Annotated in this window: 47 protein-coding genes and 3 tRNA genes (1 of these 50 running past the window's edge); 34 read left to right on the top strand and 16 right to left on the bottom strand. The window is 70.3% G+C overall.

Annotated features, from left to right (window positions below):
- From sdhA to lolD, 6 genes are all read left to right on the top strand, one after another.
- Positions 1–594 carry the 3' end of a succinate dehydrogenase flavoprotein subunit gene (gene sdhA, locus PIQ37_RS11435; RefSeq protein ID WP_010342654.1) on the top strand. The gene continues 1,197 nt to the left of window position 1, outside the view, so 594 of the gene's 1,791 nt are visible here — the last part of the coding sequence; its start codon lies beyond the left edge, outside the window; the stop codon is at positions 592–594.
- Positions 595–696: 102 nt separating this feature from the next.
- The gene (locus PIQ37_RS11430) at positions 697–1,479 is read left to right on the top strand and encodes a succinate dehydrogenase iron-sulfur subunit (RefSeq protein ID WP_017908442.1); all 783 of its coding nucleotides are present in this window, start codon (positions 697–699) and stop codon (positions 1,477–1,479) included.
- A 127-nt stretch (positions 1,480–1,606) separates the two neighbouring features.
- Positions 1,607–1,855: an FAD assembly factor SdhE gene (locus PIQ37_RS11425; protein WP_017912578.1), complete on the top strand. Its 249-nt coding sequence runs from the start codon at positions 1,607–1,609 to the stop codon at positions 1,853–1,855.
- Positions 1,806–2,258 carry a hypothetical protein gene (locus PIQ37_RS11420; protein ID WP_342073560.1) on the top strand — a complete coding sequence of 151 codons (453 nt, stop codon included), beginning with the start codon at positions 1,806–1,808 and terminating at the stop codon, positions 2,256–2,258. The genes PIQ37_RS11425 and PIQ37_RS11420 overlap by 50 nt, the downstream gene beginning before the upstream one ends.
- Positions 2,259–2,281: 23 nt before the next feature.
- Positions 2,282–3,526: a lipoprotein-releasing ABC transporter permease subunit gene (locus PIQ37_RS11415; RefSeq protein WP_152182027.1), complete on the top strand. Its 1,245-nt coding sequence runs from the start codon at positions 2,282–2,284 to the stop codon at positions 3,524–3,526.
- Positions 3,519–4,271, top strand: a complete 753-nt coding sequence (gene lolD, locus PIQ37_RS11410; protein ID WP_407136846.1) for a lipoprotein-releasing ABC transporter ATP-binding protein LolD — start codon at positions 3,519–3,521, stop codon at positions 4,269–4,271. Before PIQ37_RS11415 ends, lolD begins: the two co-directional genes overlap by 8 nt.
- Before the next feature lie 661 nt (positions 4,272–4,932).
- Here lolD and PIQ37_RS11405 read toward each other — a convergent pair.
- Entirely contained in the window at positions 4,933–5,997 is a 1,065-nt protein-coding gene (locus PIQ37_RS11405; RefSeq protein WP_342073559.1) for an SDR family oxidoreductase, read from the bottom strand.
- Positions 5,998–6,254: 257 nt separating this feature from the next.
- On the opposite strand from PIQ37_RS11405, the gene PIQ37_RS11400 reads away from it, so the two are divergent.
- Genes PIQ37_RS11400 through lpxK form a run of 5 tightly spaced genes read left to right on the top strand, consistent with a single transcriptional unit; the run spans position 6,255 to position 12,602 of the window.
- On the top strand, positions 6,255–8,807 hold the full coding sequence (locus PIQ37_RS11400; RefSeq protein ID WP_342073558.1) for a DNA internalization-related competence protein ComEC/Rec2: 2,553 nt from the start codon (positions 6,255–6,257) through the stop codon (positions 8,805–8,807).
- A complete protein-coding gene (locus PIQ37_RS11395) occupies positions 8,701–9,360 on the top strand; it encodes a MotA/TolQ/ExbB proton channel family protein (protein WP_342073557.1) in 660 nt (219 codons plus the stop codon). Before PIQ37_RS11400 ends, PIQ37_RS11395 begins: the two co-directional genes overlap by 107 nt.
- 4 nt (positions 9,361–9,364) lie before the next feature.
- The gene (locus PIQ37_RS11390) at positions 9,365–9,802 is read left to right on the top strand and encodes an ExbD/TolR family protein (RefSeq protein ID WP_010342642.1); all 438 of its coding nucleotides are present in this window, start codon (positions 9,365–9,367) and stop codon (positions 9,800–9,802) included.
- A complete protein-coding gene (gene msbA / locus PIQ37_RS11385; RefSeq protein ID WP_342073556.1) occupies positions 9,799–11,571 on the top strand; it encodes a lipid A export permease/ATP-binding protein MsbA in 1,773 nt (590 codons plus the stop codon). Before PIQ37_RS11390 ends, msbA begins: the two co-directional genes overlap by 4 nt.
- Positions 11,568–12,602 carry a tetraacyldisaccharide 4'-kinase gene (gene lpxK, locus PIQ37_RS11380; RefSeq protein ID WP_342073555.1) on the top strand — a complete coding sequence of 345 codons (1,035 nt, stop codon included), beginning with the start codon at positions 11,568–11,570 and terminating at the stop codon, positions 12,600–12,602. Before msbA ends, lpxK begins: the two co-directional genes overlap by 4 nt.
- 241 nt (positions 12,603–12,843) lie before the next feature.
- On the opposite strand, the gene PIQ37_RS11375 is transcribed toward lpxK, so the two are convergent.
- The gene (locus tag PIQ37_RS11375; protein ID WP_342073554.1) at positions 12,844–15,045 is read right to left on the bottom strand and encodes a TonB-dependent siderophore receptor; all 2,202 of its coding nucleotides are present in this window, start codon (positions 15,043–15,045) and stop codon (positions 12,844–12,846) included.
- Between the two features lie 214 nt (positions 15,046–15,259).
- Between PIQ37_RS11375 and kdsB the strand changes: the two genes are divergently transcribed.
- From kdsB to PIQ37_RS11345, 6 genes are all read left to right on the top strand, one after another.
- On the top strand, positions 15,260–16,039 hold the full coding sequence (gene kdsB / locus PIQ37_RS11370) for a 3-deoxy-manno-octulosonate cytidylyltransferase (protein WP_342073553.1): 780 nt from the start codon (positions 15,260–15,262) through the stop codon (positions 16,037–16,039).
- Positions 16,036–16,524, top strand: coding sequence for a low molecular weight protein-tyrosine-phosphatase (locus PIQ37_RS11365; RefSeq protein ID WP_342073552.1), 489 nt, complete (start codon positions 16,036–16,038; stop codon positions 16,522–16,524). Before kdsB ends, PIQ37_RS11365 begins: the two co-directional genes overlap by 4 nt.
- Positions 16,521–17,942, top strand: a complete 1,422-nt coding sequence (locus PIQ37_RS11360; RefSeq protein ID WP_342073551.1) for a hypothetical protein — start codon at positions 16,521–16,523, stop codon at positions 17,940–17,942. Before PIQ37_RS11365 ends, PIQ37_RS11360 begins: the two co-directional genes overlap by 4 nt.
- Positions 17,939–19,795, top strand: coding sequence for an excinuclease ABC subunit UvrC (gene uvrC, locus PIQ37_RS11355; protein ID WP_342073550.1), 1,857 nt, complete (start codon positions 17,939–17,941; stop codon positions 19,793–19,795). Before PIQ37_RS11360 ends, uvrC begins: the two co-directional genes overlap by 4 nt.
- A gap of 9 nt (positions 19,796–19,804) precedes the next feature.
- Positions 19,805–20,440, top strand: coding sequence for a CDP-diacylglycerol--glycerol-3-phosphate 3-phosphatidyltransferase (gene pgsA, locus PIQ37_RS11350; protein WP_017912639.1), 636 nt, complete (start codon positions 19,805–19,807; stop codon positions 20,438–20,440).
- Between the two features lie 36 nt (positions 20,441–20,476).
- A tRNA-Gly gene (locus tag PIQ37_RS11345) sits at positions 20,477–20,552 on the top strand.
- Positions 20,553–20,713: 161 nt separating this feature from the next.
- On the opposite strand, the gene PIQ37_RS11340 is transcribed toward PIQ37_RS11345, so the two are convergent.
- Positions 20,714–21,577: an SMI1/KNR4 family protein gene (locus tag PIQ37_RS11340; protein ID WP_342073549.1), complete on the bottom strand. Its 864-nt coding sequence runs from the start codon at positions 21,575–21,577 to the stop codon at positions 20,714–20,716.
- A 552-nt stretch (positions 21,578–22,129) separates the two neighbouring features.
- Between PIQ37_RS11340 and PIQ37_RS11335 the strand changes: the two genes are divergently transcribed.
- From PIQ37_RS11335 to PIQ37_RS11285, 11 genes are read left to right on the top strand one after another with little or no spacing between them, the layout of a single operon-like run.
- Complete coding sequence (locus tag PIQ37_RS11335; RefSeq protein ID WP_267096632.1) at positions 22,130–23,137, top strand: UDP-glucuronic acid decarboxylase family protein; 1,008 nt, start codon at positions 22,130–22,132, stop codon at positions 23,135–23,137.
- A 40-nt stretch (positions 23,138–23,177) separates the two neighbouring features.
- Entirely contained in the window at positions 23,178–24,281 is a 1,104-nt protein-coding gene (locus tag PIQ37_RS11330) for an NAD-dependent epimerase/dehydratase family protein (protein ID WP_342073548.1), read from the top strand.
- Positions 24,278–26,392, top strand: coding sequence for an NAD-dependent epimerase/dehydratase family protein (locus PIQ37_RS11325; protein ID WP_342073547.1), 2,115 nt, complete (start codon positions 24,278–24,280; stop codon positions 26,390–26,392). Before PIQ37_RS11330 ends, PIQ37_RS11325 begins: the two co-directional genes overlap by 4 nt.
- Positions 26,389–27,351: an MDR/zinc-dependent alcohol dehydrogenase-like family protein gene (locus tag PIQ37_RS11320; RefSeq protein ID WP_342073546.1), complete on the top strand. Its 963-nt coding sequence runs from the start codon at positions 26,389–26,391 to the stop codon at positions 27,349–27,351. The genes PIQ37_RS11325 and PIQ37_RS11320 overlap by 4 nt, the downstream gene beginning before the upstream one ends.
- Positions 27,348–28,361, top strand: a complete 1,014-nt coding sequence (locus PIQ37_RS11315) for a Gfo/Idh/MocA family protein (protein ID WP_342073545.1) — start codon at positions 27,348–27,350, stop codon at positions 28,359–28,361. The genes PIQ37_RS11320 and PIQ37_RS11315 overlap by 4 nt, the downstream gene beginning before the upstream one ends.
- 19 nt (positions 28,362–28,380) lie before the next feature.
- On the top strand, positions 28,381–29,514 hold the full coding sequence (locus PIQ37_RS11310) for a glycosyltransferase family 4 protein (protein ID WP_342073544.1): 1,134 nt from the start codon (positions 28,381–28,383) through the stop codon (positions 29,512–29,514).
- Positions 29,511–30,635 (top strand): CgeB family protein, encoded by a 1,125-nt coding sequence (locus PIQ37_RS11305; RefSeq protein WP_342073543.1) that lies wholly within the window; start codon positions 29,511–29,513, stop codon positions 30,633–30,635. Before PIQ37_RS11310 ends, PIQ37_RS11305 begins: the two co-directional genes overlap by 4 nt.
- Positions 30,628–31,719: a CgeB family protein gene (locus PIQ37_RS11300; protein ID WP_342073542.1), complete on the top strand. Its 1,092-nt coding sequence runs from the start codon at positions 30,628–30,630 to the stop codon at positions 31,717–31,719. The genes PIQ37_RS11305 and PIQ37_RS11300 overlap by 8 nt, the downstream gene beginning before the upstream one ends.
- On the top strand, positions 31,719–32,834 hold the full coding sequence (locus PIQ37_RS11295; RefSeq protein WP_342073541.1) for a CgeB family protein: 1,116 nt from the start codon (positions 31,719–31,721) through the stop codon (positions 32,832–32,834). Before PIQ37_RS11300 ends, PIQ37_RS11295 begins: the two co-directional genes overlap by 1 nt.
- Positions 32,821–33,093 carry a hypothetical protein gene (locus tag PIQ37_RS11290; protein ID WP_342073540.1) on the top strand — a complete coding sequence of 91 codons (273 nt, stop codon included), beginning with the start codon at positions 32,821–32,823 and terminating at the stop codon, positions 33,091–33,093. The genes PIQ37_RS11295 and PIQ37_RS11290 overlap by 14 nt, the downstream gene beginning before the upstream one ends.
- 31 nt (positions 33,094–33,124) lie before the next feature.
- On the top strand, positions 33,125–33,904 hold the full coding sequence (locus PIQ37_RS11285; protein WP_342073539.1) for a TIGR04290 family methyltransferase: 780 nt from the start codon (positions 33,125–33,127) through the stop codon (positions 33,902–33,904).
- A 110-nt stretch (positions 33,905–34,014) separates the two neighbouring features.
- On the opposite strand, the gene PIQ37_RS11280 is transcribed toward PIQ37_RS11285, so the two are convergent.
- The 4 genes from PIQ37_RS11280 to PIQ37_RS11265 all read right to left on the bottom strand — a co-directional run bounded on the left by PIQ37_RS11280 (position 34,015) and on the right by PIQ37_RS11265 (position 37,865).
- Positions 34,015–35,349, bottom strand: a complete 1,335-nt coding sequence (locus PIQ37_RS11280; protein ID WP_342073538.1) for a sigma-54 dependent transcriptional regulator — start codon at positions 35,347–35,349, stop codon at positions 34,015–34,017.
- A 230-nt stretch (positions 35,350–35,579) separates the two neighbouring features.
- Complete coding sequence (locus tag PIQ37_RS11275) at positions 35,580–36,164, bottom strand: SOS response-associated peptidase family protein (protein ID WP_342073537.1); 585 nt, start codon at positions 36,162–36,164, stop codon at positions 35,580–35,582.
- A gap of 145 nt (positions 36,165–36,309) precedes the next feature.
- On the bottom strand, positions 36,310–37,599 hold the full coding sequence (locus tag PIQ37_RS11270; RefSeq protein ID WP_342073536.1) for an NRAMP family divalent metal transporter: 1,290 nt from the start codon (positions 37,597–37,599) through the stop codon (positions 36,310–36,312).
- A 192-nt stretch (positions 37,600–37,791) separates the two neighbouring features.
- Positions 37,792–37,865: transfer RNA gene (locus tag PIQ37_RS11265), tRNA-Cys, on the bottom strand.
- A gap of 385 nt (positions 37,866–38,250) precedes the next feature.
- Here PIQ37_RS11265 and PIQ37_RS11260 point away from each other — a divergent pair.
- Positions 38,251–39,435 carry a hypothetical protein gene (locus PIQ37_RS11260; RefSeq protein WP_342073535.1) on the top strand — a complete coding sequence of 395 codons (1,185 nt, stop codon included), beginning with the start codon at positions 38,251–38,253 and terminating at the stop codon, positions 39,433–39,435.
- Positions 39,436–39,588: 153 nt separating this feature from the next.
- Here the strand turns inward: PIQ37_RS11260 and PIQ37_RS11255 are convergent, their stop codons facing one another.
- Positions 39,589–41,754 (bottom strand): TonB-dependent siderophore receptor, encoded by a 2,166-nt coding sequence (locus PIQ37_RS11255; RefSeq protein ID WP_342073534.1) that lies wholly within the window; start codon positions 41,752–41,754, stop codon positions 39,589–39,591.
- A gap of 162 nt (positions 41,755–41,916) precedes the next feature.
- Positions 41,917–42,312, bottom strand: coding sequence for a DUF2628 domain-containing protein (locus PIQ37_RS11250; RefSeq protein ID WP_342073533.1), 396 nt, complete (start codon positions 42,310–42,312; stop codon positions 41,917–41,919).
- A gap of 105 nt (positions 42,313–42,417) precedes the next feature.
- On the opposite strand from PIQ37_RS11250, the gene PIQ37_RS11245 reads away from it, so the two are divergent.
- Positions 42,418–43,014 carry an STY0301 family protein gene (locus tag PIQ37_RS11245; protein ID WP_342073532.1) on the top strand — a complete coding sequence of 199 codons (597 nt, stop codon included), beginning with the start codon at positions 42,418–42,420 and terminating at the stop codon, positions 43,012–43,014.
- A 9-nt stretch (positions 43,015–43,023) separates the two neighbouring features.
- On the top strand, positions 43,024–43,332 hold the full coding sequence (locus PIQ37_RS11240) for a hypothetical protein (protein WP_342073531.1): 309 nt from the start codon (positions 43,024–43,026) through the stop codon (positions 43,330–43,332).
- Between the two features lie 346 nt (positions 43,333–43,678).
- Here PIQ37_RS11240 and PIQ37_RS11235 read toward each other — a convergent pair whose 3' ends face one another.
- The 6 genes from PIQ37_RS11235 to PIQ37_RS11210 all read right to left on the bottom strand — a co-directional run bounded on the left by PIQ37_RS11235 (position 43,679) and on the right by PIQ37_RS11210 (position 53,720).
- Positions 43,679–45,892, bottom strand: a complete 2,214-nt coding sequence (locus PIQ37_RS11235; RefSeq protein WP_342073530.1) for a hypothetical protein — start codon at positions 45,890–45,892, stop codon at positions 43,679–43,681.
- Positions 45,879–47,075, bottom strand: a complete 1,197-nt coding sequence (locus PIQ37_RS11230) for a DUF3142 domain-containing protein (RefSeq protein WP_342073529.1) — start codon at positions 47,073–47,075, stop codon at positions 45,879–45,881. Before PIQ37_RS11230 ends, PIQ37_RS11235 begins: the two co-directional genes overlap by 14 nt.
- 96 nt (positions 47,076–47,171) lie before the next feature.
- Positions 47,172–48,845, bottom strand: coding sequence for a tetratricopeptide repeat protein (locus PIQ37_RS11225; RefSeq protein ID WP_342073528.1), 1,674 nt, complete (start codon positions 48,843–48,845; stop codon positions 47,172–47,174).
- Positions 48,846–48,996: 151 nt separating this feature from the next.
- A complete protein-coding gene (locus PIQ37_RS11220) occupies positions 48,997–52,041 on the bottom strand; it encodes a TonB-dependent receptor (protein ID WP_342073527.1) in 3,045 nt (1,014 codons plus the stop codon).
- A gap of 64 nt (positions 52,042–52,105) precedes the next feature.
- The gene (locus PIQ37_RS11215; protein WP_342073526.1) at positions 52,106–53,167 is read right to left on the bottom strand and encodes a FecR family protein; all 1,062 of its coding nucleotides are present in this window, start codon (positions 53,165–53,167) and stop codon (positions 52,106–52,108) included.
- The gene (locus PIQ37_RS11210; protein ID WP_342073525.1) at positions 53,148–53,720 is read right to left on the bottom strand and encodes an RNA polymerase sigma factor; all 573 of its coding nucleotides are present in this window, start codon (positions 53,718–53,720) and stop codon (positions 53,148–53,150) included. Before PIQ37_RS11210 ends, PIQ37_RS11215 begins: the two co-directional genes overlap by 20 nt.
- Positions 53,721–53,975: 255 nt before the next feature.
- On the opposite strand from PIQ37_RS11210, the gene PIQ37_RS11205 reads away from it, so the two are divergent.
- From PIQ37_RS11205 to PIQ37_RS11195, 3 genes are all read left to right on the top strand, one after another.
- Complete coding sequence (locus tag PIQ37_RS11205; protein WP_342073524.1) at positions 53,976–54,428, top strand: hypothetical protein; 453 nt, start codon at positions 53,976–53,978, stop codon at positions 54,426–54,428.
- A 71-nt stretch (positions 54,429–54,499) separates the two neighbouring features.
- Entirely contained in the window at positions 54,500–54,949 is a 450-nt protein-coding gene (locus PIQ37_RS11200) for a DUF4087 domain-containing protein (RefSeq protein WP_342073523.1), read from the top strand.
- A 431-nt stretch (positions 54,950–55,380) separates the two neighbouring features.
- Positions 55,381–55,456, top strand: a tRNA-Gly gene (locus tag PIQ37_RS11195).
- Between the two features lie 176 nt (positions 55,457–55,632).
- On the opposite strand, the gene PIQ37_RS11190 is transcribed toward PIQ37_RS11195, so the two are convergent.
- The gene (locus tag PIQ37_RS11190) at positions 55,633–56,427 is read right to left on the bottom strand and encodes a helix-turn-helix domain-containing protein (protein WP_342073522.1); all 795 of its coding nucleotides are present in this window, start codon (positions 56,425–56,427) and stop codon (positions 55,633–55,635) included.
- Between the last annotated feature and the right edge of the window lie 51 nt (positions 56,428–56,478).

Below are 56,478 nucleotides of genomic sequence, written 5' to 3'. Positions count from 1 at the left end.
GCCAACCGCCTGGGCTCCAACTCGCTGCTCGACCTGGTGGTGTTCGGCCGCGCGGTGGCCAACCGCTGCGCCGAGACGATCAAGACCGGCGCCCCGCACAAGGGCCTGCCGGGCGACGCCTGCGACAAGGCGCTGGGCCTGCTGGACAAGCTGCGCAACGCCAACGGCAGCACCCCGACCTCGGTGATCCGCGACAAGATGCAGCGCACCATGCAGTCCGACGCGGCAGTGTTCCGCACCAGCAAGACGCTGAAGGAAGGCGTGGACAAGATGGCCGACATCTTCGCCAGCTTCGAGGACGTGAAGGTGTCCGACCGCTCGCTGGTGTGGAATTCCGACCTGATCGAGACCTACGAGCTGAACAACCTGCTGCTCAATGCGGTGGCGACGATCAACTCGGCCGAACAGCGCAAGGAAAGCCGCGGCGCGCACGCCCACGAGGATTTCCCCGACCGCGACGACGTCAACTGGCAGAAGCACACGCTGGTCACCGTCGACGACAAGGGCCAGTGCAGCTTCGACTATCGCCCGGTGCACATGTACACGCTCAGCAAGGACGTGGACGTGGTGCCGCCGAAGCCGCGCGTTTACTGACCAAAGCCGGGATTGGGGATTGGTGATTCGGGATTCGAACACTTCGCTTCCTGCTCTCAACGCCTCCCCAATCCCTAATCCCCAATCCCGGATTTAAAAGCCATGGCAGAGTTCACCCTCCCCAAGAATTCCAAGATCGGCAAGGGCAAGCACTTTCCCGCCAAGGGCGCGAAGAACGTGCGGACCTTCAAGGTCTACCGGTGGAATCCGGACGACGACAGCAACCCGCGGACCGACACCTACGAGGTGGACCTGGACGCGTGCGGCCCGATGGTTCTGGACGCGCTGATCAAGATCAAGAACGAGATCGACCCGACCCTGACCTTCCGCCGCTCGTGCCGCGAGGGGATCTGCGGGTCGTGCGCGATGAACATCGACGGCACCAACACGCTGGCCTGCACCAAGGCGATCAGCGACTGCGGCAAGAAGGAAGTGCCGATCTACCCGCTGCCGCACATGAGCGTGGTCAAGGATCTGGTGCCGGACCTGACCCACTTCTACGCGCAGTACGCCTCGATCAAGCCGTGGATCCGCACCCAGACCCCGCCGCCGCCGGATCGCGAGCGGCTGCAGTCGCCGGAAGACCGCAAGAAGCTCGACGGCCTGTACGAGTGCATCCTGTGCGCGTGCTGCTCGACCAGCTGCCCGAGCTACTGGTGGAACGGTGAGCGTTACCTGGGTCCGGCGATCCTGCTGCAGGCCTACCGCTGGATCATCGACTCGCGCGACGAGGACACCGGTGCGCGCCTGGACGATCTGGAAGATCCGTTCAAGCTGTACCGCTGCCACACCATCATGAACTGCGCGCGGACCTGCCCGAAGGGCCTGAACCCGGCGCTGGCGATCGCCGAGATCAAGAAGCTGATGATGGCGCGCCGCGCCTGATCGCAGCGGCGGACGTTCCATACGGCGGGCCTGCCCGCCGACCGCGCGGCACCGGCTTTCGGGTTCGGTGCCGCGTTCGTTTTCGGCGGCTGCCGTGCGGCGCCGCCCCCAGGCAAGGGCGCATGCGATGGACGAGAGCACCGAACTGAAGAAGCTGCGCTGGCGCTGCCGGCGCGGCATGCGCGAACTGGACCAGCTGTTCGGCCGCTACCTGGACCGGCGCTGGGGGGAGGCTTCCGAGGACGAGCGCGGGGTTTTCCTATACCTGCTCGATTGCGAGGACGATAAGTTGTGGCGCTGGTTCATGGGCTACGAGGCCTGTCCCGATGCACGCGCCGCCGATCTCATCGCCTCCATCCGCGCCATGCCGGCTTGACTGGCGCCCCTCGCGCTGGCTGCTGGCCGCGCTGACCCTGCTCGGCGCGCTGGCGCCGCTGTCGCTGCTCGGCTCCGACCTGCCGCCGCACCTGGCCTGGCCGGCAGCCGCGTTGGCGCTGCTGTACGCGGCGTGGCTGCTGCGCCGTGAGGCCAGGCGGGCGCCGCGCACGCTGCTGGTTCCCGCTGGCGCCGGTGCGCCCAGCGTCGACGGCACGGCGGTGACCGAGCTGCAGGTCGCCTGGCGCGGACCGCTGGCGTTCGTGCGCTGGCGCGACGCGCAGGGGCGCACGCAGCGCCTGGCGTGGTGGCCGGACACGCTGCCGCCGGCGGCACGACGTGAACTGCGTCTGGCCGCTGCCGCCCATGCCGCTTCGTCTGCGCCGCCGCAAATGGCACCATAGCGCTCCCTGGATGGTGGCTGCGCATGTTCAAACCCTTACCCGTGGCCATCGGCCTGCGCTATCTGCGCGCCAAGCGCCGCAACAATTTCATCTCCTTCATCTCCATGGCCTCGATCCTCGGCATCGCCCTGGGCGTGACCGTGCTGATCACCACCCTGGCGGTGATGAGCGGCTTCCAGAAGGAGATCCGCGACCGCCTGCTGCAGATGGCCGCGCATGCCACGGTCAGCGCGCAGGGCGCGCCGATGGAGGACTGGCAGCACGCGGTGGACGTGGCGATGCGCGACAAGCGCGTCGCCGGCGCCGCGCCCTACGTCGAGGAAGAGGCGCTGCTCACCGGCCAGCGCAACCAGCCGGCGATCGTCCGCGGCATCCTGCCCAAGGAAGAGGCCAAGGTCTCGGTGCTGGCGCAGAAGATGAAGCAGGGCTCGGTCGACAGCCTGATCCCGGGTTCCTACAACATCCTGCTCGGCCAGGAGTTGGCGCTGTGGCTGGGCGTAGGCGTCGGCGACAAGGTGGTGGTGATGCTGGGCGAGCCGCAGGCCAGCCCGATGGGCATGGTGCCGCGCTACAAGCGCTTCACCGTCAGCGGCATCTTCGAGGCCGGCTACAACGAGATCGACCGCGGCCTGGCGGTGACCAGCATGCCGGACCTGCAGCGGGTGCTGCGCATGGGCGACGGCGTCACCGGCGTGCGCCTGAAGCTGTACGACATGGATCAGGCCTGGAACGTGGCGCGCGACCTGGCGCTGAACCTGCACGGCCCGTACATGGTCAGCGACTGGACCCGCGAGAACGCCAATCTCTACCAGTCGCTGAAGATGGAAAAGACGGTGATGGGCATCCTGCTGTCGCTGATCATCGCGATGGGCGCGTTCAACCTGGTGTCCTCGCAGGTGATGCTGGTGACCGACAAGCAGGCCGACATCGCCATCCTGCGCACGCTGGGGCTGAGCCCGGGCGGGGTGATGCAGGTGTTCATGGTGCAGGGCACGCTGATCGGCGTGATCGGCACCGTCGCCGGCGTGATCGGCGGCATCGTGCTGACGCTCAACCTGGAGAGGATCCTGGCCGGCATCGAGGCGGTGTTCAACATCAAGCTGCTGCCCGAGGACGTCTACTACATCACCGGCCTGCCAACCGACATGCAGCCGCACGACGTCATGGTGATCACCATCGTCGCCTTGCTGATGAGCTTCCTGGCCACGCTGTACCCGGCCTGGCGCGCGGCGCGCACGCAGCCGGCGGAGGCGTTGCGCTATGAATGAGGGCCGGGAATCGGGAATGGGGAATCGGGAATCGGGAATGCAGAAGCGACAAGCAGACGCGGCGATCCGCGCCGAAGGCCTGGCCAAGACTTACGCCGAAGGCAAGATGCGCACGCCGGTGTTCGACGGCCTGGAGCTGAGCGTGGCGGCGGGCGAGACCGTGGCCATCGTCGGCGCCTCCGGTGCCGGCAAGAGCACCTTGCTGCACCTGCTCGGCGGCCTCGACGTGCCGACCTCCGGCGAGGTCTACGTGGCCGGCCAGCGCATGTCGGCGCTGACCGACGCGGCGCGCGGGCAGTTGCGCAACCGCTCGCTGGGCTTCGTCTACCAGTTCCATCACCTGCTGCCCGAGTTCACCGCGCTGGAGAACGTGATGATGCCGGTGCTGCTGGGCGGCGCGCCGATCCAGGACGCCGATGCCCGCGCCCGCGCGCTGCTGGAATCGGTGGGCCTGGGCCATCGCCTGGAGCACAAGCCGGGCGAACTGTCCGGCGGCGAGCGCCAGCGTGCCGCGGTGGCCCGTGCGCTGGTCAATCGCCCGGCCTGCGTGCTCGGCGACGAGCCGACCGGCAACCTCGACGACAAGACCGCGGCCAACGTATTCGCGCTGATGCTCGAGCTCAACCGTGCGCAGGGCACCAGCCTGGCCCTGGTCACCCACGACCGCAGCCTGGCGCGCAAGCTGGACCGCGTGCTGGAACTGCACCAGGGCAAGCTGCGCGAACTGGCGCCTGCGGACGTTTGAACGAGCGTGGTGGCGGCCGCGATGTGCCGCCGCATTGTACGGTGAAGGAGCATGATCGCGGTCTGAGGGGCGTGCGCGGCTGAAGCCTGTTGCGTGCATGGCCAGGCGTGACAGCCTCGCTTGCTGTGCAGCGCCTGCGGTCACGACAAAAGCAGTGTCTTGCTCCCTGATGCAGTGCGCGTCGGGACTGAAGTCCTTCCCACAGTGCAGATCGTCGCTTCGCCGAGCGGTGGAGCGAGGTCAGGCGCGACGAACGACGCAGCGAGCCGCAGCGGCTTCAGCATTTGCCGACGCCGGAGATCCTCGGACAGGCGAAAGCACTTCTAGCGCAAGCGCCCCGTAGGAGCGGCTTCAGTCGCGACGGAGCATCACCGCTAGAGCCCGTCGCGGCTGAAAGCCGCTCCTACACATGCACTCCATGTAGGAGCGGCTTCAGCCGCGACGAACGAAGCCGGGCATGTCGCCGGCGTTGGTTGCTGTCGGCGCCGAAAAACTTTGTACAGCATGCCCAGCAAACGCGTCGCCGCGGCAATGCCTCGCATGCCCAGACAACTCCCTACAACGGCGACCGTCCTGGAGCGCACCGCGTGCCCCATAGGCGGCAACCTTCCGGATTGCCGCTTTCCCACTGCATCGGCGACTCTCCATCCAGCCGCGTGCCTCAGGGAATCACCCGCTGCGCGCGCAGCCTTGTGAACAGCTCCAGGAACGAGGCGCGGCTGTCGTAGTAGCCGAGGAAGCCGAGATCGCGGCTCTTGGTCATGTCGTTGACGCACTCGATCTCGCGGCCCAGATCGGCATCGGTATGCCACCACGACGCGAGCTGGTTCACATCCGCCTGCACCAGCCCATGCTGCTCGGCGATCTCGCGCCACAGGGCCGGCGCGGTGTCCTGCAGGCGTGCTTGCAGCGGCATCGGCGCATCCGGATAGGGCGCAGCTTCCAGACCGAAGAACGCGGCGATCTCGCCCCACATCCAGCGCCAGCGGAACACGTCGCCGTTGACCGTATTGAAGGCCTGATTGCGCGCCGCCGGATTGGTCGCGGCCCAGGCCAGTTGGCGGCCGAGCAGGCCGGCGTCGGTGAGGTCGGTGAGGCTGTCCCACTGTGCACGCGAACCCGGGAATACGAACGGCTGACCAGTGTGCTTGCACAGCGTCGCATACACCGCCAGGGTCACGCCCATGTTCATCGCATTGCTGCCGTTGGCCTGGCCGATCATGGTGTGCGAGCGGTGCACGCTCCAGCCGAAGCCGTGGCGCACGGCGGCGTCGAACAGCAGGTCTTCCAGCGTGTAGTAGAAATTCTCGCCCGGCTGCCGCGGTTCGCTCTCGCGGAACGGCGTTTCCGCCTTGCCGCTGCCGTAGTGCTCGAACGAGCCCAGGTAATGCTTGGTGCCGGTGACCAGCGCCATGTGCTGCAGCGTCGCGCCGTCCAGGCCCTCGCACAGGTGCCGCAGCATCGCGCCGTTGGCGGCGACGTTTTCCTTTTCGGTGTCGCGCCGGGTCCAGGTGCAGAAGAACACGTGGGTGATCGGCAGCCCGCGCAGCGCGGCCACGGTGGCGTCGCGGTCGAGCAGATCGGCCGCCACCGGAATCACGCCGTCCTGCGGCACCGGGCGGCGTGCCAGCCCATAGACGGTCCAGCCCTCGGCGACCAGCACGTTGGCGAGGTTGTAGCCGGAGATGCCAGTGACTCCGACGATCAATGCGATGCCCTTGCGCATGCGCGAACTCCTTACGACGTGGGGTATCGCACCATAGGCGCGGGGCGATGAAGCTGTGGAGAACTGCGTCGGGACTGTGACCCGGCGCGCGCTCGCGCGTTAGGCGAATTCTGACGCGGTGCCGCGGCATGGACCGATGGCCCGCGTCCAGGCGGGATGCGACGCTGGCATGGCGATAGGGACGGTGTCGCGCGATGTGCACGTTGCGCCGCTTCGTCTCGCGCTTCCGATCCACCGATGCCAAGGAGGGCAAGCACATGCAACCGTCGGCAGACGCCGTGCCATGCCAGGACCCCGCCGCGGCCCGCGCTGCGCGTTGGCCGGCCGTGGCGCCGTTCGGTCCTGCGATCGCCGCCAGCCTCGCCACCGGGGTGCTGGCGGCGCTGTGGCTGCCGCGCCTGCCGCCGTGGCCGCTGGCGTTGACGGTCCTGTTCGTCGGGGTGGTGCTGTATGCAGTGGCGCCGCGCTGGCGCTGGCTGGGCGCGTTCGCGATCGGCGCCGGCTGGCTGGCGCTGATCGCCGGCATGGTGCTGGCGCGGCAGTTGCCGGCCGACTGGGAAAAACGCGTGGTCGACGTCCGCGGCCAGGTGGTGGAACTGCCGCAGGCCGAAATCCGCCGCACCCGCTTCCTGTTGCGCGTGGACACCGATGCGACGCAGCCGGCGCCATTGCGCGGGCGCCTGCTGCAACTGGCGTGGTACGACGACTTCGGCACGCACCAGATCGGACCGCGCAGCGCCTTGCGCGCCGGCGCGCGCTGGCAACTGCAGGTGCGCCTGCGTGCACCGCGCGGCTTGAGCAATCCCGGTGGCTTCGATGCCGAGGCCTATGCGCTGGCGCAGCGGATCAGCGCCAGTGGCTACGTGGTGGCGCCGCAGGCGGCAGCGCAATTGACGCCGGGGCAGGGCATCGACGCCTGGCGCGCCGACATGTCCGCGCGCATCGCCGCGGCCGTGCCGCAGGCCTCGGCGCGCTACGTGCAGGCGCTGGCGCTGGGCGACACGCGGCGGCTGGACGATCGCGACTGGCGCATCCTGCGCGCCGCCGGACTGACCCATCTCATCGCCATCTCCGGGTTCCATGTCGGCCTGGTCGCCGGCGCCTTCGCCTTGCTCGGTGGCGGGCTGTGGCGGCTGTGGCCGCAACTGGGCCGCTCTTGGCCGCGGCGCCAGGCGGCTGCCGCGCTGGCGCTGCTCGGCGCCGGCGGCTACACCCTGGTGTCGGGCATGGCCCTGCCGACCGTGCGCACCGCCCTGATGATCGCGGTGGTGGTGGTGGCACGGTTGTGGCGGCGACCGGTGCGGGTGGTCGACGCATTGGCGCTGGCGGCGATCGCCATGCTGCTCTGCGACCCGCTGGCGGTGCTCTCGGCCGGCTTCTGGCTGAGCTTCCTGGGCGTCGCCTGGCTGGCCTGGTGCATGCCCGACGCCGGCCGCGGCTGGCGCGAGACGCTGCGCAGTTTCCTGACCGCGCAGGGCGTGGCCACGGTCGGCCTGCTGCCGGTGAGCACGATGCTGTTCGGGCAGGCGTCCCTGGTCGGGCCGCTGGCCAACCTGCTGGCGATCCCGTGGTGGAGCCTGGTGGTGGTCCCGCTGGCCCTGCTCGGCACCGCGTTGGAGGCACTGCATGCCGGCGCCGGTGCCTGGCTGTGGCGTCTGGCCGCGGCCTGCTTCGACCTGACCTGGCCGTTGTTCGTCGCCCTGGGCGAGAGCCGCTTCGCCCTGCGCTGGTTGCCGGAGGCGCGCGACTGGGCGCTGCCGCTGGCCCTGCTGGGCGCGTTCTGGCTGCTGCTGCCGCGCGCGGTGCCGGGCAAGCCGCTGGCGGCGCTGCTGTGGTTGCCCTTGCTATGGCCGCCGCTGGAGCGACCGCGACCGGGCGAGGTCGATCTGGTGATGTTCGACGTGGGGCAGGGCCTGTCGTTGCTGGTGCGCACCGCGCATCACCAGTTGCTGTACGACACCGGGCCGGCGGTCGAGGACGGCTACGACGCCGGCGAGCGGGTCGTGGTGCCGGCGCTGCATGCGCTTGGCGTGGCGCGGCTGGATCGCGCGGTGATCAGTCATGGCGACAACGATCATGCCGGTGGCCTGGCCGCAGTGCGCGCGGCACTGCCGATCGGCCTGATCCATGCCCCGGCCGGCGCGCCGGTGCCGCTGGACCGCCCCTGCGTCACCGGCGATGCCTGGGAATGGGATGGCGTGCGGTTCCGGTTCCTGCATCCGGCGCCGCACTTTCCCTATCTGCGCAACGAGTCCAGCTGCGTGTTGCGCGTGGAAACCGCGCATGGCGCGCTGTTGCTGGCCGGGGATATCGGCGACGTGGTCGAGCGCAAGTTGCTGCGCGAGGCGCCGCAGGCGCTGCGCGCCGACGTGGTGGTGGCGCCGCACCATGGCAGCGCGCATTCCTCGCAGCCGGCCTTCGTCGCCAACACCGGCGCGCGGCTGGTGCTGGTCTCGGCGGCCTACGGCAACCGCTTCGGCCATCCGCATCCGGGCGTGGTGGCGCGCTGGCAGGCAGCCGGCGCCGAGGTCGCCGGCACGCCGCAGGGCGGTGCGCTGCGCGTGTGGCTGGGGCGCGCCGGCCTGCAACTGCGCGAGCGGCGGCCCTGGCGGGCACGGCTGTGGGACGCGGCGGAGCGGGCGCGGGCGGCTGCTATCCTATCGGCCAGTGAACGAACGGCCGAGCGTGCCGGAGGGTTGCGACGTGTGGGAACTGGTCAAGGCCGGTGGCTGGCCGATGGTGCCATTGCTGCTGTTGGGCGTGGTCGCGCTGGCGATCGTCCTGGAGCGGTTCTGGAGCCTGCGCCGTAGCGAGGTGTTGCCGCCGGGACTGGGCCAGGAAGTGCGCAACTGGGCCACGCGCGGCAAGCTCGACCCCACCCACATCGAATCGCTGCGGCGCAATTCGCCGCTGGGTGCGCTGCTCGCGGCCGGCCTGGATGTGCGCAACCGTCCGCGCGAGATCGTGCGCGAGCGCATCGAGGACACCGGACGGCACGTCGTGCACCGCATGGAGCGTTACCTGAACGCGTTGGGCACCATCGCCTCGGCCGGGCCGCTGCTCGGCCTGCTCGGCACCGTGGTCGGCATGATCCAGATGTTCCTCGGCATCCTCGACCATGGTCTGGGCGACGTGAACCAGCTCGCCGGCGGCATCGGCAAGGCGCTGGTGTGCACCGCCACCGGCATGATCATCGCGGTGCCGGCGCTGATCTTCCATCGCCATTTCAAGGGCCGCATCGCCGGCTACGTGATCGAGATGGAGCAGGAGGCCACCGCCCTGACCGACGCGCTCGACGGCCACGGCCGTGCGGTTGCGCCGGCACGCGGCGCCGCGCCGAACGCCGCGACGGCCAAGGGCTGAGCCGGTGCGGATCCGCGACGACCGTGGCCAGGACGAGCCGCACATCGACCTGGTGCCGCTGATCGACGTCATCCTGGTGCTGATCATCTTCTTCGTCGTGACCACCACCTTCGATGCGCGTTCGACGCTGCAATTGCAGCTGCCCAACGCCAGCGACCGCAATGCGCCGCCGCCGGCGCGCGCGCTGAGCGTGCTGATCAACGCCGACGGGCATTACTTCATCAACGACCAGGAAGTGCTGCGCACCGACGTGGAGTCGGTCAAGCGCAGCATCGCCCAGGTCGCCGGCGACGACCGCGAGCAGCCGGTGCTGCTGCGCGCCGACGCGCGCACGCCGTACCAGGCGGTGGTCACCGCGCAGGACGCGCTGGGCCAGCTCGGGTTCCGCCGCATCGCCATCGCCACTGCCCCCGAAGTCAACAGGGACGGAAGCTCCAAGTGAATGTACCCACCGACGTGCCCGTCCAGGATTCCCCCTGGCGGACCTATCGCCGCCTGTTGTCGTATGCCGGCGGCTACCGCGGTCTGCTGCTGATCGCCGCGGTCGGCGCGCTGCTGGAGGCGCTGGCCGGCTCCGGCTTCCTGGCGCTGATGAAGCCGATCACCGACGAGACCTTCATCGCCCGCAACCGCGAGGTGGCGATGTGGCTGCCGTTGCAGATCGTCGGCCTGTTCGTGCTGCGCGGTATCGCAGGCTACGTCACCGACATGTCGATGGGGCGCGCGGCGCGGAGCATCTCCCGCGATTTCCGGGTCAACGTGCTGGACAAGTATCTGCGCCTGCCGGGCAGCCGCTTCGATGCAGAGCCGGTGGCCTCGATGCTGGTGCGGCTGGGCTCGGACAGCGAGCAGGTGGCGCAGGCCGCGGTCGACGCGATGAAGGTGATGGTGCAGCAGACCCTGCAGATCGTCGGCGCGCTGGCGGTGATGCTGTGGTACAGCTGGACGGTGACCGTGACCATCCTGCTGGTGGCGCCGCCGCTGGCATGGGTGATGGACCGCGTGGCCAAGCGCTACCGGCGGGTCAGCCACCGCATCCAGGAGAGCAACGCCGAGCTGATGCAGTCCGCCGAGCAGGCCCTGTCCGGCAACCAGGAGGTCAAGGTCTACGGCGCGCGCGCCAGCGAGATGGAGCGCTACCAGCACCTGGCGGACACCAACCTGCACCTGGCGATGAAGGTCGAATCCACCCGCGGCATCTCCTCGGCCGCGGTGCAGTTGCTGGGTGCGATCGGCCTGGCTGCGCTGCTGCTGATCGCCGGCCACGAAGCATTGGCGGGGCGCCTGACCGCCGGCGAGTTCGTCTCGCTGATGACCGCGATGATGGCGATCATCCCGGCGCTGAAGAACCTCACCAACGTGCAGAACATGCTGCAGCGGGGCGTCGCCTCGGCGCAGCGGCTGTTCGTGGTGCTGGATGCGCCGGAGGAACAGGACAGCGGTACCCGCCACATCGAGCGCGCGCAGGGCCGGATCGAGTTCCGCGAGGTCACCGCCGCGTATCCGGGGCAGGCGCGGCCGGCGCTGGCCGAGGTCAGCTTCGTCGCCGAACCCGGCACCGTCACCGCCATCGTCGGCCGCTCCGGCAGCGGCAAGTCGAGCCTGGTCAAGCTGATCCCGCGCTTCTACGACCCGCAGTCCGGGCAGATCCTGCTCGACGGCCATCCGCTGCAGGAATACCGCCTGGAGGATCTGCGCCGGCAGATCGCCCTGGTCGGCCAGCAGGTGATGCTGTTCGACGGCAGCATCGCCGAGAACGTCGCCTATGGCGAGATGCGCGAGGCCGGCCCGGCGCAACTGCAGCAGGCGATCGCCGATGCCAACGCGATGGAGTTCGTCGAGCACCTGCCGGACGGCCTGCAGGCGCAGGTCGGGGCCAAGGGCGGGCGCCTGTCCGGTGGCCAGCGCCAGCGCCTGGCGATCGCCCGCGCGATGCTCAAGGACGCGCCGATCCTGATCCTCGACGAGGCCACCGCGGCGCTGGACAACGAATCCGAGCGGCTGGTGCAGGATGCCTTGCACCGGCTGATGCCCGACCGCACCACGCTGGTCATCGCGCACCGGCTGTCGACCATCGAACATGCCGACCAGGTGCTGGTGATGGACCACGGCCGCATCGTCGAGCGTGGTACCCACCACGAGTTGCTGGCGCTGGGCGGGGTGTATGCGCACCTGCACAGCATGCAGTTCCGCGAAAGGCAGTACGGATGAGCGAGCGCGGGCCGCACACTCCCGCCTATTGGTACGGCACGGGCGCGCCGCCGCTGCACGCGCGCGTGCTGACCCCGCTGTACGCGGCGGCGATCGCGCTGCGCCGCGCGCTGTACCGGCGCGGCTGGCGCAAGCGCCACAGCATCGCCGCGCCGGTGGTGGTGGTGGGCAATCTCACCGCCGGCGGCACCGGCAAGACGCCGCTGACCATCGCCCTGGTGCAACGCCTGCGCGACGCCGGCTGGAGCCCGGGCGTGGCCAGCCGCGGCTACGGCCGCAGCCAACCGCAGGAGCCGCGCTGGATCGAGCCGGGCACCTCGGCCGAGCAGGGCGGCGACGAGCCGGTGCTGATCGCGCGCAAGACCGGCGTGCCGGTGCGGGTGGACCGCGACCGCGTCGCCGCGGCGCGCGCGCTGCTGCAGGCCGGCTGCGACATCGTGGTCTGCGACGACGGCCTGCAGCATTACCGCCTGCAGCGCGACATCGAGATCGAGGTGGTGGACGGCCAGCGCCGCTATGGCAACGGCCGCCTGCTGCCGGCCGGGCCGCTGCGCGAGCCGGTGGCACGCGGCAATGAATGCGATTTCCGGGTCATCAACCTGGGCCAGGCCAGCGACAGCGGCGCGCTCGAAGCCGGCTTCGGCGAATGGGCGATGCGCCTGCGCATCGACAGCGCTCAGCCGCTGCGCGGTGGGCGCGCGCGGCCGCTGCGCAGTTTCGCCGGCCAGCGCGTGCATGCCGTGGCCGGCATCGCCCACCCGCAGCGCTTCTTCGACATGCTGCGCGCGCAGGGCATCGGCGTGGTCCCGCATGCCTTTCCCGACCACCACCAGTACCGCGCCGCGGACCTGGCCTTCGGCAGCGAACTGCCGGTGCTGATGACCGAGAAGGACGCGGTCAAGTGCGCCGCCTTCGTCAACGACTGGTGCTTCAGCGTGCCGCTGGTCGCCGAGCTGCCGGCGGCGTTCTGGATCGGCCTGCTGGACCGGCTGGACAAGCTGCGCGGCCGCGCCGGCGAGTCCGGCGACTAGCGGCGCGCCGCGCATCGGCTGTTTCCGCCGCAATCGCGCCGGATCCAGCGTCTCCCGTAGGAGCGGCTTCAGCCGCGATGGGGCGTTACCGGTAAAGCCCATCGCGGCTGAAGCCGCTCCTACTGGGCTCAAGACGCTTCCGAGAGGTGCTTGGCGGTACGCAGGCAGCGCAGCGCTCGGGCCTGCTGCGCCCCTCGTCGCAGCCCACGCCTTGAGCGCCGCGTTGCGTCGGCGAACCGCATTAGAACCTGTATGTCAGCGACAGCGCGGTGTTGCGTTGGGCGCCGTAGTAGCCCTGCGCCCAGTACAGGCTGTTGATGTACTTGCGGTCGGTGACGTTGTAGACGTTGAGCGTGGCGCTGAACTGCGGGGTGAAGTCGTAGTGCGCCATCAGCCCGAGCAGCGCGTAGCTGTCCTGTCGGGTGAAAATCTCATTGCCGCTGGTGTCCACGGCCTGCTGGTCGCGGGAGATGTCGCTTTGCCAGGTCAGCGTCGCGCCCAGCTTCAGCGCTTCCCACTGCGGCACGGTGTAGGTGCTGGCGAGCTTGAAGGTGCGGCGCGGCACGTAGGTGCGCACGTTGTTGCCGGCGTCGTCCTTGAGGCTCAGTTGGGTGTAGCCGGCATTGAGCTGCCAGTGTTCGCCGAGCCGGCCGGCGATGTCGAACTCGAAGCCGGTGGAGGTGGCGTCCACCGGCTTGTAGGTCTGCAGCGTGCCGACGTAGGCATCGGCTTCGGCGGTGTTGTCCTGCTTGGCGCGGAAAATGGCGAACGAGGCATTGACCCGCTGCTGCAGCCACTGGCCCTTGATGCCCAGTTCGGCGTTGCTGCCGGTGATCGGGTCCAGCACCCGCAGGTTGCGGTCCAGTTCGGTCTGCGGATTGAAGATCTCCGCATAGCTGGCGTACAGCGCGTAGTTCGGATCGAAGGTGTACACCGCGCCGACGAACGGGGTGGTCTTGCTGGCGTCGTAGACGTGCTGCACGCCGTAGTTCTGGCCGCTGCTCTCGATCCGGGTGTGGTTGACGCCGGTGATCAGCTTCAGCGTATCGCTCAGGTTCCAGCGCGCGGTGGCGTAGGCGCTGCGGCGGATCATGTCGAACGCGGCGCCGGTCGGCGCGGTGGTGAACGCCGGCAGGGCGATGTCGCCGCTCCAGTTCTCCAGGCTGGGCAGGGCGAACCAGGCGCTGGTGTCGCTGGAATCGGGGTAGGTGGAGACCTGCGAGACGTCGATGCCGGCCCACTTCACGCCGGCCACCAGTTCGTGCTCGCGTCCGCCCAGCACGAACGGGCCGCTGGCGTAGAGGTCGGCGTACTTCTGGGTTTCGTGGCTGAAGTAGCGCGAGGGATAGGAGTACAGCCCCAGCCCGGTGGCGCGCTCGGGCGTGCCGTAGGCGTAGAACAGGTTGCCGTCCGACTCCAGCTTGCGGTAGTTCAGCGCGGCCTTGAGCTGCCAGCCGCCACCCAGCGCCTGCTGCAGTTCCACGAATGCGCGCTTGTCGGTGCTGTTCCAGTACGACCAATCGGCCGAGGTGCTGGTCGAGCGCGCATAGTGGGTGGCGCTGCCGTCGCTGTAGTACAGGGGCAGGGCGCCCCACATGCCGCCGTGGGGTTCGTTCTTCTGGTAGCTGGCGCCCGCGCTGAGCAGGGTGCTGTCGCTCAGGTCTGCCTCGACGATGCCGTAGACGCTGCGCTTCTTCAGCGAGTAGCGGTCCAGGTAGCTGTCGCCGTCCTGGCCGGTGGCGACGATGCGCCCGTGCACGCTGCCGCTGTGGTTGAGCTTGCCCGACAGGTCCGCGTCCAGCCGCCGCATGTCCCAGCTGCCGGCGGTGACGCCGACGCTTCCCTGCAGGTCCTGGGTCGGGCGCTTGCGCACGAAGTTGATCGTCGCCGACGGGTTGCCGGTCGAGGACAGCAGGCCGTTGGCGCCGCGCAGCACCTCCACGCGCTCGTACATCGCCGTGTCCAGGTCGCCCTCGGCGCCGCCGTTGGTGAACGGCAGGCCCAGCCCGTCGACCTGGAAATTGATGATGTCGAAGCCGCGCGCGGTGTAGTAGGTGCGGTCGGTCTCGATCTTCTCCACGTTGACGCCGGTGGCCAGGGCCAGTACGTCGTTGGCGTTGCGCAGGCCGAAGTCGTCCATCTGCTCGCGGCCGATGCTGCTCACCGATTGCGGCGTCTCCAGCGGACTCAGCACCAGGCCGGTGCCGGTGGCGCTGGGCGGCGGGGTGTAGCCGTCCTTGCGCTGCGCGACCACATCCAGCTTCTCCAACTCGGTGGGTTGCCGGTCGCCGGTCGCCAGGGCGTCGGCCGCGCTGGCGTCGGGCTCGGCGGCGCCGGCCGCGGCCGGCAGCAGCAGTGCGGCGATGGCCAGGCACAGCGCGTGGCGCGTGGTGGCGGAGGAGGGCGGCGCAGCGGGTCGCAGCGAACGGGCGGGGAGGTTCATCGGTGGGGTCTATAGAATGGGCGGAAGGCAACGCCGTCGTCCCGCCAGAGGCTGTCGCAGCGGCACGCGTGCTGGGACAGTCCGGTCGTCGAGTGGCGAATGCGAACTATTCTCAATAATTGACGGAGAAAGATCAATTCATGGCCGGATTCGCCCCGTTCCCGCACCCGCCTGCCGCCGCCATCGACGTTCCAGCCGCCAGCGCGGTGGCGGCATGAGCGCCGCCGTCCCGCCGTTCGTCGTCGCCATCCCGGCCCGCTACGCCGCCTCGCGGCTGCCGGGCAAGCCCTTGCGTGCGCTCGGTGGCGAGCCGCTGGTCCGCCACGTGGCGCGGCGTGCGCTCGCCGCCGGTGCCACGCAGGTGTGGGTGGCCGCCGACGATGCGCGCATTGCCGCCGCGGTGGCCGACCTGGACGGCGTGCACGTGGCCACGACCTCCAGCGACCACGCCTCGGGCACCGACCGCCTGGCCGAGTGCGCCGACATCGCCGGCTGGGACGATGCGACCCTGGTGGTCAACCTGCAGGGCGACGAGCCGTTCGCGCCGGTCGCCGGCATCGTCGCGGTGGCCCAGGCCCTGGCCGACAGCGGCGCCGAGATGGCGACCCTGGGCACACCGGTGGACGCGGCCGAGCACCTGTTCGATCCCAACGTGGTCAAGCTGGTGCGCCGCGCCGATGGCGATGCGCTGTACTTCAGCCGCGCGCCGATCCCCTGGCACCGCGATGCCTTCGCCGCCTCGCAGGCGCAGTTGCCGCTGCCCGGCCCGTGGCTGCGGCATATCGGCATCTACGCCTATCGCGCCGGCTTCCTGCGCCGGTTCGCGGCGATGCCCCCGGGCACGCTGGAGCGGATCGAGTCGTTGGAGCAGTTGCGGGTGCTGGAAGCCGGCTTCCGCATCGCGGTGGCGTTGTCGCCGGCGCCGTTTCCGCCGGGCGTGGACACGCCCGAGGACCTGGCGCGCGCCGAGGCCTACCTGCAGGGGCAGGCATGAAGCTGCTGCTGGTGTGCCTGGGCAACATCTGCCGTTCGCCGATGGCCGAGGGCGCGCTGCGCCACCACCTGCAGCGCTCGCCGCTGGCGGATGTGGTGGAGGTCGACTCGGCCGGCACCGGCGACTGGCACCGCGGCGAGCCGCCGGATCGGCGCGCGGTCGCCTGCGCCGCCGCCCATGACGTGGACATCGCCGGCCTGCGCGCCCGGCAACTGCGCGACCGCGACTTTGCCGAGTTCGACTGGATCCTGTGCGCCGATGCGGCCAACCTCCGCGACGTGCGCCAGCGCGCCCCGGCGGCGGCGCACGAGCGCGTGGCGCTGTGGCTGCCTTGGGCCGGGGTGCACGGCCATCGCGAGATCCCGGATCCGTACACCGGCGGCAGCGCCCAGTTCGAGCAGGTCTGGCAACTGGTAGACGAAGCCGCCGCCGGCAGCGTGGCACGACTGTCCGCCGACCTCGGCTCCGGCATAATCGGCCGATGAATTCCATCGCCGCCCTGGAACTCCCCGCGTCCGGCGCCTGGCTCAACGCCGATCCCATTCGCCTGCGCGATCTGCAGGGCCGGGCGCTGGTGCTGGCCTTCGTCAACGCCGCCTCGGTCTGGTGCGCGCAACGCCTGGCCGAACTCGGCCAGTGGCAGGCGCGCAATCCCGGACGGCTGCAGGTCATCGTGGTGCAGGTGCCGCGCTTCGACAGCGAGCGCGAGCCGCAGCGGGCGCTGAAGCTGCTGCGCAGCCAGGGCGTGTCCGCGCCGATGCTGCTCGATGCCGATTGGGCCGCCTGGCAGCGCTTCGGCGTCCAGGCCTGGCCGACCCTGGTGCTGATCGACGCCGGCGGGGTGGAGCGCGAGCGCCTGGTCGGGATCGGCGGCGCGGAACTGGACAAGGCGCTGCATGCGCTCTGCGCCGGGCAGCCGCTGCCGCTGGACGAGGACCTGCGCGACGCGCGCGAGACCCACCCGGAGCCGCGCCTGCCGCTGCGCTTCCCGACCGGCCTGGCGGTGGCCGAGGATCGCCTGTACGTCGCCGACAGCGGCCATCACCGCATCCTCGAATGCAGCACCAGCGGCCGCGTGCTGCGCCAGTTCGGCATCGGCACCGCGGACTTCATCGACGGCGCGATCGGCGAGGCGGCGTTCCACCGCCCGCGCGGGCTGGCCCTGGAGCGCGGCGTGCTGTACGTGGCCGACACCGGCAACCACGCGCTGCGCCGGATCAACCTGCTCACTGGCCAGGTCGACACGCTGTGCGGCAACGGCCGCGCCGGCGAGCCGGTCGAAGGCCCGGTGGAGCAACCGCTGCTGGCGCCGCTGAACCACCCGCAGGACGTGGTGATCGCCGACAACCAGGTGCACCTGGCGATGGCCGGCGACAACCGCATCTGGAGCTACGACCTGGGCAGCCGCAGCCTGCGTTGGCGCGCCGGCGCAGGCGCGCTGGAACTGCGCGACGGCAGCGGCCACCTGGCCGCGTTCGCGCAGCCGTGCAGCCTGGCCGCGGTGCAGCAGGTGCTGTACGTGTGCGATGCGCTGGGCTCGGCGGTGCGCTCGATGCAGTTGCGCGGCGACCTGGTGCAGACCTTGCTCGGCGGCCAGGGGCCCTGGGATTTCGGCGACGAGGACGGGCCGCGCAGCCGCGCCCGCCTGCAGTTCCCGCAGGCGATCGCGCTGAGCCCGGACGCGCCGCTGCTGTGGATCGCCGACAGCGGCAACGGCAGCCTGCGCAGCCTGCGCCTGGGCGGCGGCGAATTGTCCACCGCGGCCTTGCCGCGGCGCCTGCATGGCCCGGGCGGATTGGCGGTCAGCGCCGGCACGGTGTGGATCGCCGAGACAGACGCGCATGCGGTGCTGCGCTACGACATCGCCAGCGGCGAACTGCACGACGTCGCGATCGGCGAATGAGCACCCCTGAATTGCCCCCGTTCGACGGCAAGGCCTTTGCCGCCAACCTCAGTACCGCGCCCGGCGTCTACCGCATGTACGCCGCGGACGACACCCTGCTCTACGTCGGCAAGGCCGGTGCGCTGCGCAAGCGCGTGTCCAGCTATTTCAGCGGCTCGCCGAAGAATGCGCGGACCATGGCCATGCTGGCGCAGGTGGCGCGCATGGACGTCACCGTCACCCGCAGCGAGGGCGAGGCGCTGCTGCTGGAAAACCAGCTGATCAAGTCGCTGTCGCCGCGCTACAACGTGTCGCTGCGCGACGACAAGAGCTATCCCTACGTGTTGTTGACCCGCGAGGAGTGGCCGCGGATCACCCTGCACCGTGGCCCGCGCGCGGTGCCCGGGCGCTACTTCGGGCCGTATCCCGGTGTCACCGCGGTGCGCGAGACGCTGAACCTGATGCACAAGCTGTTCAAGCTGCGCAGTTGCGAGGACAGCGTGTTCCGCAACCGTTCGCGGCCGTGCCTGCAGTACCAGATCGGCCGCTGCAGCGCGCCGTGCGTGGCGCTGGTGGCGGCCGACGAGTACGCCGAGGCGGTGCGCCGCTCCACGCTGTTCCTGGAAGGGCGCAGCGACCAGCTCGGCGAGGAACTGGTGCAGGCGATGCAGGCCGCCAGCGAACGCCTGGAGTTCGAGCGCGCCGCGCGCCTGCGCGATCTGCTTGGCTCGCTGCGCAGCATGCAGAGCCGGCAATACGTGGACGGCCGCGCCGCCGACCTCGACGTGCTGGCCTGCGCCACCCAGGGCGCCAACGCCTGCGTGCTGCTGCTGGCGTTCCGCGACGGCCGCAATCTCGGCACGCGCGCGTTCTTCCCCAAGACCAACGGCGAGGACAGCGCCGCCGAGGTGCTGGGTGCGTTCGTGTCGCAGTACTACGTCGAGCACGCGCCGCCGCGCGAGGTGCTGCTGGACCGCGAGATTCCCGAGGCCGAGCTGATCGAGGCGGCGCTGAGTTCGGCCGCCGAGCGCAAGGTGCAGCTGAAGTGGAACGTGCGCGGCGAGCGCGCCGGCTACCTGGAGCTGGCCAGCCGCAACGCCCAGGCCACCCTGGTCACCGAGCTGACCAGCCGCAACGCCCAGCATGCGCGCAGCGAGGCGCTGCGCGAGATGCTCGGCCTGGCCGAGCCGGTCAAGCGGGTGGAATGCTTCGACATCAGCCACACCATGGGCGAGGCCACGGTGGCCTCGTGCGTGGTGTTCGACGCCAGCGGCCCGGTGCGCAGCCAGTACCGGCGCTACAACATCAGCGGCATCGAGCCGGGCGACGACTACGCGGCGATGCGCCAGGCGATCGAGCGCCGCTTCCGCCGCGCCGCCGAAGGCGAGAAGGGCGATGTGGTGCTGCCGGACGTGCTGCTGATCGACGGCGGTGCCGGCCAGCTGGCGCAGGCCACCGGCGCACTGGCCGACCTGGGCGTGGACGGGGTGCTGCTGATCGGCGTGGCCAAGGGCGCCGAGCGCCGCGCCGGCCACGAGACCCTGGTGATGCCGGACGGGCGCGAACTGCGGCCGGGCGCGGCGTCGCCGGCGCTGCAGTTCATCCAGCAGGTGCGCGACGAGGCGCACCGCTTCGCCATCACCGGCCACCGCGGGCGCCGCCAGAAGGCGCGCATGACCAGCAAGCTGGAGGACATCCCGGGCATCGGCCCGCGCCGCCGCGCCAGCCTGCTCAAGCATTTCGGCGGGCTGGCCGGTCTCAAGGCCGCCGGCGAGGCCGAGATCGCGCGGGTGGAAGGCATCAATGACGCACTGGCCGCACGAATCTACGCTAACCTGCACGGACTGCCGGTGCCCGATCCGGCAGGCGAGTAGAGCAGCGCAATGAAGTTGACCATCCCCACCTGGCTCACGCTGCTGCGGATCGTGATGATCCCCGTGCTGGTGCTGGTGTTCTATCTGCCGTACACCTGGACCAACTTCGCCTCGGCGGCGATCTTCGGCCTGGCCGCGTTCACCGACTGGCTGGACGGCTGGGTGGCGCGGCGCTACCACCAGTACTCCGCGTTCGGCGCGTTCCTGGATCCGGTGGCCGACAAGCTGATGGTGGCGGTGGCGCTGTTCCTGATCGTGCAGGGCCATCCGACGCCTTGGATGGCGTTCTGGGCGGCGGTGATCGTCGGCCGCGAGATCGCGGTGTCGGCGCTGCGCGAATGGATGGCCGAGATCGGCCAGCGCGCCAAGGTGCGGGTGGCGATGATCGGCAAGATCAAGACCACCGCGCAGATGGTGGCGCTGCTGTGCCTGCTGTACTCGGTGATGCCCGACGGCTCGCCGCCGGAGAGCGTGTGGATGGGCTTGTTCATCTTCCACGTCGGCGACTGGACCCTGGCGATCGCGTCGATCCTGACCCTGTTGTCGGGCATCCAGTACCTGCATGCGGCCTGGCCGAGCCTGCGCGACGACGAGCGTGCGGCGATGGCGGAAAAGAACGCGAAAAAAATCGAAGGCAACGGTTGACAGGCTGCGTGGTCCCGGTAGAATTCGCGGCCTCAAGCGGGAATAGCTCAGTTGGTAGAGCGCAACCTTGCCAAGGTTGAGGTCGCGAGTTCGAGTCTCGTTTCCCGCTCCAAATTCGCTTGTAACGACAGTCCGCCGCATGTAGGCGGAACGTCGAAAAAAGGGCCGCAGGCCCTTTTTTCATGCCCGCGGTTTCTGCATGGGCAATGCGGCACGCAGCCTGGAGGCAGGGCCATTCGGAATGCGCCGTCGATGCGGGCTGTCGGTCCGGGCTCAGCGTTCGTGCGCCGCGGCGAGGAACCCGTCGATCGCCCGTTTCGCCTCCTGCAGCGTGCAGGCGTGGTGTCGCTGATAGGTGCGGATCGCCTGCATCCGGCGCCCCGGGTCTTTCGCCAGATCGCGCCACTGCGGAGGCGGCGGTGCCACGACGGCAACGGCATCGGGCCGGCGCATCTCCCAACGCGGTGTGAGGCTGAAGGGGGCCGATGGCGCGGCAAGCGCGGTCAGATGCAGCTCCAGCTCCTCTTGCGAGATGAAGGCGGGGACGTGCTGCACGCCGGCCCTGGGTCCGGGGCGAAATGCGCGTAGCGCCAGCGGACGTTGGCACAGCTGGCGAAGCTGCTCGCCGCGCTGCGGGTCCATGAAGCGGCTCACGCAGCGGATATCGGCGGCAACGAGGTCGGCGGTCAGGTCGCCGGCCTCGTCGATCAGATGGCTGGCGTCGCTGAGCGTTTCCAGGTAGCGGGCGTACACGAAGTCGTCGAACGTGCGGTATCCGATCCGGCATGCGTCGTTGTCGTGCCACGCCAGTGCGACGCCGATGGATCCGGCGGCATCCGCCACCAGGCAATAGAGGTCGCCTGCGCCCGATTGTGCGAACGGCAGGAAGCTCCTGCCGCCCTGCGCCTGCGGGTGCAGCCACTCGTCGATGTTGCGTCTGCTCTCCGCGGCGTCGATCCACTCGTAGTCCCACCAGCTGAGGAAGGGCACGACCCGCGGCTGGTCGGGGTGCTTCCACGCATCGCACCAGTGCGGGAAATAGCTGGTATCGCCGGTGTCGAGCAGCGTGCGCAGCAGCGGCGGCAGCACCATGCCGGTGGCGCGCGACAAGGCCTCGAAATCGGACAGCACACTCACGGCGCGCGTCGCTGTATCGGGTGCGCAGCGCCTGCGGCCTGGGGAACGTGGACGCTGCCGTCGGCGCTGCTGGATGCTGGGGACGTTCGGTACCGCCGCGCGCGACCGCGGCGAACCGGCCTGTCGTTGCCAGGGGAGAGCGCGCGCCGCCGCCGTGCACAGGCGCGGTTCGCATTCGACGTGCTGCCACTCTCGCATTCCATGCTGCAGTGCTCTCTCTGTGTCTGTGCCCGACGATGCTGCACGTCGCCTCTTCGGGGCCGATCTTACGCCGAAGAGGGCGGCAGGAAAACGCGGTCGCTGCGTCGCGCGCAAGCTCCTCGCGCACATCGGCAAATTTTTCCTCCGCGCCTGCATGCGCTGCCATGACTTCACGTCACGCCGACACGCGCGTGCACATGTGGCTTATGTCGTGGTCACAGAACGCACGGTGTTGCGACCGTGCCGCCGCGCACTGCAGGCCCATCGCGTGCGTGCGCACACTTGGCACGCGATTTGCGCTGCTTCCTCCCACGCCAGGCGATGACGCCAGGCCTCTGCGAGGAGTCGATGATGGATGGCGCAATTGCTTCCCCTACCACCCACGCGCCACCGCGCGCGCTGGTCGCCGGCGGTGCCGGCTTCGTCGGTGCGCATCTGTGCGAGCGCCTGCTCGACGACGGCTACGACGTCACCGCGCTGGACAACCTGCTGACCGGCTCGCTGGACAATCTCGCGCACCTGCTGGGGCGGCCGCGCTTCCGTTTCGTCGCCCATGACGTGGTGCAGCCGTACCAGGCCAAGGCGGACTGGGTGTTCAATCTGGCCTGCTGCGCCTCGCCGGTGCATTACCAGGCGCGTCCGCTGCATACCCTGCAGACCTGCCTGGAAGGCGCGATCAATCTGCTGGAGGTGGCGCGCAGCAACGGTGCGACCATCTTCCAGGCGTCCACCAGCGAGGTCTACGGCGAGCCGGAGGTGCATCCGCAGCGCGAGGACTACCGCGGTGCAGTGAGCCCGATCGGTCCGCGTGCGTGCTACGACGAGGGCAAGCGCTGCGCCGAGGCGGCGTTCTTCGACTACCACCGGCTGTACGCCACCGACATCAAGGTCGGTCGCATCTTCAACACCTACGGGCCGCGCATGCGCAACGACGACGGCCGCGTGGTGTCCAACCTGATCGTGCAGGCGCTGCGCGAGCAGCCGCTGACGCTGTACGGCGACGGCAGCCAGACCCGCTCGTTCTGCTACGTCTCCGATCTGGTCGAGGGCATCGTGCGACTGATGCGCAGCCCGCGCGGCTGCACCGGACCGATCAACCTGGGCAATCCGCACGAAGTCACCGTGGCCGAACTGGCGCAGCGGATTCTGGCGCTGACCGGCTCGTCCTCGCGCATCGTGCGCCGCCCGATGCCCAAGGACGACCCGACCCGGCGCTGCCCGGACATCGGCCTGGCGCGGCGCGAGCTTGGCTGGGAGCCGCGGGTGGCGCTGGACGACGGCCTGCGCCGCACCATCGCCTGGTTCCAGGCGCATCTGCACGACATCCCCGATCTGGAGGTGCAACGTGACTGTGCATGAACTCAGGGGCGGCGCGGGCCGCCCGCATGCCGGAAAGCGCGTGTTGATCACCGGCGGCGCCGGCTTCGTCGGCTCGCATCTTGCCGACGAACTGCTGGCGCACGGCTACCGGGTGCGGGTGCTCGACAACCTGTGCGCCCAGGTGCACGGCGCGCAGGCGACGCGGCCGGACTATCTGTCCGCGCAGGTGGAACTGATCGTCGGCGACGTCTGCGATCCGGCGACGGTGCGCCAGGCGCTGCAGGACGTGGACGGCGTGTTCCATCTCGCCGCGGCGGTCGGCGTCGGCCAGAGCATGTACCAGATCGCGCACTACACCCAGACCAACAACCTCGGCACCGCCGTGCTGCTGGAAGCGCTGGTGGAGCGCCCGGTGCAGCGGCTGGTGGTGGCGTCGAGCATGAGCATCTATGGCGAGGGCGCCTATGTCGATACCGATGGCACGCCGGTGCCGGTGCGCGAACGACCGCTGGCGCAGCTGCGCCGCGCGCAGTGGGAGCCGAGCGTGGATGGGCGCGTGCTGCAGCCGGTGCCGACCGACGAGCGCAAGCCCGCGGAGCCGTCCTCGGTGTACGCGCTGTCCAAGCTGGACCAGGAGCGCCTGTGCCTGATCGTCGGCCAGGCCTATGCGATCCCGACCACGGCGCTGCGCTTCTTCAACATCTACGGCACGCGCCAGGCGCTGTCCAATCCCTACACCGGGGTGCTGGCGATCTTCGCGGCGCGGCTGCTCAATCGCAAACCTCCGGTGATCTTCGAGGACGGCGCGCAACGCCGCGATTTCGTGCATGTCAGCGACGTCGCCCGTGCCTGCCGCCTGGCCTACGAAAGCGAGGCCGCCGCGGGTCTGGCGCTGAACATCGGCAGCGGTCAGGCGATCAGCATCAACGAAGTGGCGCAACGCATCGCTGCGGCCATGGGCATCGACGATCTGCCGCCGCAGCTGTCCGGCAACTATCGCGTGGGCGATATCCGGCACTGCTTCGCCGACATCTCCCTGGCCCGCGAACGCATCGGCTACGTGCCGCAGGTGGAACTGCAACAGGGCCTGGGCGAACTGGTGGCGTGGCTGGCCGAGCAGACCGCCGCCGATGGGATCGAGGCGGCCAATGCCGAGCTGGCGCGGCGGGGGTTGCAGGGATGAGCGCGCAGGCACGCGAACGGCTGGCGGAGATCGGCCTGATCGAATGGCTGCGGATCGGCGACGAAGACGCGGTGCACGCGTTGCTGCGCGACATGCGCGAGCTCGGCGTGCGCCGGCTGCGCACGCAGTTCTCCTGGGCCGACTGGCATACCGCCGAGGGCGAGCGCTGGTACGCCTGGCTGATGCCGCTGCTGAGCGCGCACTGCGAGGTGCTGCCGTGCTTCTGCTACACCCCGCCGTCGTTGGGGCTGGAACCGCGCACCGCGTCGCCGCCGCGCGACAGCAAGGCCTTCGCCGACTTCATCGACCAGGTGGTGGGTCGCTTCGGCGCCGGCTTCGAGTGGATCGAGCTGTGGAACGAGCCGAACAACCTCAACGACTGGGACTGGCACCTGGACCACGACTGGCAGCGTTTCGCCGAGATGATCGGCCAGGCCGCGCATTGGGCGCACCAGTTGGGCAAGAAGACCCTGCTGGGCGGCATGTGCCCGACCGACCCGAACTGGCTGGCGTTGATGGCGCAGCGCGGGGCGCTGGCGCATATCGACGCGGTCGGCGTGCACGGGTTCCCTGGCACCTGGGATTTCCGTCGCCGGCCGTGGGCGGACGTGCTCGGTGAGGTGCGCGCGGTGCTCGCCGCGCACGGCCTGCAGCCGCAGGTGTGGCTCAGCGAGACCGGTTACTCGACCTGGCGCCACGACGAGATCGAGCAGGTGCGGCAGCTGCGCGAGACGCTGGATGCGCCGGTGGAGCGGCTGTACTGGTACGCCGCGCGCGATCTGCACGGCAGCATCAGCCACCAGGACGGTTTCCACGAGGACGAGCGCCACTATCACTTCGGCCTGCGCGACGAGCGCGGCCGTGCCAAGCTGCTGTACCGGCTGTGGGCCGAGCAGGGCTACGACGGCATCCAGGCGCTGGCGTCGCTGCACCACGAACACGGCGCGCACCTGTCGCGCGCACCGCGCTCCGTCGCGCCGCTCCCGGCCGCCGCAGCGGCGGGCGCAGAGACCACGCCGCTGCGTGCGCTGTCGCGTCCGCGCGCCGATGCAGTGCTGATCACCGGTGGCGCCGGCTTCATCGGCACCAACCTGGCCGCGCGCCTGCTCGACAGCGGACGCCGGGTCATCGTCTACGACAACCTGTCGCGGCCGGGCGTGGAGCACAACCTGCAGTGGCTACGCAGCCGCTATCCCGCTGAGCGCCTGCAGGTGGAAGTGGGCGACGTGCGCGACCGGCATCTGCTCGGCGATGCGGTGGCACAGGCGGCGCAGGTGTTCCACCTGGCCGCGCAGGTGGCGGTGACCTCCAGCCTGGAGGATCCGTCGCACGACTTCGAGGTCAACCTGCGCGGCACCTTCAACGTGCTCGAGGCGATCCGCGGCGTGCGGCGACCGCCGCCGTTGCTGTTCACCTCCACCAACAAGGTCTACGGCGCGCTGGACGATGTCGCGCTGGAGGCCGACGCGCAGCGCTACCAGCCGTGCGACCCGCTGCTGCGCGCGCGCGGCATCGACGAGCGCCGCGCACTGGATTTCCACAGCCCCTACGGCTGCTCCAAGGGCGGCGCCGACCAGTATGTGCTGGACTACGCACGCAGCTTCGGCCTGCAGGCGGTGGTGCTGCGGATGAGCTGCATCTATGGCCCGCACCAGTGCGGCAACGAAGACCAGGGCTGGGTCGCGCATTTCCTGATTCGTGCGTTGCAAGGGCAGCCGATCACCGTGTATGGCGATGGCCGCCAGGTCCGCGACCTGTTGTTCGTTGACGACCTGGTGGAGGCGTTCCTGCAATGCCAGGCGCAGATGCCGCGGCTGTCCGGGCGGGCGTTCAACATGGGCGGCGGCCCGGCCAATGCCGCCAGCCTGCGCGAGGTGCTGCGGCGGATCGAGGTCCTGGTCGGCCATCGCCTGGAACTGGCGCACGCCGCGCCGCGGGTCGGCGACCAGCGCTACTACGTCTCCGACACACGCGCCTTTGCCGCGGCCACCGGCTGGTCGCCTCGCGTCGGCGCCGATGCCGGCATCGCGCGCCTGCACCGCTGGCTGCACACGCAGGCCGAGCGCGCCGCACCTGTTTCCCCACCGCAACGGAGGATCCACGCCGCATGAACAGCATGCATGCCGTCGTCTTCGAAGGCCCAGGCCGCATCGTCACCCAGCGCCAGCCACGCCCCGAACCTGCGCCGCAGCAGGTGCGGGTGCGCCTGCACGGCTGCGGCGTGTGCGCGTCCAATCTGCCGGTGTGGGCCGGCCGGCCGTGGTTCGCCTATCCGTTCGAACCAGGTGCGCCCGGCCACGAAGGCTGGGGCGAGGTCGACGCGGTCGGCGCCGAGGTCCGCGACTGGGCGCCGGGCGATCGCGTCGCGCTGCTGTCCGGCCGCGCCTATGCCGAGTACGACATCGCCGAACCCGACGCGCTGGTGCGCTTGCCGCCGGCGCTGTCCGGCCTCGACCTGCCGGGCGAGCCGCTGGCCTGCGCGATGAACATCCTGCGCCGCAGCGACATCCAGCCCGGCCAGACCGTAGCGGTGGTCGGCGTCGGCTTCATCGGCGCGCTGCTGATCCAACTGGCCACCGGGCTGGGTGCGCAGGTGATCGCGCTGTCGCGGCGCGAGTACGCCCTGCAGGTCGCACGCCAGTGCGGCGCCAGCGCCACCCTGGCCACCGAGGATCGCCATGCCGCGATCGGCGCGGTGCACGAACTCACCGGCGGCAGCGGCTGCCTGCGGGTGATCGAGGCCGCCGGCGAGCAGGTCACCCTCGACATCGCCAGTGCGCTGTGCAGTGAAGGCGGGCGCCTGGTCATCGCCGGCTACCACCAGGACGGCCCGCGCCAGGTCGACATGCAGCAGTGGAACTGGCGCGGCCTGGACGTGGTCAACGCGCACGAGCGCGATCCGCGGGTGGCGTTGCGCGGCCTGCAGGAGGCGGTGGAGGCGGTCGCCGACGGGCGCCTGGATCCGTTTCCGCTGTTGACCCATCGCTATGCGCTGGACCGGTTGCCGCAAGCATTCGCGGACATGGAGGCGCGCCCCGAGGGCTTCCTCAAAGGCGTGGTGCTGGCATGAACGCGTGGGCGCAACCGCGGTGGCGTGCACCGCGACTCGGCTTTCTTGGCGTCGGCTGGATCGGACGCGCGCGCATGCGCGCCCTGGCCGACAGCGGGCTCGGCGAGGTGGTGGCGATCGCCGATGCCAGCGCGACGGCGCTGCACGACGCACGCCAGGACGCACCGGCCGCCGACCTGCTGCCCGACCTGGAGGCGCTGCTGGCGCGCGAGGACCTGGACGGCGTGGTCATCGCCACGCCCAGCGGTGCGCACGCCGCGCAGGCCGCTGCGGCGTTGCAGCGCGGCCTGGCGGTGTTCTGCCAGAAGCCGTTGACCCGCACTGCGGCCGAAGCCGAGCAGCTGCTGGCGCTGGCGCAACGCCACGACCGCCTGCTCGCGGTGGATTTCAGCTATCGCTTCGCCAAGGGCATGGCGACGCTGCGCGAGCAGATCGCGCAGGGCGCACTGGGCGAGGTGTTCGCGATCGACCTGCTGTTCCACAACGCCTACGGCCCGGACAAGGACTGGTTCTACGACATCGCCCGTTCCGGCGGCGGCTGCGTGATCGACCTGGGCATCCACCTGCTGGACCTGGCGATGTGGCTCACCGGCAGCGGCGGCCACCACGACCTGCAGGCGGCGCTGTACGCGCAGGGCCGGCCGCTGACCCGGCCGGTGCGGCAGGTGGAGGACTACGCCTGCGCGCAGTGGCGCATGGACAACGGCGCCAGCGTGCGCATGGCCTGTTCCTGGCGCCTGCCGGCCGGCTGCGATGCGGTGATCCAGGCGCATGTGTACGGCACCGGTGGCGGCGCGGCGCTGCGCAATGTCGACGGCTCGTTCTTCGACTTCACCGTGGACCGCTTCGACGGCACGCGCTGCGAGCGCCTGGCCTCGCCACCGGATGCCTGGGGCGGGCGCGCCCTGCTGGACTGGGCCGAGCGCCTGCGCGCCGACCCCGGGTTCGACCCGGCGGCGCTGCAGTTGCTCGAGGTCGCCCGCACCGTGGATGCGCTCTATGGACGCTGAGCGGCCGCTGCGGATCCTGATGACCGCCGACACCGTCGGCGGCGTGTGGCAGTACGCGCTGAGCCTGTGCCGCGTGCTGACCGCGCAGGGCGATCGCGTGGAACTGGCGACGATGGGCGCGACCCCGACGCCGGCGCAGTGGCGCGAGGCCGCGGCGATCCCGGGGCTGCGCCTGCACGCCAGTGGCTACCTGCTGTTGTGGATGGCCGATCCCTGGGCCGATGTCGCCGCCGCCGGGCGCTGGCTGCAGGCGCTGGCCGCGCAGGTGCGGCCGGACGTGGTGCATCTGAACGACTATGCGCACGGGACGCTGGCGTGGCCGGCGCCGGTGCTGATGACCGCGCATTCCTGCGTCGGTTCCTGGTGGCAGGCGGTGCGCGGCGAGGCGTTGCCGCCCGAGTGGGATCACTACCGCGCCACGGTCGCCGCGGGCCTGGCGGCGGCCGATCACGTGGTCGCGCCGACCCAGGCAATGCTTTCGGCGTTGCGTGCGCAGTATCCGCTGGACACGCCATGCAGCGTGATCGCCAACGGCGCCGTGCCGCTGTCGCGGCCGGTGCCGGCCAGCGCCAAGCGACCGCTGGTGCTGGCGGCGGGGCGGCTGTGGGACGAAGCGAAGAATCTGCGGACGCTGGCGGCGGTCGCGCCGCGATTGCCGTGGGCGCTGCGCATCGCCGGCGAGGCGGCGCATCCGGACGGCGGCACCGCGGCGATCGCGCAGGCGCTGCTGCTGGGCCAGCTGCCGCCGTCGCGCCTGCGCCGCTGGATGGCGCGTGCCAGCGTGTATGCGTTGCCGGCGCGCTACGAACCGTTCGGGTTGTCGGCGCTGGAAGCCGCGCAGGCCGGCTGCGCGCTGCTGCTGGGCGACATCCCCAGCCTGCGCGAGGTCTGGGGCGAGGCGGCGCTGTACGTCGCGCCGGACGACGCGCAGGCGCTGACGGCGCAGTTGCAGCGCCTGATCGGCGATCCGCTGCTGCGTCAGCGCATGGCCCGGCGCGCGGTTGCGCAGGCACGGCGCTACAGCGCCACCGCCATGGCCGCGGCCTATCGCCAGCGCTATCGGACGCTGATCGCGCATCGCGGCACGCCGCGCGTGGCCGGACGGGCCGGCCCGCCGGTCCCCATGTTGTCCTCGATCGGAGTCGGTGCATGAACTTCGTACTGTTCTATCACTCGCTGGTGTCGGACTGGAACCACGGCAATGCGCATTTCCTGCGCGGCATCGTCGCCGACCTGCAGGCGCGCGGGCATACGGTGGCGGTGTACGAGCCGCACGACAGCTGGAGCCGCGCGCAACTGCAGGCGGAGGAGGGCGAGGCGCCGTTGCAGGCCTTCGCGGACGCCTTTCCGCAGCTGCGCAGCACGCGCTACGACCTGGCCACACTGGATCTGGCGGGAGTGCTGGACGGTGCCGACGTGGTGCTGGTGCACGAGTGGAACGCGCCCGCGCTGATCGCGCGGATCGGCCGCGAAGCGCCTGTCGGCTGCCGCGTGCTGTTCCACGACACCCACCACCGCTCGGTCAGCGCCCCCGACGAGATGGCGCGGTTCGATCTGTCCGACTACGACGGCGTGCTCGCCTTCGGCGAGGCGGTGCGCCAACAGTATCTGCGCCACGGCTGGAGCCGGCGCGTATGGACTTGGCACGAAGCGGCGGATCTGCGCGTGTTCCAGCCGCAACTCGGGCAGGCGCAGCAGGGCGACCTGCTGTGGATCGGCAACTGGGGCGACGATGAGCGTGCGCAGGAGCTGGACACGTTCCTGATCCAGCCGGTACGGAGGCTGCGCCTGCGCGCGCGCATCCACGGCGTGCGTTATCCGCCGCAGGCCTTGCAGGCGCTGGCCGAGGCCGGCATCGACTACGCCGGTTGGTTGCCCAACCATCGCGCGCCGCAGGCGTTCGCGCATTTCCGCGTCACCGTGCACGTGCCGCGGCGGCCGTACGTGCGCGCATTGCCCGGCATCCCCACGATCCGCGTGTTCGAGGCGCTGGCCTGCGGCATCCCGCTGGTCTGCGCACCGTGGGACGACGTCGAGCAGTTGTTCGCGCCCGGGCGCGATTACCTGGTGGCGCGCGACGGCGCGCAGATGCAGCGCCACCTGCACGACGTGCTGCACGACGCCGAGCTCGCCGCGGCGCTGCGCATGCACGGCCTGCACACCATCCGCACCCGCCACAGCTGCGCGCACCGTGTCGACGAACTGCTGGCCGTGCTCGCCGAACTCGACGCGCCCGCGGCGCACCCCGAACACCGGAGCCTCAGTCATGCCTAGCCCGTTGCACATCGCCTTCTTCGGTTCCAGCCTGGTGTCCTCGTACTGGAATGGCGCCGCCACCTACTACCGCGGCCTGCTGCACGCGCTGGCGCAGCGCGGCCACCACATCCATTTCTTCGAACAAGATGCGTTCGGGCGCCAGCAGCACCGCGACATCGACGATCCGGAGTGGGCCCAGGTCACCGTCTATCCCGGTGCGGCCGAAGCCGACGCGGCGCGCGCACTGGAACAGGCGCGCGGCGCCGACGTGGTGGTCAAGGCCAGCGGCGTCGGCGTGTTCGATGCGTTCCTGGAGCGCGAAGTGCTGGGCCTGCGGTCGTCGCGCACCCAGGTGCTGTTCTGGGACGTGGACGCGCCGGCCACGCTGGAGCGGGTGCAGGCCGATGCGGACGATCCGTTCCGCGCGCAGATCCCGCGCTACGACCTGGTGCTGACCTATGGCGGCGGGCCGCGCGTGGTCAGCGCGTATCGGGCGTTGGGCGCGGCCGACTGCGTGCCGATCTACAACGCGCTGGATCCTTCGAGCCACCATCCGGCGCCGGCGCAGTCGGGCTTCGCCGCCGACCTGGGCTTCCTCGGCAACCGCCTGCCGGACCGCGAGGCACGGGTGCGGCAGTTCTTCCTGGAACCGGCGCGGCGCCTGCCTGACGCGAGATTCCTGCTCGGCGGCAGCGGCTGGGACGCAGACCTGCCGGACAACGTGCGCACGCTCGGCCACGTGTCCACGCGCGACCACAACGCCTTCAACTGCAGCGTGCGCATGGTGCTCAACGTCAACCGCGACAGCATGGCGCGCTTCGGCTGGTCGCCGCCGACGCGGGTGTTCGAGGCGGCCGGTGCCGGCGCCTGCCTGATCGTTGATGCCTGGGATGGGATCGAGGCGTTCCTGACCCCGCAGTCGGAGGTACTGGTCGCGCACGACAGCGAGCAGGTGGCGCATTACCTGCAACGCATCGACGCCGCGCACGCGCAGGCGATCGGCGCACGGGCGCGGCAGCGTCTGTTGCGCGACCACACCTACACGCACCGTGCGCGCGAGGTGGAAGCCTTGCTGGACGCGCGCCAGCGGGAGGCGGCGTGATGGCCGCGCGCGACATCGTCATCCTCGGCCTGAGCCTGCGCTCGTCCTGGGGCAACGGCCATGCCACCACCTACCGCGCATTGATCGCCGCGCTGCAGGCGCGCGGCGACCGCGTGCTGTTCCTGGAGCGCGACGTGCCCTGGTACGCCGAACACCAGGATCCACCGGCGCAGTTGCCGTGCGCGCCGGTGCTGTACGCCAGCCTCGAGGAATTGCAGGATCGGCATGCGGCCACGATCGCGGCGGCGGACCTGGTGATCGTCGGCTCCTACGTGCCCGACGGCATCGACGTCGGCGCCTGGGTGCAGCGGACCGCGCGCGGCGTGGTCGCCTTCTACGACATCGATACGCCGGTGACCGTGGCGGCGCTGCAGCGCGGCGACTGCGCCTATCTCTCGCCGGCGCTGATTCCGCACTACGACCTGTATCTGTCCTTCACCGGCGGACCGACCCTGCAGCGGCTGGAACGCGTGTACGGTGCGCCGCGCGCCGTGCCGCTGTACTGCGCGTTCGATCCAGAACAGTACCGGCCGCAGCCACAGGCGCAGTGCTACGACCTGGGCTACATGGGCACCTACAGCGACGACCGGCAGCCGCCGCTGGAGCGGCTGTTGCTGCAGCCGGCGATGGCCTGGCCGCAGGGCCGCTTCGTGGTCGCCGGGCCGCTGTATCCGCCGCACATCGTCTGGCCGGACAACGTGCAGCGCTGTGCGCACCTGCCGCCGGCGCAGCATATGGACTTCTACAACCAGCAGCGCTTCACCCTCAATCTGACCCGCGCCGACATGGTGCTGGCGGGCTGGTCGCCGAGCGTGCGCCTGTTCGAGGCGGCGGCCTGCGCCACGCCGATCATTTCCGATCCCTGGGATGGACTGGAGACGCTGTTCGCGCCGGGCAAGGACATCCTGATCGCGCGGCGCGCGTCCGAGGTGCTGGGCTGGCTCCGCGACCTGCCCGAGGCACACCGCCTGGCGATCGGCGAGGCGGGGCGCCGCCGCGTGCTCGCCGAACACACCGCCGCGCATCGCGCGCAGACCCTGCACGATGCGCTCGACTGCGTCGCCGACGCGGCCATGTCCACCTCCACCAGGAGATCCGCCCATGCCTTCGCATGACGCCAAGACCACCACCGATCACGACGAGATCCGCCGCTGGGTCGAGGCCCGCGGTGGCCGCCCGGCCAGCGTGCGCGGCACCGAAGCCGACGAGGACGCCGGCGTGCTGCGCATCCTGTTCCGCGACGATGCGGCGCTGGAAGAAATCAGCTGGGACGACTTCTTCGACAAGTTCGAAGAAGAAGAACTGGCCTTCCTGTATCAGGAGAAGACCAGCGACGGCAGCCAGAGCCGCTTCTTCAAGTTCGTCAACCGCTGAGCCGCGTTCGGCGCCTTCCCGGGAGACCGCCATGCAATCCGCCGTTCCGTCCCTCGACCCGGACGATCCGATCCAGGCGCTGGGGCCGTGGTTCCACAACCTGCACCTGCCCGACGGCCGGCAGACCCTGCCGGAGCATCCCTATGGCGATTTTCCCGCCTGCAAGTGGCGGCAGATGGCCGCGCACATACCGGCCGACCTGCGCGGCTGGCGGGTGCTGGACATCGGCTGCAACGCCGGCTTCTACAGCTTCGAGCTGGCCAGGCGCGGCGCCGACGTGGTGGCGATCGACATGAACCCGCACTACCTGCGGCAGGCGCGCTGGGCGGCCGAACAGTTGGGTCTGCAGCGGCGCGTGCGCTTCCGGCAGATGCAGGTGTACGCGCTAGCGCGCGAAGCCGAGCAGTACGACCTGGTGTGGCTGATGGGCGTGCTGTATCACCTGCGGCATCCGCTGCTGGCGCTGGACATCGTGCGGCGGCTGTGCCGGCGCGCCCTGGTGCTGCAGACCATGACCATGCCGGGCGAAGAGGTGTATCCGGCCCCGCGCGACATCGGCTTGCTTGAGCGCGGCCGCATGTGCGAACCGGGCTGGCCGAAGATGGCCTTCATCGAGCATCGCCTGGCCGACGATCCGACCAACTGGTGGGCGCCGAACCATGCCGGCGTGGAGGCCATGCTGCGCAGTGCCGGTTTCGTCGTGGATGCGCGCATCGCCGAGGAAACCTACCTGTGCCGGCCGCAATCGCGGCCGCCGGGCCAGGTGGCCCCGATCGAGGACGAACTGCGCGCGGCGTGCGGCCTGCCTTAGCGCGGGACGCGTGGCTCGACGGGCCGAGTTGGGAAGCTACCTTTCGGAGCGGCTTCCGCCGCGAGGCGCGGCTGCCTTGTGACGTGGTCGCGGTGCCGCGACGTTGGCGTTCAGCGGAAATCGCGTTCGCTGCGCGACATCAGGTTGTAGATCGTGCGCACGCTGATGCCCAGGCTGCGCGCGGCGGCGGACTTGTCGCCGCCGTTGACGTGCAGGGTGCGCGCCAACATCTCCTGCTCGATCTGCTTCAGCGGCGTGCCCACGCGGAAGGTCACCTCGTCGCCCGTCGCCGCGGACTGGCCATGCGCCTCGCGCATCGGCGGCGCTGCCTCGCCCTGCAGCAGGGGCTCGACCGTCACCGCCTCGCCATCGGCGCGGTAGTAGCTGCGCGCCACCGCACTGGACAACTCGCGTACATTGCCTGGCCAACGGTGCTGGGCCAGCACCGTGCGTGAGAAGGCATCGAACTGCTTGCGCGTGCCATAGCGCCGGTTGAGCGTATCCAGCAGCGCGTCGGCGATCAGGTGCACGTCGTCGCCGCGCTCGCGCAGCGGCGGCAGTTCGATGACGTAGTGCGACAGCCGGTAGTACAGGTCGCGGCGCAGCGTGCTGGCGTCGCCGAGCAGGTCGCGGTGGGTCGCGGCGACGATGCGCACGTCCAGCTTGACCTCGGCATCGCTGCCGACCCGGGTGATCGCCCCGGTTTCCAGGCAGCGCAGCAGGTAGACCTGCAGTTCCGGCGCCATCTCGCCGATCTCGTCCAGAAACAGGGTGCCGCCCTGTGCCTGTTCGAAGTAGCCGGCATGGCGCTGATTGGCGCCGGTGAAGCTGCCGCGCTCATGGCCGAACAATTGGCTGGCGAGCAGTTCCGGCGGAATCGCGCCGCAATTGACCGCCACGAGGCGCCCACTGCGTCCGCTCGCGTCGTGGATCGCCTTGGCCAGCAGTTCCTTGCCGGTGCCGGTCTCTCCGGCGATCAGCACCGAGATGTCCAGCGGCGCGACGCGGGCGATGTCGCGCTGCACCCGCGCGATCGCCGCGCATTCGCCGACCAGGCCGAAGCGGGCCTTGCCGCGACGCGGCGGCAGTCGGCGCAGAACCTGCTCAAGCGCGGCGTCGAGCTGCGGCCACGGCGGGGGAGCCTGCAGCAGCGTGACGCTGTCGCCGGCGAGGCCGCGCCATTTCGGCATCTGCGCCTCGGTGGCCAGTAGCACGATGCGCGCATCCGAGCGGCTGGCCAGGGCGTTGATCAGCTCCATCGCGGCGACGCGCTCGGCGTCGCCGTCGAGCAGCAGCAGATCGACGCGTTGCTGTTGCAGCCAATGTCGCGCGTGCGCGATCGACGGCAGTCGGGTCAGCGCCATGCCACGGCGCAGGGAGAAGGTGGACACGTGGTCCGACAACGCAGTATTGCCATCCACGATCGCGAGTAGGGGTTTCGTCATGCGGGTTGCACTCTGCGGATCAGGTCATTCCATCGTCCTCCGCCTGTGTGAGTGCAAGGCGAAAACAGGCTAAGACGCGTCCTCATCATGCTGAAGCGGATCCAGGCCGCTTCAGCAATGTCGTCGCGCATCGCGATCTGTGCCTTCGTACGCACGGAATGTGCGGCATGCCACGTTCGTGATGCGGGATGCCGCACATCGCCTCCCCGTGGATGGACGCCCGCCTGCGCTCAGTGCGGACGCTCATACGGCAACGGGCCGCGCAGCAACGCATCGATGCTGACGAAACGCTGTGGCGGCGCGTGCCGCAGGCGCCGCAACGCTTCGCTGCCGTCGAGGTACAGCCACCCGATCACGTCGTCGGCACCGATCAGCAGCGGCACCTCGGTAGGCGGGTGCGGCGATGCCGATGCGTCGGTGAGCAGGGAGAAGCACGAGAGATGGAAGCCGTCCTGGGTCTGCATGCTGTTGCGCAGGCCAGCGGCGAACAGCGGGCCGGATGCCTCACAGATCCATGCGCCACGCGCAGCGTCGCCGGCGACGCTGAAGCCGGCGATCGGCACCAGGCAGCGTTGTGTTTCCCAGACCGCGGCCTGCGCCGCGGGCCAGGTACGCGCGCACCGTTCGCTGGTGATCAGCGGGCCCTGCGGCGCATCGCGGCGGCCGAACAGCGCGCGTTCGTTGCGCACTTCGCCGCCCCACAGCACCAGAATCTGTGCCTGCTGGCCTGCGACGATCTCGCTGGTGCGGCCGGCACTGACCGGATCCTGCACCGGCCAGGCCGGCAGACGATGTTGCAGAAAGCTGAGGATCATCGCCGTGGAGTCGGAAGGGGATGCCTTTGGAACGCAGAATGCGTGCCAGCATCTTCTTCGCCCCCGCTGCGCTGCATTGCACTGGTGCGGCATGCCAGGCGCAGCGCGCCAGCGAAAGTTTTTCAGTCACGCAGCTTTTGCGTGCCTACAGCAGCAGCGTGACCAGCAGGCAGGCGCTGGCGGCAAAGGTGACCGCCACGGTGATCCAGCCGAGCGCATTGGTGATGCGGCTGTTGACGCGGCCGCGCATCAGCGTGCGGTCGTTGCTCATCAACATCATCAGCAACAGCAGGGGCGGCACCAACATGCCCTGCACGATGCCCGACAGCACCAGCGCCTTCATCGGATTGATGCCGAGGAAGTTCAGCCCCACGGCGATCGCCGTGACCAACGCGATGGTGGCGTAGAACAGCTTGGCCTCGCGCGGCCGCGCGTGCAGGCTGCCCTGGTGGCCGACGCCCTGCACCAGGTCGTAGGCCGCGCCGGTGGTCATCACCGGCACCGCCAGGCAGCCCACCCCGACCAAGCCGAGCGCGAACAGCCACTTGGCCGCGGGACCGGCCAGCGGTTCCAGCGCGGCGGCGGCCTGCGCCGCGGTCGCGATCTCGGTCTGGCCGGAGCGGTGCAGGGTGGCGGCAGTGGAGAGGATGATGAAGTAGAGGATGAGGTTGGAGAACAGCATGCCGACCATCACGTCGCGGCGGGTACGGCGCAGTTCGCCGGTGCTGGCACCCTGGCGCGCGGCGAGGCTGCGGTGGCCTTTGGCGATCTGCTCTTCCACCTCCTGATTGGACTGCCAGGTGAAGATGTAGGCCGACAGCGAGGTGCCGATGCAGGCGACGATCATCGACAGGTACTCGCGGCTGAATTCGGCATGCGGCACGAAGGTGCCGCGCAGCACCTGGCGCAGGTCGGGGCGGGCCAGCAAGGCGGCGGCGACATAGGCGAACAGCGCCAGCGCCAGCCAGCGGAAGATCCGCTTCAGCAGGCGATAGGAACCGAAGACCTGCAGGGCGAAGATCGCCAGCGCGGTCGCGACCACGATTGCCGGTACCGGCAGCGGAATCAACAGGTTCAGCGCCGCGCCGATGCCACCAAGATTGGCTGCTGCTTCGATCACGTTGCCGATGAAGGCGCCGAGGACCGTGGGATACAGCACCCAGCGCGGATAGCGGTCGCGGATGATCGCGAACAGGCCCTTGCCGGAAACCCGCCCGAGCTTGGCCGACAGATACACCACCAGGTACATCATCGGCAGCAGCACCGGCGCGATCCACAGGAACGCGAAGCCGTAGCGCGCCCCCGCACTGGCATAGGTGCCGATGGCAGAGGGATCGTCGTCGGCGGCGCCGGTCACCACGCCGGACCCCAGCAGACGGAACAGCCCGCGCCGCCGGGTAGGCGCGGGCTCGGCGTGCGCAGCGGGTAGTGTCATCGCGATCGGCAGCTCGGGCAGAGCATCGACCCTATGCAGGCCAGCCTAAATGCGGCGTGGGCGGCGCTGCGTACGCGAAGTGAAGGCGAGGGCATGTGCAGCGCAACCGCGGCGCCAGCGCGCCAGGCGATCGCAGCGCAGGGCACAAACGCAAATGGGCCGCAGCAAGCGGCCCATGGCGTCGAAACAAGATGGAGGCCTGGGTCGGAATTGAACCGGCGTACGCGGATTTGCAGTCCGCTGCATAACCACTCTGCCACCAGGCCGGTGGACTGACGTCTTGCCGCAACGCCTGTGGCGTCCGACAAAACAAAGCCCCGCTGCCGGGGCCCTTGCGGCGGGAAGCGGACGATGCCTTGCGGCTCTCGTCCAACGCATTGATTCAAAAGATGTTTTTGAATCAGCCCGGCGCACAACGGACTGCATTGTGTACCAAGCTCCCCGGCTTGGCAACCCTGGGTTGCGCGCGGGCAGGCGTTGCCGGGATCTGGATGCACGCCTCGCGTGTGCAGGTCGCGTTGCGTCGCCACTGGAATGCCGACCACAGCGCCACGCCAGCGGCGGTAGACAAGCGCCGCATCGTGCGGATCCACGCACGATGGGCATGCTGCCGCGCTCTAGCATGGCGCAACACCCAAACGAGGCATCGCCATGAACCGATGGACACGCTGGAGCGGGGCCGCGCTATGCCTGGCCGGGAGCGCCACCGCCGCCGCGCAGACCTGCGCGCTGCAGACGCAGACGGTGGACCTGCCGCTGGCTTCCAGGGCCACGCCCAAGTTCGCCTACCAGGTGCGGGTGCAGCTCGGCAGCGATGCCGACGGCCGCAGCAAGGGCAGTCAGGTGCTGGAGGTGGATACCGGTTCCACCGGCGTGGTGGTGCCGCTGAGCGACGCGTTGCGCAGTGCCTGGGACGCGTCCAGCACGCCCGGCCACATCTTTTACTCGAGCGACAGCAAATATCACCCCGGCAAGTACGTGGACGTGCCGATGCAACTCGGTGTCTCGCCCGACGGCAAACGCGCCGCCGCGCGGGTGGACCGCATTACCGTGCTGGCCGCGCAGTGCACCTGCGATGTCGCCAGCGTAGCCAAGCAACCCAAGCCGCTGGCACAGGTGCCGGCCACCTGCGCCGGCTACGATGGCAGCCCCGCGCTGAGCAGCAGCACCCAGGTGCTGCGCAACTGCAGCACCATCTCGCCGACCTTCGGCATGATGGGCGTGGGCTATGACCGCGGCGTCGACGCCGCGCGCAATCCGTTCCTCAACCTGGCACAGATGCGCGCGCAGCGCATGAGCCCCGGCTACATCGTCAGTGCCAAGGGCATCACCCTGGGCGTCAGCCAGGCGGCGCTGAAGGGATTCGCACTGGTACCGCTGCAGCGCGGCGCCGCCAACGCCGATGCGCCGGGCGACTGGCAGGCGCCCAGTGCCTGCGCCAGCTTTCCCCGCAGCGGCAGCGACTACCGCGTCTGCGGCAAGTTGCTGCCCGACACCGGTGTGTCCTACATGATGCTCAACCCGGTGGTGCCGCCCGCCACGCCCACCAGCCTGCAACAGACCGTGGAGATCGCGGGTCACCCCACGCGGGTGGTGCCGGAGGCCACCCAACTGCGGCTCGACGTCGTCGATGCAAAGGGGCAATCGGTGTTCGGTTACAGCTTTGCGGTCGGCGATGGCAAGGCGGCGACTCCGGACAGCGTGCAGTGGCGCGGTCCGCTGAAGACGCCACCTGCGCACATCAACAGCGGCCGTCACCTGCTCGCAGCGGGCGACTACGCCTACGACGCGGCCTGCGGGCATGCGGGTTTCAGGGCGACGCAACCGGGCGATTGAGGGGCTGCGTCGCGCCCGCAGTCGCCGGTTGCCGGTGGCAGACCTGTCTGCCTGGCATGCAATGCCGCCAGCGGCACCCGAGGCGCAGCCTGCGCATCGACCTGCAGCAGACGCGGGCGCGATGGCAAAGGCTGCCATCGCGCCCGCGCTGCCTCACCAGCGATACGTGGCCGTGGTCATGACGCGTCGCTGCTCGCCGTAGTAACAGTTGTCGTAGGCGTCGCAGTTGCTGAGGTAGGTCTTGTCGGCGAGATTGTGCACGTTCAAGGCCAGGCTCCAGCGGTCGCGGTCGTAGCCGAGCAGCGCGTCGAACAGGGTGAACGCCGGCACTTCGGCGCGTGCGGCGTCCAGGTCGCCACGGTTGGCGCCGGTATAGCGCGCGCCCAGGCCGAGCCGGATGCCGCTGTCGAAGCGGTAGTCGGCCCACAGTGCCGCGGCGTGGCGCGACACCGCCGACAGCGGCTTGCCTAGCTCGCGCGGGTTGCTGCTGGCGGTCACTTCCACGGTCGGCGTGTAGCTGTAGGAGCCGATCACCTGCAGCCGCGGCAGCGGGTGCAGCGATGCCTCCAGTTCCAGGCCGCGGACCAGCGTTTCGCCGGTCTGGCGCGGGAGGAAGTCCGGGTCGTAGGTCAGGTAGTTGCGCCGGCGCAGGTCGAACACGGCGGCGCTGTACGACTGGGTGCCGCCGTCGGGTTGGAAGCGCAGCCCGGCTTCGTACTGGCGCCCGCTTTCCGGACGGAACGCACGGCCGCTCCGCGGGTCCAGCGTCGCGGTCGGCACGAAGGATTCGCTGTAGCTCAGGTACGGCGCCCAGCCGTTGTCGGCCACGTAGGTCAGGCCGGCGCGCTTGCTCGCCTTGCGTTCGACGATGTCGCTGCGGCTGCCGTCCAGGCGGCTGTCCAGCGTGCTGTCGGCGCGGTCGTAACGCGCGCCGAGGGTGAGCAGCCAGTGCTCGCGCCAGCGCACCTGGTCCTGCACGTACAGGCCGGTCTGGCTCACCGTGGCGATGCCGTCGTACCAGGGCGCCGGCATCCGGACCGGATCGCCGTAGACCGGATGGCGGATGTCCAGCGGCGTGGTGGTGCCGCCGCTGTGGCTGACCTGGTCGATGCGCGTGCGTTGGTAGTCCAGGCCGAACAGCAGCGTGTGCTGCATGGCGCCGGCGTGCAGGCGCAGCTCGAGCTGGTTGTCCAGGTTCAGCGCGTGCACCGTTTCCTTGCTGTCCGAAGCGGTGCGGTGCAGCCGGGCGAAGTTGGCCGGGTCCAGCGGATCGGCGGGGTTTTCGATGACGAAGCCGCGTCCCTGCACGCTGCGGTAGTCCACCTTCAGGCGGCCGTAGCGGACGTTCTGGCGCAGGCTCAGCACCTCGTTGACGCGGTGTTCGAACAGCGCGGCGAGCATCGCCGTGTCCAGGTCGAAGCGGTTGTAGACCGGGTCGCTCTCGAACAGGCGGCTGGGGAGATGGGTGCCGATCGCGGTCGGCACCAGCGATCCCACCGCCGGCCGCATGCGCAGGTACACGCCGGCGCGGGTGCGGCCGAACTGCGAGAGCAGGGTGAGGCGGGTGGCGTCGCTGGGCGCCCAGGTCAGCGCCGGGGCCAGGAAGCGGCGGTCGTCGCGCATGCCGCCGGCCGCCAGCTCGGCCTCGCGTGCCAGGGCGGTGAGGCGGTACAGGACGGTGCCGTCCTCGTTGAGCGGTCCGGACAGGTCGCCGGCGAGCTGGCGGCGCTGGTGATCGCCGAGCTGCACTTGCAGTTCGTGCAGTGGTTCGGCGCTCGGCCGCTTGCTGATCGCGTTGACCAGCCCGCCCGGGCCGCTCTGTCCATACAGCACCGAGGCCGGGCCGCGCAGCACCTCGATGCGCTCGGCGCCATAGCGTTCGATCGGCCAGATGCCCCAGTTGCCGTTGTTGCGCAGCGGCATGCCATCCAGGTAGAAGCCGGGCGCATAGGCGTCGAAGCCGCGCAACGAGATCCAGTCGTAGCGCGAGTCGGTGCCGTAGCGCGTGGGGATCACCCCGGGGGTGTAGCTCAGGGCGTCCTTCAGCGTCTGCGCGCCCTGGGCCTGCATGCGCGCATCATCGATCACCGACAGCGACTGCGGCGTTTCCAGCAGCGTGGTGTCGGTTTTGGTGGCGGTACTGCTGCGCTTGCCGGGGTCGCTGCGCTCGCTGACGCGCACGGTCGGCAGGGTGGTGGCATCCGTTTGCGCGTAGGCCGCGTGTGGGCCGGCCGTGGCGAGGACGGCGAGGGCGGCGGCCAGCGGTGCGACGCGGCGGGGGCGGCGCGCGAACGCCGGGCGGAAAAACGTGGGCGACATCAGGCGGCTCCTTCGTTGAAGTGCCTGTGCGCAACGAACGAAGCGCACAGGCGGAGGGAAGGGCTGCCTGGGCGTGGGCCTGGGTGGCGAGGGAATAGGATGGGTCCGCCGCCACTGCGGCGGCGGACCGATGCGCATGCAAGACGATGCGCGCGGGATCGGTTACCAGCGGATGCCTTCGAACGGGTTCCAACTGGTGCTGCCCTTCACCTTGTCCAGATAGTAGGCGTAGTTGGCGGTCATGCCGACCAGGATCGAGTAGGCGATGCCGAAGGCCCGACTGGCCGCGTCCGGAAGGAAGGCCAGCGCAATCCCGCAGCACAGCGAGATGGCGAGCAGCATCAGCGCCTTGCGCCACAACCCGATCACGAACAGGTAGATGAAGCCGAAGAAAAAGGCGAACCAGTTCATGTTGAGACGCAGCTTGTCCTTGAACGGCAGCGCTTTCATCGCTTCCTTGAAGGTCGCCGACTTGGGTTCGCCGTGGGTGTCGTAGAAGTTGAAGCGGAACTGCCATTTCGGGCTGTACTGGCTGTAGTCGTGGGTCGTGCTTTGCATCGGTGTTCTCTTCTGCGGGTGGATGGGGCGGGGGAATGCAGGGAATGGCGCCAACGCACGCGATGACGCCCGCTGCGCGTCGTGTCGTCGCGTTGACCTTTGGCGATGTCGGAGGCACCGTATGCGCGGCCTGGCGATGTGGCCTGCAGCAGTGGTCGGCTGTGCCGCCGGGCGTGCGAGGCGAAGGCCGAGGTCTTTGCCGGTCTCGATCCTGCAGCCGACAGGGAGCGTGTGATGGTGTCGAAGGGAATGTCCGCCACGGCGCGCTGCGCGCTGCCGCTGCTCATCGCCGTGCTTTCGGCCGCGCCCGCCGCGGCCAGGGAGACGCTGCAGTGCCCCGGGCGCCTGCGTATCGCCGAGGCACAGCTGCAGAGCCCCGACGTGCCGGCCGGCGCCCGCGTCGATCTCGCCGCCGCGCCGCCGCTGCGGCTGTTCTCCAGCGGTGTCTATTCCGGGCCGCCGCGCGAGATGGCTGCGCTGGTGCCGAGCAACGAGGACAGCCGTCGTCCCGGCGATGCGGGCGCGTCGATCTGGCGCTTCGATGCGCCCGATCCGCATGGCGTCTATCTGGTGTGTGGATACGGGCCTGACGGCAGGGTGCAGGTCTCCCGGCGTGTCGGCGACGTCGCGCGCTGCGAAGCGACGCCGCTGCGTCCGAGCAGCGCCGATCCGGCCGCCGGCACCCTGTTCGTGTGCGAGTGAGGCCGCGCGATGACACGTGCGCGCAAGGCCGTGGCGATCACCGCGCAGGTGCTGTCCTGGAGCGGCTATGCGTTGGGCATGCTGCTGCTGTATGCCGTGTCCGGTAGCCCGTACGCATGGGTGGACGGTACGGATCCGCAGTTGTCTTCGGCCAATTTCCAGGACAGCGGCAACGGGCGGCTGGTCGGCCTGTGCGTCCTGGGCGCGCTGCTGCTGTTGCAGGGCGTGCACGCGCTGCTGAGCCGCCGCCGCAGCGTGCGCCTGTGCTGCCTGGCGGCGATCGTGATCGCCTGCCTGGCCTGGTACTGCTGGAACTGAGCGCAGGCTCCAGGCCGGGTGTGTGCGCAACTGACGCAGGCACGCGAACGCCACGCGGCGCATGCCGCGAGCGGTGACGTCCTTGTCGCGCGTGGTGCGGTGCTGCATTGGGAGAACGGTCGTCCAGGACGGCAGAGCGGCCGGCGCCGCGTGCGTCGACGCGATTCCAGCGGTAAACAGGAAAGTCCTGTTGAAGAGACGAGCGAGGAGCGGCGATCCCTACCTTGGGGATTGGGGAGCCGGGATTGGGGATTGGTCAGGGCGGCACAGCGCGGGCCTGACGGTGTCGCCGGTGATGGCAAGCAGTGCGCTCGTGCGCGGATCGCGGCCGACCCGCGCCGCAGGCTCAGTCCTGCGGCGTTTGCGTTGCGACTTTCCGCGCCTTGCGCTGCATGCGCCGGCGCACCAGCCAGGCTGCCGCGGCCAGCAGCGCCAGGCCGGCCGCGCCCAGGGCGAGCCGATGCGTGTGCACTAAGTGGCGTACGGCCTGGCCGCGCTCGATCCACAGGCGCCGCCGCGCGCCCTCGAAATCCGGCGTCTCGCAGGCGCCCACGCCGAACACATAGGCCTTGCCGGGCACCGGATTCAGTGCGCCGTGCGCGACATAGCGCTGATAGGACCGACGCGCCTGCGCGGGGTCGAGCGTGATCAGCCAGTCGGTCGCCTGGCACAGCACGGCGGCGTAGGCCTGGCTGCGTGCGGGCAGGTCGTCGGCGGCGCGATCGGCCAGGGCGGCGGCGATCCAGCGATAGTGGTAGCGGCGGTAAGGCTGCGCGGCGGTGGCGTTCCAGCGCTGCGCTTCGGCGGCGGCGATCAGGCCGCCGGGGCGCAGCTGCGCATGCGCCGTGGCTTCGGCATAGTTGCCGGCGTAGACCCGGTTGTCCGGCCCCAGTTCGTAGCCCAGAAGTTCCATGCCCTGGCGGCGCGCGATCAGGGCAGCCCGGTAATTGCCCTCGGCGCGGCCGATGCCGGTCCAGGCCGATGTGCCTTGCCGCCGCGCATCGCGATAGCGGCGTGCCGCCTCGCGCAATTCGGGCTGGGCGAAGTAGGGCAGCGCATCGTCGTAGCGGCCGTCGCGCATCAGCCGGCGTGCCAACAGCTCGCGCAGTTTCAGGGCCGGCGTCCGTTCCCAATACTCCGGCGCCGCGTTCGCGGTGGCCGGCGGCGTGGCGGGCACGTGGCGATCCACGTAGTCCTGCAGTTCCTGCACGGTGAGGACGCGCTCGGCGACCGCGGCGGCGTCTTCCCAGTAGAGGTCGCCGCTGCGGTACAGCTGTGCCAACGCCTCCACGTAGCTGCCGCGTTGCAGCGCCAGGATCGCCGCTTCGCCCTCGATGCGGCACTGCGGTTTGAGCGTCTCGTTGCTCCAGTCGCCATTGCGGCGCGTGCCCCATTCCTCGTTCGGCGGAAAGCGCCGGGATGCCTGCGCGTAGGCCTGTGCGGCACGCGCGGCGTCGCCGTCGCGCAGTGCCATCTTGGCGCGCAGCCACCAGGCCAGGCCGCTGTCGCCGGCGTGTGCGAGCAGGCGCGCGGTGCCGGGGTAATCGCCCTGGCGATAGGCCAGCGCGGCCAGGCGATCGGCGTCTTCCATCGGATCGCCCGCGGCGTCCTGCAGCAGGTTCAGGAAGCGCGCCGAGGACAGCACGCTGCCGGAGTCGGCATCGAAGGCGTGGCTGTCGCTGAGCAGCCGGGCGATCAACAGCCGCCGCACCGCCTGCCCTTGCAACAGCGGCGCCAGTTCGGCATCGCTGCGGCGGGCGAGATCGGCGGCCACCTGCTTGAGCGAACTCAGGCCGGTGTCCGATCCCTGTGCCGCCTGCACCGCGTACAGGTCGATCGCGCCGTTCCAGTCGCCGCTGGCGAGCAGCAGACGCGCCTCCTCGCCGAGGCTGGCGATGCCCAGCTCCAGCGGATCGTCGAATCCGGCCAGGCGCAACGCGCGGGTCTGCTGGAAGGCCTGCCGCGCCTGCTGCCGGTACGCCTGCCGCTGCGGCGCGGCATCGCCGGCCAGCGCGCCGTCGGCGGCCAGCGCCAGGCTGCGTCCCAGCGAATAGGCGGCCCACGTGCTGCGCGCCCGGCGCTGTGCCTCGGGCAGGGCCAGCACCTGGCGAAAGTAGTCCGCGGCCGACGGATAGCGGCCCTGCGCGAACGCCACCGCGCCGGCGGTGTACAGGCGCAGTTCCGGCGGCAGGTCGGCGCCGTCGCGTTCGGCCTGCTGCGCATCGTCCAGCGCGCGCAGTTGTTCGATCCGCGCGAACCGTGCGGCGCCCAGTTGCCTGCGTTCGACGTCGTCGCGCTGTTGCGGGAACTGCGCGCCGGCGTCCCAGTAGCGCGGCAGGGTCGCCGTGCCCGCGCGGCCGAGGCCGGCGATCGGTGCGCCCAGGCGCTGCACTTCGCGAGCGAAGCTGCCTTCGGGCAATTGCGCCAGCGCGCCGGCACGGTCGTCGAGCAGGCGGTACGGGAACTCCGGGCCGCACGCGCGGGCGCCGCCCAGCGGCAGCAGGAGCAGCATCAGCGCGGCGGCAAGCGTGGCCGCGGGTCGGGAATCACGGCAGGACATCGATGGCACCTGTGTGCAGGCGGCGGCAGCGGACCCAGCCGAGTGCACGGCGTTCTCCGGCGGCCAGGGTTTGGGATGCGCGAGTGCGTTCGAAGCGGGGCGACGGTGCCGGCCATTGCAGGCGGTAATCGCCGAGTGCGTCGCCGGCCTCGCAGGCGCTGCCACGCAGGACCACGCGCTGCGGCGGCGTGGCCGCGGTCGTGCCATCGTTCGCGAGCGTCAGGTCGTAGACCGGGCCGGTGCCGCTGGCCTGCACCTGCACGGCGGTCTGGAGCGGACGTCCGTGCACCACGGCCTGCAGTGTCGCCAGCGGCCAGGCGCGGCGGTCGCCCGGCAGCGGCAGGCGGAACCAGACGATGCCGGCCAGGTGCGACGGGCGGCGCGCACTCAGCGCATCGACGAAGGCGGCGAGCTGCTGCGGCGACACGCGCAGTTCGCGGCGTGCGCCGCTCGCCGCCAGCGGTACCTCGCTTTCGATCAGCGGTGCGGCGTCGGCGTCGGTGCCGTCGACCAGGGCCACGCCGTAGGCCGGCAGGGCCAGCCAGAACGGCGTGGCGCTGCGCTGGGCGTAACGGTCGGCCCAGCGCCGCGCCCGTGCCGGATCGAACAGGCCGGTCGTCGGTGCGTCCACCGCATGCACCTGCAGCACCGAGCTGTCGACCGTGCGCAGCAGCGACGTCAGCGCGGGGCTGTCCAGCCAGGCGGGCAGAGTGGTGATGCTCAGCGCCAGGTCGGCCGGCAGCGCGCCGCGCAGTTGCCGCAGCAGCGCCGCATAGGCGGGCAGACGCGCGGTGGCGCAATCGTGGTCGATCTCCACGCCGCGCAGCGCCACGCCGGCGGCGCGCCAAGTGCGCACCACCTGCAGCACCTCGGCGTCGATGCGCGTCGCGTCCAGTTGCGGCAATTGCCCGTCCAGCCGCACCACCGCAATCACCGGGCGGCCATCGGCGGCGAGCTGCCGCAGATCCACCGCGGCGCGGCCCCAGCCGGCGCGCGGATGCGCCTGCAGCGCGAGTACGCGCAGCGCCGAGAAGTCCGCCCGGGTCTGTGCCAGCGCCACCGCGTGCGCGCCACTCCATTGCCGCTGCCAGACGTAGACCTGGTGTTCCAGCGGTGCAGGGGCCGATGCCGCGCAGCCACCAAGCAGCAGACTCAGCCCGAGCAGCGCGCAGCGCAGCGACACGACAGCTGCGTCAGGACACGCACGGCCGCATGCGGCCGCGGCACGGGAATGACGCCGTTAGGCTGGCAGTGCCCGGAACGGGGCATGCCGTGGCGGTCACGAGAACAGTCGTCCGAACAAGCCCTTCTTCGGCTTGGCGGCCAGTTGCCTGGCCAGCGCGTAGCTCTCGCGCACGTCCGCACGCTCGTGCAGCGCCAGCGAGCGCTCGAAGGCGGCGACCGACGCGGGATAGGCACCGAGGTTCATGTGGCAATTGGCTTCCATCATGTACAGCTGCGCCGCCGAGCCGGCGTCCGCCTGCACCACGGCGTCGTCGAGCAGGGCGCGTGCCGCGTCGCAGGCCGGCAGTGCGCTGCGGTAGTCCTTGAGCACGTAATGGCAGTTGGCCTGGTAGTAGTGCGTGTAGAAGTCGTCCGTGCCGTCGCGCTGCACGGCGAGGAAGTCCTGCAGTGCGGCCTTGGCGTCGGGCAGATAGTACAGCAGCAGGTAGCCGCGCCCGTGCCGCGCGCGCTTGAGCGCCTGTAGGTCCTGCTGCTGCGAGGCCTGGGTGATCAGCGTGCCGTACGCGTCGACCGCGGCCGGGTAGTCGCGCGCCTCGCTCAGTGCGCTGGCGTGCACGAACAGCGTGTCCAGGTCGTGCGGATTCGCCTCCGCTGCCGCCCGCGACAGGGCGGTATCCACGTGCTCCGGCTGCAGCCGGCCCAGCGCCCGCGCCGCGGTGAGACGGTGGTGCGCCTGCACCAGCGCATACATCCGCAGCAGTTCCGGATCGTCCTGGGCGTCGTCGGGCAACGCCTCGAACTCTTCCTGCGCCGCATCGGCGATTTCCAGCACGTCGGCATGGCGGCCGACGCGATTGAGATGGCTGCATGCCGCTTGCGCGCAATCCAGGAACAGCGGCGTGTCCAGTTCGTAGTCCATCATCAGGGTCAGCGCCAGATCCGCAGCCTCGGCGTGCATGCCCTGGTGGCGATAGGCCTCGCGCAGGTTCTGGTGCAGGAACTGGAACTGGCTGTGGCGCAGCCCTTCTTCGAGGATGGCCTGCGCCTGTGCGTACAGGCCCCGGTCCAGGTACAGCAGGCCGAGGTTGTTGCAGCACATCGCGAAGGTATGCGTGTCGGTATTGCACGGGGCGGCGTCGCCCAACTCCAGGGCCTGCCGGAACAGCGTGGTGCCGTGCTCGTAGAGGGCGAACTGCACCGCGTCGACGTAGCCGGCATCGGCCGGCTCCATCCCGGCGTGTTTCCATTTGCCGATGGAGACGCCGGCACCGTAGTAGTGGCAGGCGTTGCCGTCGCGGAAGTCCAGCTGCAGCAGCTGCGGCGACTGCCCGGCAGGCAGCGATTCCATCTCGAACAGGCGGACCTGCAGGTCCACCTGCGGCTGCAGCGCATGGGCGTTGCGGTAGGCGCTGATCGCCGCGGCGGGTTCGTCCAGCCAGTAGTGCGCGCTGCCGAGCAGGCGGTGCGCCTCGGCGTCGTGAGGGGCTAGGCCGATCGCGCGTCCGGCCCACTCGGCGACGGTACGCAGCGCCTGCTGGCGATCGCCGGTGAAGTGCGCGCTGCGGTCGAGGTAGATCAGGCACTTCAGCCGCCATGGCGCCGGGTCGCCCGGCGTGGCCTGGATCCGGGCGTCGCAGCGCTGCATCAGCACATCGAGGTCGGCCTCCTGCAGATGGTTGAGCACGGTCGTGCCGGACCACAGCCTGTACAGGCCGTCGACGTCGTCTTGGCGAAGGGCGGCCATGCCGCGTTGGATCAGGGTCTGCATGCAGCGGATGCTCCGGAAAGACGGTGCGGGACCCGGCAGCAGCGCGCGGCAGCGTCTCCCGCAGGGCGACGTTGCGGTAGATAGACGAGCCAGCTGCGGTTTTCCCTACCGCGACCGCGGTGCGCCCGGCGCCGGTTACGCTGCGTCGCCGCTACGGCGCCGCCCCGAAGCGCCGGCTGTACTGCACGAACAGCTGGCGGCCGACGGTGTCGAACCAGGACAGGTCGTAGAACGGATACACGACGGCGCTGCGATCGCGCGGCGGCATCGCATCGAACAGGTTGGTGGCGCCCAGGGACAGCCTGGTGCGTGCGTCGAGCCGGTAGTCCACGGTGGCGTTGACGCGGTAGCTGGCGCCGATCCAGGGCGACAGGCCGCTGCTCGGGTCGTAGGTGCCGGTGGAGGACGCCCAGCTGGGCAGGCGCCCCAGCCGCTGCGCGTGCACGGTCGCCGACCAGGCCTGGCGCGACCAGGTCAGGCTGGCGCTGGCTTTGGTGCGCGGCATGTCGACCCCGCTGTTGATCGCGAACGCGTCCTGCATCGGCTCGCCGGCATAGAGTTGGGTGCGGTACTGGCGGACCCAGGTGTAGGCGAGCGCGGCATCGAAGGTGCCGAAGCGGGTGTCGCGTTGCCCATGCAGCAGCGCATCGAGGCCGCTGGTGGTGGTGCGGGCCAGATTCAGCGGACCCAGCGCCACGGCGTACAGCCGTCCGTCTGTCGTGCGGATGACCCGGGCGACGCTCTGCTGGCAGGCGGCCGAGGCGAGCGGGCGGCGGCCCAGGCGACAGTCGGCTTCGTCGCGCAGCGCGCGGTCGGCGGACAGGTCCTGGACCTGGTCGCGCAGGTCGATGGCGAAGTAGTCCAGGCTCAGGTCCAGCCCCTGCCGCGGCGACCACACCAGCCCGGCGGTCCAGGAACGGCTGGTCTCCGGTTTCAGGTCCAGGTTGCCGCGGCGCCGGCGCAACAGTGGCGCGTTGTCGAAACGGCAATCGGCCGCCACCACGGCGGCGTCTTCGCGGGCGCAACGGAGGTAGTCCGTGCCCTGGCTTTCGTCGATGCCTTCGCCGGCATACAGGTAATGCAGGTCGGGCGCGCGGAACGCCAGGCCCTGCGAGGCGCGCAGCAGCAGGCCTTCGCTCGGCCGCCACTCCAGGCCGGTGCTCCAGGTGAAGCGGCCGATCTGCCGGCCGGAATAGGCATAGCGGTCGTAGCGCACCGCGCTGTCCACCGTCAGCGATTCCAGCAGCGGCAGGCGCAGTTCCGCGGCGAGTGCCCAACGCCGGCGCTGGCCGGCGCCGTCGGCATCGCGCCAGCTGTAGTAGTAGGACTGCGTCGCCAGCGGGTCGGGGTGCAGGGCATAGGCCTGCTCGCCGGCTTCGGCGGTGAGCGCGAGGCCGGCATCGCCGCCGCGCAGGCCGAACAGCGCCGGTTGCCGCAGGGTCACTGTGGCGGCGTCGATCCGCGTTTGTGGGCGGTAGGTGGTGCGCGCGGCGATCGCGGCGTACTCGGCCGGCGTCAATGCGGTGTACAGCCGCGCCGGATCGGCTTCGAAACTCGGATAGCCCGAGCGCGGGTCCACGCCGACCTGGTCGCCGAGGAACCAGGCATTGGCGCGCGCGGCGACGATCTGCGGCCAACGGGTGCGCAGCCGTGCCTGGGAGTGGCTGAGCACGGCCTCGTAGGACCAGCCGTCGTCGCCGAGCGCGCCCTTCACGCCGGTCGCCACGCTCAGGCGCTGCTGCCGGTTGCGGACCATGCCGACCGCCAGGCCACCCATTTCCTCGGGCGTGAACTGTCGGTTCCAGTACTCCACCTGCGCGGTGCGCCGGTTGTAGAAATAGCCTTCTTCGTTGCCGTCCGGGCGCATGTAGGCCCAGGTCTGCACGCCGCGCATCAGCGCGATGTCCTGCAGGCCCAGTTGCAGGTCGGCGAACCACTCGGCGCGCTCGCCCAGGGCGCGATGCAGCGTGGCATAGGCATCGACGCTGCGCCGGCGATGCAGCATGGTGCCGTAGGCAATGGCGCGGGAACTGCCGCAGTAATAGCCGGGCAGGCCGCCGGCACCGGCGCCGTCGCGCGCGCTGTAGCCGGTGTCGTGCCCGTTGAGCGAGGCCAGCCGTGCGCAGGTCGCGGCGCCGGGGTCGAGATAGACGTCGTCGGCATCGGTGCGCAGGAACGTGCGCCGCGGTGCGGTCGCGCGTGCAGTGGGGGCGTCGCTGCTGGAGTCCTGGCGGGCGCGCTGGTAGGCCCACAGCGGCTGTTGCAGATTCGCCTCGATGCCGACCAGGCCGGACAGCACCTGGCCGGAGAAACCGTGGGTGAAGCTGGCCTGCAGCGTGCGCGCATCGCCGCGGCTGCTCTGGCCGGCACGGGCGTCCACGGTGGTGCCGTCGGCGTCGCGCTTGAGCAGGATGTTGATCACCCCGGCGATCGCGTCGGAACCATAGATCGCCGAGGCGCTGCCGCTCAACACTTCGACGCGCTCGACCATGGCCAGGGGCAGGCTGGCCACGTCGACGAAATTGCTGCGGCCATTGAACGGCAGCGGAAAGTCCGCGACGCGGCGGCCGTTGATCAGCACCAGGGTGTGGTTCGGGCCCAGCCCGCGCAGGCTCACCTGTTCGGCGCCGGGCGTGTAGTCGGCGCCGCTGGCCGACTGCTGGCTCTGGGTCTCGCCGCCGTTCTGGGTCAGCGCACGCAGTACGTCCGGCAGGCGGCGGAAGCCGTTGGCGCGGATCTGCTCGGCATCGATCGCCGTCACCGGCGCCGGCCCTTCCAGTTGCGCGCGTGGGATCCGCGAGCCGGTCACCTGCAGTGGGGCGAGCTGCGCCGGCACCGCGGCGGGCGAGGTCTCCGCGGGCGTCGGTGCAGCGGCCGGCGCGGCGACCGCCGCCTGTCGCCGCAACACGATGTCGGTGCCTGCGCGCTGCGCCTGCAGGCCGGTGCCCTGCAACAGCGCGTCCAGTGCCTGCAGCGGGTCGGCGATGTCGTGCACGCCGCGCGTGGACAGGTCGCGGACCAGGTCGGGTCGATACAGCAGTTGCAGGCCGGCCTGCCGCGCCAGCGTGTTCAGCGCCGGCGCCAACGGCCCGGCCGGGATATCGAAGCCGCCACCCGGTTGCGCGATCGCCGACGCGGTGACCGTGGCGAGCAGCGTGCACCATATGCGTCTTCGGTGGATCGACCGCTGCGGCATACGCATCTCCTGGTGGCGCGACGGGGCGGGGAGGGGCGGGCCGCTGCAAGGCACGCCGCAGCGGCTAACGGCGGTGCAGAATCACCGCTTCCGCATGCGGTTCCATGCGTACCGGATATTCGCGTTCCAGCAGCCGCGCGAAGCCCTCCAGGTCGTTCCAGCGGATGCTGCCGCTGATCCGCAGCGCATGCAGTGCCGGATCGGCCAGCACCAGCGGACGCCGGTTGAAGCGGTTGATCTCGGCCACCGCCTGCGGCAGCGTCACATCGTCGAAACTCAGGTAGCCCTGGCGCCAGTCCAGTTGCCGCTGCGCCTCGGCGATGCTGGTGCGGTGCACGCGCGCGCCCCGCGGGCCGGCCGTGGCGATGCTGCCGGCGGGCAGCAGTACGGCCTGCGTGCGGTCGGCGGCGCCGGGATCCTCCAGGCGCACCAGGCCCTCGGTCACCACCACGCGCAGCGCGTCGCGGTCCTGGCGCACGTCGAAGCGGGTGCCGACCGCGACCACGCGGCGCGCGCCGCTCTGCACCACGAACGGCCGCGCCGGGTCCTTGCGAACCGCAAAGAACGCCTCGCCCCGCTGCAGCGCCACCCGGCGCGCCTGCGGCCCGATGCTGGCCTCGAGCAGGCTGTCGCTGCTCAGCGTCGCCTGCGAGCCATCGGCGAGGGTGACGGTGCGCAGTTCGCCGATCTCGGTGCGATAGGCCTGGGCGGTCGGTACCGCGGGCGCCAGGCGCAGATACAGGCCGGCGGCGACCGCGACGCTGGCCGCAGTGCAAAGCGCGGCCAGCAGCCAACCGTGGCGCCGGGTGTCGGCGCGTCGGCGTGCGGAAGCGGGGCGCGCGACGACCGGCATCGGCAGCGGCGACGGGAGCGACGGCCCCGGCGTCACCGCCAGGCCGGTCGTCAGGCCGCGCGGTGCCGGTTGCCCGGCGGGAATGCCTGCGCCGAGCGCACGCAGGCGCGCGGCTTCGTTCCAGGCCACGTCCAGGCGCAGGAACGCCACCCGGTGCGCGGTGGACGCCTCGAGCCATGCGTCGAGTTCGGCCTGATCCGCCGCGCTCCACGTGCCGCTCTCGCGTCGCGTGAGCCACTGCGCGGCCAGCGCCTCAATCGCCCAGCTTTCCATCTTGCGCTTCCTGCAGCATCACGGGCATCGGCGCGGCGGTCACCACCGCGCCATGGAAATGATCGGCGAGCAGGCGCACGCCCTTGGCCATGTGTTTTTCGACGGTCTTCTCGCTGATGCCCAGTCGCACCGCCACCTCCTTCTGCGACAGTTCCTCCACCCGGCGCAGCCAGATTACCTCGCGGCAACGGTCCGGCAGCCGGTCCAGTGCGTGGGCCAGCCGCGCCAGCACCTGGCGGCCGCCGAGCCAGCGCTCCGGCGAGCGTTCCTCGATCAGGACGTTCAAGTCGTCCGGATTCCCGACCGCCTCGATGGAAACGATGCGGCTGCGCCGCACCCGGTCGGCCATCAGGTTGCGCGCGGTGGCGAACAGGAACGCCTGCGGCGTGTCCGGCAAGGCGCGTCGCGCCGCTTCGTAGACGCGGATGTAGACCTCCTGGCGCAGATCGTGGATTTCCTGCGGATGCGGCCAGCACCGCATCAGGTAGGCGACCAGCGCCGACTCGTGGGCGAGGACGTGCTGCGCGAACCAGCGGTCCAGTTCAGTGGCCATGGCCCGGCTCTATGCAGGAGTTCCACACACGACCGGCGCGGCGCAGGCGATGGGCCTGCGCGTCGCTGCCCGGAGGGGGCGTCGCCGATGGCGCCAGGCAACCGCCATGGCGGTCAAGCAGGGTGCGTTCCGTCACTCTCGCTGCTCCTCGATCCGCTGCCATGGGGGAAGCGGCGGTCTGCTTCGTCTATTCCAGCACGGGCCGAGGCGATCGGCCCGCTCATCCCCCCTAGTTTCCCACCAAGGACCCGGCCAATGCACCTGCTGTCCCGTTTGCGTCACCACACCTTCGCCCTGCTGCTGTGCGCGCTGCCGCTCGCTGGCGCCACGGCCATCGCGCACGCCGAGCCGGCGCGGCCGGAGGTGGCCAAGCAGGTCAAGGCCTACGCCTCGGCCGATGGCGTCAAGGTGTCCACGCTGCGCTACGGGCCGCGCGAGCGCCAGCAGGCGTTGATCCAGGTCATGGATGCGGACAGCGCCATCGACGGCAAGATCCTGCTCGCCAGCACGCGCACCACCGACCGGGACACCCGCTATACCGTGCAACTGGACGGACGCCCCTACGTGCTGCTGATCGTCAGCGAAGCCGCGGGCGAGCTGTACGTGCCGGGCACGCCGAAGCCGACCTCGGTGCGTTACGACGCGGACCTGTCGGCGCAGAGCAACCCGGAGCACTATTTGACCGATTACCAGGAGCAGGGTCACTGACAGGCGGCATCGGCGCTGTGCCTTGCCGCCTGTGGCGGCCTCCCGGCAGCGCCGGCAGACGCCGATTTGCGATGATGCCGGTCTCGTCCCTCGATCCTGATGTCATGAATCCATCGCGACCTGTTTTGCGTTTCGCAAGCGTGTTCGGTGCGGCCCTGGTTGCCATGACCGGCCTGTGCGCTGTCGCCGATGCCGCGCCGCCTGCCGGTGCCGTCACGCGCTGCGGCTGGTTCGACAATCCCTCGCCAGGCAACGCCACGCTCGTGGACAAGGACGGCGAGTGGACGGTCGGCCAGCAGGGCGGGCACCAGGCCGAGGGCACATGGCCGACGTTTTCCCAGGCGCGTTGGGTGGCGACCGGGACGGGCAGCGCCGGCTACGGCTGCGCCTGCCTGAAGGTGCGTGTGCGTGACGACACCCGCGAAGTGACCACGATCGTGTCGGCGACGGCCCAGCCCTTGAAGACCTGCCGGCAGGACAAGGGGCTGCGGGGCAGGGAGCCGGAGAATCCGCTGAAGTAGCGCCTTGGTTCCGTGCCGGGTTGCCGGCGCGATGCCATCGGGGACGCGTTGCCGCCGAGAAGGCGTATCGCGAGGCAGGCTGACCGCCGGTTCCAATGCCACGGGGAGCGTCTTGCTGTTTGCGTCGGAAAGACGCCGCTAATGTTTCCGGCAGTGGGGTTCCGATTCAGCGAGGCGGCAGTGCCCAGCCGAATGCCGCCATGGCCACCGTTCGGTGCGTTCGGGTTTGGACGGCCGGGGTTGCGTGTGGCATCGGCCGGCGGCCGCCCGACCCGGCGCGCACAGGCCGCTGCCGATCCGACCCCGCCGCAGAAACGCGAGCCGGAAGGGCCGAATCGCGACCTGGCACCGTGCCGGCCGGCGTCGGACATTTTTTTGCAACGAAGGGCTAGCGCACCTCCGGGGAGGCGTGTAGAATGCGCGGCTCCCAAGCGGGAATAGCTCAGTTGGTAGAGCGCAACCTTGCCAAGGTTGAGGTCGCGAGTTCGAGTCTCGTTTCCCGCTCCAAATTGCGTCACGTGCCTCTTGCGAGGCGAGTGAAATCCCGAAAAAAGGAGCCTCGGCTCCTTTTTTCGTTTCCGCGATTCGGTTTTTTATCAGTTGCCGGCAGAACGCCGGACCAAGCCTCGCAGCAGACCCCGCGCGACGAGGTGCCTGGCATCCTGGACATGCCCGACGTTCGGTCACGCAAGCGAGCCGGCGAGGAGCGCCTGCCTGGTCGCATCGTCGGCGGGGTAGAAGCATTCCAGCGTCAGCTCGGCCAGAGTCACGTCGGTTGCGGTGCCGAAGACGGTGGTGGTGGACAGAAACGACAGGATGTTTCCACTTCCTCCGCTGCGGATCGAAAGCGGCACCGCGATCCGTGCGGTAGGCCCGGGTGGACGATCGCCGGCCGGGCAGGGGAACCCGTTGAGTTCGGCATGTAGCGTTTCGAGCGCTGGATCGGCCGACTGGTCGATCTCGAGGCGAAGCCGGGCCAGCAGATGGTGCCGCCATTCGGCCAGGTTGACGATGCATGGCGCCAGGCCGTTGGGGTGGAGGGTGGCGCGCAGCACGTTGACGGGCGTGGCCAGCAACGTCGGATCGATGCCGACCAGCAGCGCGGTCGCCGCCTCGTTGGCGCGCACCAGGTTCCAGTGACGGTCGACCGCAAGGGCGGGAAACGGGGCGTGCGCGCGTAGCACCGCGTCGATGGCCGCCAGCGCGGCCGCCATGTCGGGTGTGTCGAGGGCGCGCTCGCCATGCACTGGCGCGTATCCCGCCGCGTGCAGCAGCCGGTTCTGTTCCCTGAGCGGCATCGCCAGCGGTTCGGCCAGGCGCAGCAGCAGGTCGCGGCTGGGGGCCGCTCGCCCGCTCTCGACGAAACTTAGATGCCGCGTGGACACCTCTGCCGCGCAGGCCAGATCGAGTTGGCTCAGCCGGCGCCTGGCCCGCCAGTCGCGCAGTACGTCGCCAACAGTGATCGCGCGTGTGGTCATGTCCTCATCCTACCGACGTGCGGCGGTGGTGCCATTACCTGCGAGGTAATC

The sequence above is a fragment of the Xanthomonas protegens genome, assembly GCF_038442435.1.
GTDB classification, from domain to species: domain Bacteria; phylum Pseudomonadota; class Gammaproteobacteria; order Xanthomonadales; family Xanthomonadaceae; genus Xanthomonas_A; species Xanthomonas_A sontii.
This window is presented reverse-complemented; position numbering and strand designations above follow the sequence as displayed.

Excerpts from the sequence above, each read along its gene's own strand:
- PIQ37_RS11430 (WP_017908442.1), top strand. The coding sequence starts at position 697 with ATGGCAGAGTTCACCCTCCCCAAGAATTCCAAGATCGGCAAGGGCAAG.
- PIQ37_RS11290 (WP_342073540.1), top strand. The coding sequence starts at position 32,821 with ATGCCTTCGCATGACGCCAAGACCACCACCGATCACGACGAGATCCGC.
- pgsA (WP_017912639.1), top strand. The coding sequence starts at position 19,805 with ATGAAGTTGACCATCCCCACCTGGCTCACGCTGCTGCGGATCGTGATG.
- PIQ37_RS11235 (WP_342073530.1), bottom strand. The coding sequence starts at position 45,892 with ATGTCCTGCCGTGATTCCCGACCCGCGGCCACGCTTGCCGCCGCGCTG.
- PIQ37_RS11315 (WP_342073545.1), top strand. The coding sequence starts at position 27,348 with ATGAACGCGTGGGCGCAACCGCGGTGGCGTGCACCGCGACTCGGCTTT.
- lolD (WP_407136846.1), top strand. The coding sequence starts at position 3,519 with ATGAATGAGGGCCGGGAATCGGGAATGGGGAATCGGGAATCGGGAATG.
- PIQ37_RS11300 (WP_342073542.1), top strand. The coding sequence starts at position 30,628 with ATGCCTAGCCCGTTGCACATCGCCTTCTTCGGTTCCAGCCTGGTGTCC.
- lpxK (WP_342073555.1), top strand. The coding sequence starts at position 11,568 with ATGAGCGAGCGCGGGCCGCACACTCCCGCCTATTGGTACGGCACGGGC.
- PIQ37_RS11210 (WP_342073525.1), bottom strand. The coding sequence starts at position 53,720 with ATGGCCACTGAACTGGACCGCTGGTTCGCGCAGCACGTCCTCGCCCAC.
- PIQ37_RS11215 (WP_342073526.1), bottom strand. The coding sequence starts at position 53,167 with ATGGAAAGCTGGGCGATTGAGGCGCTGGCCGCGCAGTGGCTCACGCGA.
- PIQ37_RS11260 (WP_342073535.1), top strand. The coding sequence starts at position 38,251 with ATGAACCGATGGACACGCTGGAGCGGGGCCGCGCTATGCCTGGCCGGG.
- PIQ37_RS11375 (WP_342073554.1), bottom strand. The coding sequence starts at position 15,045 with ATGAACCTCCCCGCCCGTTCGCTGCGACCCGCTGCGCCGCCCTCCTCC.
- PIQ37_RS11250 (WP_342073533.1), bottom strand. The coding sequence starts at position 42,312 with ATGCAAAGCACGACCCACGACTACAGCCAGTACAGCCCGAAATGGCAG.
- kdsB (WP_342073553.1), top strand. The coding sequence starts at position 15,260 with ATGAGCGCCGCCGTCCCGCCGTTCGTCGTCGCCATCCCGGCCCGCTAC.
- PIQ37_RS11200 (WP_342073523.1), top strand. The coding sequence starts at position 54,500 with ATGATGCCGGTCTCGTCCCTCGATCCTGATGTCATGAATCCATCGCGA.
- PIQ37_RS11255 (WP_342073534.1), bottom strand. The coding sequence starts at position 41,754 with ATGTCGCCCACGTTTTTCCGCCCGGCGTTCGCGCGCCGCCCCCGCCGC.
- PIQ37_RS11365 (WP_342073552.1), top strand. The coding sequence starts at position 16,036 with ATGAAGCTGCTGCTGGTGTGCCTGGGCAACATCTGCCGTTCGCCGATG.
- PIQ37_RS11270 (WP_342073536.1), bottom strand. The coding sequence starts at position 37,599 with ATGACACTACCCGCTGCGCACGCCGAGCCCGCGCCTACCCGGCGGCGC.
- PIQ37_RS11400 (WP_342073558.1), top strand. The coding sequence starts at position 6,255 with ATGCAACCGTCGGCAGACGCCGTGCCATGCCAGGACCCCGCCGCGGCC.
- PIQ37_RS11285 (WP_342073539.1), top strand. The coding sequence starts at position 33,125 with ATGCAATCCGCCGTTCCGTCCCTCGACCCGGACGATCCGATCCAGGCG.
- PIQ37_RS11310 (WP_342073544.1), top strand. The coding sequence starts at position 28,381 with ATGACCGCCGACACCGTCGGCGGCGTGTGGCAGTACGCGCTGAGCCTG.
- PIQ37_RS11415 (WP_152182027.1), top strand. The coding sequence starts at position 2,282 with ATGTTCAAACCCTTACCCGTGGCCATCGGCCTGCGCTATCTGCGCGCC.
- PIQ37_RS11190 (WP_342073522.1), bottom strand. The coding sequence starts at position 56,427 with ATGACCACACGCGCGATCACTGTTGGCGACGTACTGCGCGACTGGCGG.
- PIQ37_RS11220 (WP_342073527.1), bottom strand. The coding sequence starts at position 52,041 with ATGCCGCAGCGGTCGATCCACCGAAGACGCATATGGTGCACGCTGCTC.
- PIQ37_RS11205 (WP_342073524.1), top strand. The coding sequence starts at position 53,976 with ATGCACCTGCTGTCCCGTTTGCGTCACCACACCTTCGCCCTGCTGCTG.
- PIQ37_RS11360 (WP_342073551.1), top strand. The coding sequence starts at position 16,521 with ATGAATTCCATCGCCGCCCTGGAACTCCCCGCGTCCGGCGCCTGGCTC.
- PIQ37_RS11425 (WP_017912578.1), top strand. The coding sequence starts at position 1,607 with ATGGACGAGAGCACCGAACTGAAGAAGCTGCGCTGGCGCTGCCGGCGC.
- PIQ37_RS11245 (WP_342073532.1), top strand. The coding sequence starts at position 42,418 with ATGTCGGAGGCACCGTATGCGCGGCCTGGCGATGTGGCCTGCAGCAGT.
- PIQ37_RS11420 (WP_342073560.1), top strand. The coding sequence starts at position 1,806 with ATGCACGCGCCGCCGATCTCATCGCCTCCATCCGCGCCATGCCGGCTT.
- PIQ37_RS11325 (WP_342073547.1), top strand. The coding sequence starts at position 24,278 with ATGAGCGCGCAGGCACGCGAACGGCTGGCGGAGATCGGCCTGATCGAA.
- PIQ37_RS11335 (WP_267096632.1), top strand. The coding sequence starts at position 22,130 with ATGGATGGCGCAATTGCTTCCCCTACCACCCACGCGCCACCGCGCGCG.
- uvrC (WP_342073550.1), top strand. The coding sequence starts at position 17,939 with ATGAGCACCCCTGAATTGCCCCCGTTCGACGGCAAGGCCTTTGCCGCC.
- PIQ37_RS11295 (WP_342073541.1), top strand. The coding sequence starts at position 31,719 with ATGGCCGCGCGCGACATCGTCATCCTCGGCCTGAGCCTGCGCTCGTCC.
- PIQ37_RS11225 (WP_342073528.1), bottom strand. The coding sequence starts at position 48,845 with ATGCAGACCCTGATCCAACGCGGCATGGCCGCCCTTCGCCAAGACGAC.
- PIQ37_RS11320 (WP_342073546.1), top strand. The coding sequence starts at position 26,389 with ATGAACAGCATGCATGCCGTCGTCTTCGAAGGCCCAGGCCGCATCGTC.
- PIQ37_RS11305 (WP_342073543.1), top strand. The coding sequence starts at position 29,511 with ATGAACTTCGTACTGTTCTATCACTCGCTGGTGTCGGACTGGAACCAC.
- PIQ37_RS11405 (WP_342073559.1), bottom strand. The coding sequence starts at position 5,997 with ATGCGCAAGGGCATCGCATTGATCGTCGGAGTCACTGGCATCTCCGGC.
- PIQ37_RS11240 (WP_342073531.1), top strand. The coding sequence starts at position 43,024 with ATGACACGTGCGCGCAAGGCCGTGGCGATCACCGCGCAGGTGCTGTCC.
- PIQ37_RS11280 (WP_342073538.1), bottom strand. The coding sequence starts at position 35,349 with ATGACGAAACCCCTACTCGCGATCGTGGATGGCAATACTGCGTTGTCG.
- PIQ37_RS11275 (WP_342073537.1), bottom strand. The coding sequence starts at position 36,164 with ATGATCCTCAGCTTTCTGCAACATCGTCTGCCGGCCTGGCCGGTGCAG.